Below are 57671 nucleotides of genomic sequence, written 5' to 3'. Positions count from 1 at the left end.
GCTAGAAGGTATTTGCAGGGAAAAGAAACTAGGCTGTATTATTGCGCCTAATTTTGCCCTCGGTGCTGTTCTAATGATGAAGTTTTCACAAATGGCTGCAAAATATTTTTCTGATGTCGAAATCATTGAACTTCATCATGACAAAAAACTCGATGCTCCTTCAGGTACAGCTGTGAAGACTGCTGAAATGATTACCGCTGTAAGGGAAACCAAACATCAGGGTCATCCGGATGAGAAAGAAACAATAAGCGGTGCCAGAGGTGCTGAGCTTGATGGAATGCATATTCATTCTGTGAGATTGCCAGGTCTAGTGGCGCATCAACAGGTGTTATTTGGAGCAGATGGTCAAACCTTATCGATTCGTCATGATTCCTATAATCGGGCATCGTTTATGTCTGGAGTACAAATTGCAGTAGACACAGTAATGAAACAAGATCTTTTTGTCTATGGTCTTGAAAATATTATAGAATAGGAGCACTACCATGAATATAGCTTTAATCGCACATGATAATAAAAAGAATGACCTTGTTCAATTTGCAACAGCATACCAAACAATTTTTTCACAACATAGCCTTTTTGCAACGGGAACGACAGGGCTGAGAATCCAAGAGGCAACTGGTTTACCGATTACCAGATTTCAATCCGGTCCGTTAGGCGGAGATCAAGAAATCGGTGCGATGATCGCAAAAAATAAAATGGATGCTATTTTCTTTTTTAGGGATCCGCTTACAGCGCAACCGCATGAACCAGATGTAACTGCACTCGTTCGCCTTTGTGATGTTTATTCAATTCCTCTCGCTACTAACATGGGAACAGCAGAATTGTTGATAAGAGGGTTAGCCGAAGGCTTCCTAGAGTGGAGAAATATTGTCCACGAGAACGGTGAAAGTGATGAACGATAAGCCCTTACATATTTTAGCTTTCGGCGCCCATGCTGATGATGTGGAAATCGGCATGGGAGGCAGTATCGCAAAATGGACAGCAGTTGGTAAAAGGATAGGTATTTGTGATTTGACGGAAGCCGGCCTATCTTCAAACGGGACCATCGAGATGAGGAAAGAAGAGGCTGAACATGCTGCTAATATCTTAGGAGTCACAGATAGATTGTCACTTTCATTTCCTGATAGAGGACTGTTTCTTCAAGCGGAATTTATTAGGAAGATTGCAGCAGTAATTAGAAAGTATCAGCCAAAAATCGTCTTTGCCCCCTACTTTGATGACCGTCATCCAGATCATGGAAACTGTGCCCGCCTTGTAGAAGAGGCGGTCTTTTCTGCGGGGATACGAAAATACCATACAGAGAATTCGCAGGAATACCATAAGGTTGAAAGAGTATATTTTTATATGATTAATGGCTTTCATAAGCCTGATTTTGCAATCGATGTCTCCGCTGAAATGGAGCAAAAAATTGCAGCATTGAGAGCGTATCAGAGTCAATTTGAACAAACAGAAAACAGTGTCGAAACACCACTTATAAATGGGTATATCGAAACCGTTAAGGCAAGAGAAAGACTATTTGGCCAGCAGGTTGGGGTACAATTTGCAGAAGGCTTTAAAACAAAGGTTCCTATTCTCTTGAATTGTGACTTGATAGGAGATTAACAATGAAGAAACTTAAAATTGGAATTACCTGTTATCCTACGGTTGGCGGCTCAGGTGTGGTGGCTACGGAATTAGGTAAAATGCTAGCTGAAAAAGGACATGAGATCCATTTTATCTCATCAAGCATTCCTTTTAGATTAAATAAAATTTATCATAATATTTATTATCATCAGGTTGAAGTGAATCAATATTCTCTTTTTCAGTATCCACCCTATGATATTGCTTTAGCTAGTAAAATGGCGGAGGTTGCAAATCGAGAGAACCTCGACATTCTCCATGTTCATTATGCTATTCCTCATGCAGTTTGTGCGATCTTAGCTAAACAAATGAGCAAAGTTGATGTAAAGATTGTCACCACGCTTCACGGGACGGACATCACGGTCCTTGGGTACGACCCATCCCTTACTGAGGCCATTAAGTTTGGAATTGAAAAATCTGACACCGTAACGGCTGTTTCAAAATCTTTGATTGAGCAAACTCACGAACTTATTCAGCCAGACAAACAAATTGAAACCGTATATAACTTTATTGATGCTCGAATTTATCAAAAACGAGATGCAAAACATTTAAAGAAAGAATTCGGCATCAAAGAAGACGAAAAGGTTGTTATCCATGTTTCAAATTTCCGACCAGTTAAACGTGTTCAGGATGTTGTAAAAACGTTCGCAAGAATTTCCGAAGCGATGCCAGCGAAACTTTTGCTGGTCGGAGATGGTCCAGAAATGACACCGGTTTGCAGGCTAGTAAAAAAATTGGGATTGACAGAAAAAGTTCATCTCCTCGGCAAACAGGAAAACCTGGATGAATTATACTCAATAAGTGATTTAAAGCTGTTATTATCGGAAAAAGAGAGCTTTGGGCTAGTTGCTCTTGAGGCAATGGCATGTGGTGTTCCATGCATTGGAACAAATGTCGGAGGCTTGCCTGAAGTCATCCAACATGGAAGTACAGGCTACATTTGTGAATTAGGAGATATTGATGATATTTCCACGAAAGCAATTTACTTATTGAGAAATAAACAAATTCATCAACAATTTGCTAGTAATGGAGTTTCTTTAGTAAATACAAAATTTAGAGCCGAACAAATTGTCGGGCAATATGAGCAATTATATTTTAAGCTCTTACAATAAGGGTGATAAGTATGAAAGAGCCTTTTTTATCAGCTGTTCCAGTTATCCAAAAGCTAGAGTCTGCAGGTTTTGAGGCTTATTTTGTTGGCGGTTCTGTCAGAGATTTGCTTTTAAATAAACCAATTAACGATGTTGATATTGCCACTTCAGCAACACCAGAGGAAGTAAAACAATGTTTTTCAAAAACAGTTGATGTAGGTATTGAGCATGGAACTGTTCTAGTTTTATATCAAAATAAATCGTATGAGATTACTACCTTTCGCACGGAGGCTGAATACGAGGATTACCGTAGACCGAAAGAAGTCTCTTTTATTCGAAACCTCCGCGAGGATTTACAACGGAGAGATTTTACCATGAATGCAATGGCTATGGATAAAGACGGAAATCTAATTGATCCCTTTGATGGACAAGTAGCAATAAAGAATAAAGTTATTCAAACAGTTGGAAAAGCAATAGATCGCTTTCAAGAGGATGCATTAAGAATGATGCGGGCAGTGCGTTTTGTGAGTCAGCTGTCTTTCCGAATTGAAAAAGAAACACTAAATGCGTTGTTAGATTTAGGGCACTTACTTGATAAAATTGCGGTTGAACGCAAACAAGCTGAGTTTGACAAATTGCTTTTTGGTATTAATCGAAAACAAGCTATACAACTAATTTTACAAACCAATTTATATTCTTATTTACCAGGGTTAGCGGACAAAGAGAACAACCTAAAATTAATGTTGGAGTACAGGCTAGACCGATTAAATACTCGCGAAATGTGGGCATTGCTAGGATACTGTTTGAAAATAGAAAAAAAGGAAATGGAAGAATTTCTAAAAGGCTGGCGATTCCCATCTAAGGAAATAAGGGAAATTCTGAATATTTTACATTATTTAAATAAAAGATTCAAAGCTAGCTGGTCGTCGTATGATTTGTATGCGGCAAGGAAGAAAACCTTCGTTTCTGCTGAGATGCTATATCTCGTAATTAGCGGAATTGAGTCTGTTGATTCGATACAAGACTATATTGATTTATATGAACGACTACCCATAAAAGAACGGTCAGAAATGGATCTGACAGGGAATGACTTAATTGGCTGGTTTAACAAAAGCGGCGGACCATGGGTGAAGGAACTCCTGATAAAAGTGGAAGAGGCTATTGTAGAAGGAACCGTTGGCAATAATAAAAAAATCATAAAGGAGTGGCTGATGGAGTGCAATCACAATTAAGGAAAGATTTGCTTGATGCCTTTACTAATGCTGGTGAAGATTTTCTATCGGGACAGCATATAGCAGAGGTAATCGGCTGCTCTAGAACGGCGGTGTGGAAGCATATTGAAGGGCTCCGGAAAGAAGGGTTCGAATTAGAAGCAGTACGTCGAAAAGGCTATCGGATTGTTAAGACGCCTGAAATGATAACTGCTGACGAATTAAGACTAGGTTTAACAACAGGATTCATTGGTAAAAACCTTCATTATGAAGAAACTGTGGATTCTACCCAAAAGATTGCTCATCGTTTAGCATATGAAAATGCACCTGAAGGAACGGTAATCATTGCTGAAGAACAGGTATCTGGTCGAGGCAGAATGGATCGAAAATGGCACTCTCCTAAGTATACGGGCATCTGGATGAGTATCATTCTTAGACCCAATATTCCACTGCCAAAAGCTCCACAATTAACGCTTTTGGCCGCGGTGGCAATTGTACAGGCGATAGAGGAACGGACTGGTCTGCTTCCAGAGATAAAATGGCCAAATGATATTCTTTTAAATGGAAAAAAGGTAACAGGAATCCTTACTGAACTTGAAGCAGAAGCAGATCGAATTAATTCAATCATAATTGGTATGGGAATAAATGTTAATCAAACAAACGAAGACTTTCCTAACGAGCTAAAAGGGATCGCTACATCAATCTTGATTGAAAAGGGAGAAAAAGTATCACGAGCAGACTTAATAAAGGGTATCTTTGTGAAGTTGGAAAAATTGTATTTACTTTATTTAGCTGAGGGCTTCTTTCCTATTAAGCTCCTTTGGGAAAGTTATGCAATAAGTATTGGCAGAAATATTACCGCACGTACACTCTCACATTCTATTATTGGTAAAGCACTAGGGATAACAGATGATGGAGTATTAATGATCGAAGATGAACACGGAAAAATACATCATGTTTATTCTGCGGATATAGAGTTATAAGATATAGTTTTTGTTATTTGAAAAGAATGCTTGCGGTTTTTTTGTTTTTTTCTTATAATTCAGATAATGGGCGGTATCATTGTGAGCTGCACCTGAAACTAGTTTTTTACAATTTAAAAGGGTTCTGCCTAGATCCGGATAACGGACCGGGACAGAGGGATAGAAAATGTAAAAGAGTCCAAGATCCTCTGCCTTCAGATGGATCTTTTTATTTGTGCTCTTTTTGACCCCTCTTCCTACAAAAAAGGAGGGAATGTTAATGAAGCAAAGTACTGATTTTTTTAAAATGAAAGAAAGTAATGAAAAAATTGTTATGCTTACTGCCTATGATTATCCTTCTGCAAAGCAAGCAGAGCAGGCAGGTGTAGATCTAATTTTAGTAGGAGACTCGCTTGGAATGGTGGTACTTGGTTACGATTCAACAGTACCAGTGACAATGGATGATATGATTCATCATTCAAGAGCGGTAAAACGTGGAGCTAAGGATACGTTTATTGTTGTGGATATGCCGTTCTTAACCTATCATCTATCGGTTAAGGATACATTACAAAATGCGGGTAGATTAATTCAAGAAACAGGTGCACATGCAGTGAAGCTTGAGGGTGCCGATGAGGTAATTGAAAAAATTTCAGCGCTTACAAAAGCTGGAATTCCAGTTTGTGGACATCTTGGCTTGACCCCTCAATCCGTTGGCGTATTAGGTGGGTATAAAGTTCAAGGGAAAGACGCCAAAGCTGCAATGAAATTGCTGGAGGACGCTAAAAAGTGTGAAGAAGCAGGGGCATTTGCGATTGTCTTAGAGTGTGTACCGAAGCAGCTAGCCGATGAAGTTTCCAAAGCTGTATCCATTCCTATAATTGGTATTGGAGCAGGAGTTGATGTAGATGGGCAAGTACTAGTCTATCATGACATTTTAGGATATGGTGTGGAGCGTGTACCAAAGTTTGTAAAGCAATATTACTCTTTAAACCCGTTTATTGTTGAATCGATACAGGCATATGTGAAGGAAGTTAAATCACAACAATTTCCTGAAGATAAGCATTCCTTTACGATGAAGGAACGGGAGCTTAGTGGACTTTACGGAGGAATAAAATGAGAGTCATTACCACCATTCAGGAAATGCGTAAGGAAATAAGTAAACAGAAATCTCATTCCAAATCAATCGGCTTTGTGCCAACAATGGGTTTTTTACATGAAGGTCATTTAACTCTATTAAAAAAAGCGAGAATAGAAAATGATATTGTTGTTTTAAGTATATTCGTAAATCCATTGCAGTTTGGTCCAAAAGAGGATTTTTCAACCTATCCACGAGACTTTGCAAGAGACCAATCATTGGCTGAATGTGAAGGGGTAGACCTCATTTTTTATCCTAGTGTGGAAGAAATGTATCCACATAAAACATCCGCAAGGGTAATCATTCAAGACCGTACGGATGTTTTATGTGGAAAATCGAGACCTGGTCATTTTGACGGGGTGGCTACTGTCTTAACGAAGTTATTTAATATTGTTTTGCCAACAAGAGCTTACTTTGGCACAAAGGATGCGCAACAAGTCGCGGTCGTAGAAGGCTTAATTTCGGATCTTAATTTTCCAATTGAACTAATACCTGTAGAGATTGTACGTGAAGAAGATGGTCTAGCAAAAAGTTCTCGTAATGTTAATCTTCTGCCCGAGGAGAGGGCTAAAGCAAGCGTCCTTTATAAAAGCTTAACTGCTGCCAAGGAGGCGATTGATAAAGGAGTTCGGGATCCTGAAGCCATAAAGACATTGGTATCAACAATGATACGCTCCGAGTCCAACGGGAAAATTGATTATGTTGAGATCTATTCATATCCCCAATTAAAATCTGTAGAGTATTTAGCAGATATTTTTATCATTGCTCTAGCCGTGCAGTTTTCTAGGGTTCGTTTAATTGATAATATTATCCTAGACTTAGGGCAGGAAATTGGAGGAGAAAACGAATGTTTCGACACATGATGAATGGGAAAATCCACCGTGCTACAGTAACGGAAGCGAATCTTAATTATGTTGGCAGTATTACGATTGATGAAGATTTACTTGACGCTGTTGGTATGGTTGCAAATGAGAAGGTTCAAATTGTAAATAACAATAACGGGGCAAGACTTGAAACCTATATCATTCCTGGTGAAAGAGGCAGTGGTATCGTTTGCTTGAATGGAGCTGCCGCTCGACTAGTTCAAACAGGTGATGTTGTTATTATCATCTCATATTGCTTGGTATCCGAAGAAAAAGTCCAAAGCCATCAGCCTAAAGTGGCAATTATGGATGAAGATAACAGAATAAAAGAACTTATTTATGCAGAGCCAGCCTTAACGATCATGTAGAGAATCCCCGCTTTTTCGGGGATTTTTCTTTTTTGCTGTTAATTTTATATACTGTAGAGTAAGGTATACTTTTTCTTTTACCTTTTTTATGATACCGTTTGAATGAAGGTTTGAGGTGTTATGTAGAATGTTAAATAAATTTGTTGTTGTAGACTTAGAAACGACAGGAAATAACCCCAAAAAAGGGGATAAAATAATCCAATTTGCCGCTGTGGTTATTGAAGATGGAAAAATCACGGAAAGTTTCTCATCACTCATCAACCCTAAAAGGTCCATACCTGCATTTATTGAGGAATTGACTGGCTTAGAGGATGGGATGGTAAAGGACGCACCATTATTTATGGAGATTGCCCCAAAGGTAATTGCTTTATTAGAAGGTGCTTATTTTGTTGCTCACAATGTATTATTTGATTTGTCCTTTTTACAGGAAGAATTAATTCAAGCAGGATTTGAAGGTTTTTACGGGTCAGTTCTAGATACAGTAGAAATGGCGAGAATCATATTTCCTACCGCAGATGGCTATAAGCTATCAGATCTAGCATTCCGAGAGGATCTCAACCATGATCGGCCACATCAGGCAGATAGTGACGCTCAAGTGACTGCAGAGCTTTTCCTAATCCTTGTAAACCGCTTATCACAATTGCCGAAAATGACCCTTCGTCAGCTTTCTCAGCTTTCTGGAGGATTAAAAAGCGATTTACAACAATTAATTGATGAAATCATTTTAGAAATAGATCAAAGTACTGAGACTTGGGATGAGACACTTGAAATGTACAACACGCTTGCCTTGAAAAAGTTTGCTAGCAGCCCAACGTCAACGAGTGGGCAGAATGACGAACATTTTCACTATCCAATCAGTGAAGAAGATAAAATAGATATGGTGACTAAGGGTTTTTCGTCTTATGAAAAAAGAATGGGTCAATTTCAAATGATGGATGGGGTTTACGAAGCATTTATGTCCGGAAAGCATACCCTTATAGAGGCAGGAACAGGAGTAGGTAAATCTTTGGCATACCTTTTGCCGGTTGCTTATTTTGCAAAACAAAACAAGCTCAGGGTAATAGTAAGTACACATACTATCCAATTGCAAGAGCAGCTCATTCATAATGAAATTCCCTTATTAGCAAAAATTCTTCCTCTTGAGGTGAAAACCGTATTGTTAAAAGGAAGAAATCATTATATTAGTTTAGAAAAATTCGCCTTATCTTTACTAGAAGAAAATGATAATTACGATACAACACTAACAAAAATGCAAATTTTAGTTTGGTTAACAGAAACAAAAACGGGCGATCGAGACGAGTTGAACCTCTCAAGCGGTGGCAATCTCTTTTGGAATAAAATTAAAAATGAACAGACGATCTTTGCAATGAATAAAGTTTGGCAGGAGAAGGATTTTTATTTACGGGCAAAGAATGAGGCATATCAGGCAGATATTATTATTACTAATCATTCACTGCTATTAAGTAATCTATCTGCTGAGACATCATTTTTGCCAGATTTTGATTATGCAATCATCGACGAAGGACATCATTTTGAAAAAGTTGCAAGTCAATACTTTGGTCGTTCCTTAGATTACTTATCAACCCGGTTGCTTTTAAGTCAATTTGGTCAATATGACCAACATCTTCTTTTTTATGAGCTAGATTCAATAGTGGAATCGATAAAATCCAAAAAGGAAAATGTAACTCCACCTGAAAAAATTAATAAACTAACTTCAGACCTTTCATATGAAATGGATGAGTTTTTTAAGCTGACTGCCCTATATGCAAAATCAAATTCTGCCGAAAGAAGAGGCTTAAATCGGGCAAAAGTTCGTTTTTCCCATGATAAGGGTGGAAAAGAAAAAAATGCTCTCGTACATAGTGCAGAGAGATTTGCCTTCTTATTGAAAGACTTACAAACCGTAATAACTGCTCGATTAAATGTAATTAAGGAAAATAATAATTCTTTATCAAGCAGACATAAAGGAAAACTGGAGGAAATCATATCCTTTAGAAACGATCTAGAAGACTTGAGAAATACCGTACAAGATTGCTTTATTAAAGAATCTAACGATGTAAAGTGGATTGAAGTTGACTTCCGCTCCCAACAGAATATAACTACCTTTTATGCTCAGCCGGCATTTGTAGCAGCTTCTCTTAAGGAAAAATTCTTTAATTGTAAAAAGGGTATTGTGTTAACTTCAGCTACTCTTACGGTTAATCATTCTTTTGATTACATGATCAAGGAAATTGGGCTTAGCAAAGACACCACGCTGACAATGTCAATCTCATCTCCATTTGATTACCAAAGTCAGGTGCAACTATTAATACCCGAGGATTTGCCTGAGATTAACGCAACAAGTCTAGATGATTACGTCATTGCGATTACGGAACATATTATTACAATTGCGGAAGCTACAAAGGGGAGGATGCTGATTCTCTTTACAGCTCATGACATGTTAAAGAAAACCTATGAGCTAATAAAGGAAAGTGGGTTTCTAAATGACTATGCGATCATCGCCCAGGGGATTACCAGCGGCAGTCGTTCGAGACTAACAAGAAATTTCCAGAGATATGATAAAGCCATTTTGCTGGGAACAAGCAGCTTCTGGGAAGGCATAGACATCCCTGGGGAGGATTTATCCTGTTTGATTATGGTCAGATTACCTTTTAGTCCGCCTGATGAACCTTTGACAGAAGCAAAGTGTCAAGTGATTAAGCAAAAGGGTGGAAATGCCTTTACTGAGTATTCTTTACCTGAGGCGGTTCTTAGATTTAAACAGGGCTTCGGTCGACTTATACGAACAGAAAAAGACCGCGGAATTATGATGGTTTTTGATAAAAGGATCATTACGACTAAATATGGTAAGGCATTTTTGCAATCTATTCCATCCGTACCGATGAAAAAGGGGAATATTGACGAATTAGTTGAAATTATTGACAAATGGTTATAATGAATTAATGAAAAGTTACACACCCTATTAATAAGGGAGGTATGTGTATGAGAGTGTTACTATTAATGACAGCTATCTTTTTTCAAATGATTTCTATTGGAAGTGCCTCTCCAATAGAGAAGGTTGAAAATATTCATTTAAATTTAAAAGATCACGAGATTGCTGTCACATTTTTAGGATTAGACGATGGTGAAGCAACCCTAATTCAAGGGTCCAATGGGGAAAATATCATGGTTAATATGGGTGGAAAAGAAACAAGCCCGGAATTAAGAGAGATGCTCAAAACATACGGGGTTAAAGAAATTTCAACACTAGTTATTACCAACCGTCAAAATCTCTTTCTAGATCAACTTACTCAATTTATTTCTAAATATAAGGTAAAGCAATTGATTTCTACACCTGAAATAGTGAATGAATTAATAAATATGGCGTCTCCATTTGCCGAGGTTGAAGTGATACCTTGGAAAGAAGGGACAAGACAAATACTGTTACCGGATCTTGCTGCTGAAGTTCTATTTTCAGGAAAAGGTGAGACGGAAGGGTTAGATTTTACGTTGCAGTTCTTTAAGCATCGTCTATTTCTAATGACTTCATCTAGTGATGATGCGGAAGAGCATTTAATGAAGAAAAATTTAGATGACGTCACTATTTTTAAGGTACCTAACTGGGCGATGGAAAATTCGTTATCGGAGAAATTGATTCAAAATGTTAATCCACAGATATCTATTTTATTCGAGTCAGAACAACATCAACCTGACCCTGAGATTATTTATGACCTGCAGGATACTTGGTCAGAAGTTCTTTATACTAAGAAACATGGTACGATTACAATAAAATTTACCGAAAATAACTATGAAGTCTTCACTTTTCCAGTAGAAAATGAAGACTATAGCTGATATTATTGCTTTAGAGGGATAAAGGTTTACCATTTATCGTACATAAAGAAGTGGAGTATTATGAAAAAAATAATTTTATTTTTAGTACTGTTCTTTGTCATTGGTGTTGGGGTTTTTATTAAAGTATATGTAAGTGCACAGGAACCTTTAAATGCTGCGGAAGAAAAAGCTGTTTCCTTGGCCAAAGACAAGGTCGAGTTAAGTGAAGTGGAGGATTTTCACATCTATCATGGAGCAGAAACCGTTAGTATTATTGAGGGGGAAAATAAAAAAGGTGAGAATATCATCGTCTGGATTCCAGAAAAAAGTAAGAAGGTAATGGTTGATAAACCGAAAAACGGAATATCAAAAGAGGATGCAGTACAAAGACTATTAGCTGAAAAAAGTCCGAAAGAAATTATTTCTGTGAGATTAGGAATGGAAAATAATATCCCTTTATGGGAAATTCATTACCGTTCTGAAAATAATTTAATAAATTATTACTATGTACACTTTAAAACAGGAGAATGGCTAAAGAAAATTGAAAATCTTTAGTTTGGATGAAGTAGGAGGAATTGGAATGGCAGTAAAATTAGCAAATAGGGTAATGGCACTCACACCATCAACAACATTAGCAATTACAGCAAAGGCGAAAGAATTAAAGGAAAAAGGGGTAGATGTAATTGGCTTAGGAGCAGGTGAACCTGATTATAATACTCCACAACATATTTTGGATGCCGCAGCACGGTCAATGAATGAAGGACATACGAAGTATACCCCTTCAGCAGGCTTACCAGCTTTAAAAAAGGCGATTATTGAGAAATTTGAGAGAGACCAGGGGCTTACTTATAAACCCAATGAAATTATTGTTGCAAACGGGGCAAAGCATGCATTGTATACACTTTTTCAAGTGCTCTTAAATGAGGGTGATGAGGTAATCATTCCAACGCCTTATTGGGTTAGCTACCCTGAACAAGTTAAATTAGCCGGTGGTGTACCAATTTACGTTGATGGATTAGAGTCCCAACAATTTAAGATTACTCCACAACAATTAGAAACAGCTATTACCGAAAAAACGAAAGCAGTTATTATCAATTCTCCTAGTAACCCAACTGGTGTTATCTATACAGCAGATGAACTGCAGGCATTAGGTGAAATATGCCAAGAAAGAAATATATTAATCGTGTCAGATGAAATTTACGAAAAGCTCATATATGGCACTCATAAACATGTATCAATCGCTCAGCTTTCTCCAGAACTAAAGGAACAAACCATCGTGATCAATGGTGTATCCAAATCACACTCCATGACAGGTTGGAGAATTGGTTATGCGGCTGGTAACAGGGAGATTATAGAAGCCATGACAAACCTTGCGAGTCATAGCACATCTAATCCAACCACAACTGCTCAGTATGCTTCCATTGCTGCTTATAATGGTCCGCAAGAGCCGGTTGAAGAAATGCGTCAGGCATTTGAACATCGTTTAGAAGTAATTTATGATAAATTAGTTTCGATTCCAGGATTTACCTGTGTGAAACCTCAGGGTGCATTCTATTTATATCCAAATGTTAAGGCAGCTGCTGAAATAACGGGATATCAAGATGTTGACGCCTTTGTTGAAGCATTGCTTGTTGAAGCCAAAGTAGCAGTAATCCCAGGCTCCGGGTTCGGTACCCCTGAAAATATCCGTCTATCTTATGCAACCTCTTTAGACCTATTGGAAGAAGCTGTTGTGAGAATGAAGGATTTTGTTGAATCAAAACACAAAGCATAAAATAATCGTTTTCAATTAACATGCGCAACGTTATTAAAAAGCCATTCTCTCAGACATTATTTAGGGAGAATGTCTTTTTTGAATCTAAAAAATGAATTTTCGGAAAATGGTTGACTCCTATGATTGAAAAGTGATATAAACACAGTAAGGATTTTAGGGCTTTAAAGCAAAGACTAATAAATAATATAAAAATATGATTTACAGGAGGCATTACTTTCATGGGACAAGGCAGCAAAATTTTAGACTGCACGATTCGAGATGGGGGCTTGGTTAACAATTGGGATTTCAGTGTGGAATTTGTTCAAGACTTGTATAATAGCTTAAGTGCGGCTGGTGTTGAATACATGGAGATTGGTTACAAAAACTCCCCAAAACTACTCAATGCAACTGAGCCAAATCCATGGAGATTTCTAGACGATAATTTCTTGAAAGAAATTTTCCCTGAGAAAAAATTCACGAAGTTTTCTGCTCTTGTGGATATTGGCCGTGTAGACCCAAATGACATTTTACCACGTGAACAAAGTGTTTTAGATATGATTCGGGTGGCATGCTATATCCGTGAAGTTGATAAAGGATTAGAGCTTGTACAAATGTTTCATGATTTGGGTTATGAAACTTCACTTAATATTATGGCTTTATCGAGTGTGCCTGAAAAGCAGTTAACAAAAGCATTTGATATGGTGAGGGAAAGTCCTGTCGATGTTGTATATATCGTCGATTCTTTCGGGAGCTTGGATCCTTCAGATATTGAGCACCAAGTGAAAAAGTTCCAAGAGTTGATTCCTAACAAGCAGCTTGGAATCCATACACATAACAACATGCAGTTAGCGTTTGCTAATACGTTAGCGGCACTGCAAAATGGGGTTACATATCTAGATTCATCTGTATTTGGCATGGGCCGCGCAGCAGGTAATTGTAATACAGAACTGCTGGTTAGCTACATCCAAAAGCCAAGCTACGAACTGAAGCCAGTGCTTGAAATGATAGAAAAGCATATGCTTGAAATGCGCCAAAAATGGGAGTGGGGCTATATCATTCCATATATGATTTCTGGTGTCCTTAATGAACATCCGCGTGTCGCCATGGCTTACCGTGATAGCGCCGACCGTGATAAATTCGTAGATTTTTATGATAAGGTCACTTCACCCGAAGCCAATCTTGCTCCAGTAATGAAATAGGGTAAATGTCAATTTATTTATAGTTAAGTGTACCGCACGGTGAATTTTTTCACTGATGCGGTTTTTATTTTTTAATTTTCCAGTCTATTATTATTCTAAAAAAATTTCGTTTACCAACAGTAACATAACTAGTTTATAATATAAGGATGTCCTAAATGGGAATAAGAAGTATATTCATGACTTTAAGGAATTTAAGTAGGTGAGTACAATCGACATCATTGAAACAAGGGTGAGAGGTTTTATTGAAGATATTCAACACCCAAATCAGAAAAAGAAAATAAATATAAACGATTTAGAATTTCAGCTGCGAAAGCTATTAGAAGATTATTTTGAGATGGACGGTTATTCATTATTTTATCAGGCAATCGTAACACTGGAGGCAGAAGGTCGGCTTACCCCGATTCAGAATAATCAGTACAACGGCAGAACACCAGCGCTCGCCTTGTATTACTGGGTAAATATAAAAGTTCAGGCAGCCAAATGGGATCGACTCGAGATGATGAAATTAAGTGATCAATTCGACTTTTCCTACTATGAACGGCACCCCGAATGGCAAACGATTGATGAATGGAACCGTATCCGGAAAATATATGATTTTCTAAAGACAAGTCATGAACGGGAAATTGTGTCATTAGAAGAAAGAAGCATGGAGCTTTTTGGCCATGAAAAGTTTTTGCTGGATAGTGATAGTTTTCCAGATGGTAAAGGTTTTTTTATGAGACTTGGGATATCAGAAGACCAGCTTAAAATGGTGGCCTATGGTGAGCCATTTGTATTTTGGATGAAACAAGGGAAACAAATGAAAGATATTCAGAGAATACTAATCGTCGAAAATCTATCTTTTTTTCATACTTCTATAAAGTTATTGGAAGGGAACAAATTGGATTATGAGCCTGAACTGATCATTTATGGGGAAGGCACTAAAATCGAACAGAGCTTTTCCTTTTTCTATCGGATGTTTCCGAAAAAAAACTACCTTTTCTATTATGCAGGAGATCTTGATGCCGCCGGATATGGGATTATCATTCGTCTTATAGAAAAATATCCGGATTGCTGTATTCAGCCTGCCTTGCTCATATATCGCAAAATGCTCGAATGTCTAGAACAAAGGAACGATCAAAAACAAGGCCAAACAATAAATCTCAAATACCGCGATACCTTCATGCAATGGTTTACCGAAGAAGAGCAAAACGTATTAATGAAATTATGGCTAGAAAATAAGCGAATCCCACAAGAAGTGTTAACAATTGAAACATGGAGGAGATGGACGTGAACGAATCATGGGAGGGTTTCGCTCAGCGAATGCAACGATTAAATCCCCTGTTTGAGCTAGGGAGGGGAATGGAGGTAGGAGAGCTGAAGCCTCATATTCAAACGATCCTCATGCACGTGCTGCTCACGATTTTTTATCGAGAATTAAATGATGATGATAGTCGGCGTAAATCAGATATCAAACATATGGTAGAAGATACCATAAAACAAATGAAGCTTTTAGCGGACGATAAGCAAGTTGAACGGATTACAAGCGGTCTCTTGTATCAAGGAAAAGAGGAATATAGTAAACCTTTTGAAGCGTTATATTACGATGAGATTAGACAATCATGGGAAACACAGGTGTTCCGATACGTCACAATGGATGAATTATATACGAACCTAGAAATTGGTGGATCCATTGTATATAAACTCACGGATGTCTCTCAGGAAATGATTTTTATGAGTAGGGAGATGGCTGAGGAATTCTCGATCACGATAGAACAACTCTATAGTATGCAGTTGATTAAAAACGGTAATTTTAGCAAAGCTACTCGAAACCTCGATCACCTCATTTCACGCGTAAACCGCTTAATGGCAACAGAATTCGCCTTTCAAAAGGAAATGATCAACAATCCCAAAATCTTATTGATTGAAGAAGAACGGCAAAGGGTTGACAATCGTGTTGAAATTGAAATGCAATTCGAAGAAGAAAAAAATCATTTCCGTACGATTACTAGCATGATAGAAAAAACGAAACGAAGAAATGAAGAAGATGATTATATTCAGAAGGAGTTGATTCTTCTCCACGAAAAAATTGGTCATACAAGACAATTGCATGACCGTTTTGCCAAGCTAGTTATTCAAAATATCTCTTATGAAATAAAATTAAAAGCAGAAAACCCTTCATTGTTTTGGGAAACAAGCTTAGTTTCATTTCGCGAACATATTTATGAAAATGGGTTCATGAAGGACGGGGTCAAAAGTTTTGATACGATAGAAAAAGTCCTTTCTTCTTTATTTTCACCAAAAAATGAATTTATTTTGCCGCTAGATTGGATATGGGGAGAACAAGAATTTGATGAAAAACAAGTAACAGAAGTTGTAATCGAAGAGGAGCCAGAAGAAAGTAGTACCCTTTTGCGAGTAACGAATTGGGGCTCTGTTGTTAAAGCATGGAGTTATGTTTTTCAACATTTACAAACGCACAGAGAGTTTTCATTCACTGATTTAAAGACTATGCCATTAGAAGTGCAGGATTTATGGTTTGAAGAATCTGAATCGATTGATTTATGGATGATGTTTGACAAAAAACCGCTGAAGGTTCAAGTACTGCACCGGAAGGTAGAAACCTTAAGTGATGAGAGGGAAATTCTTCTATATAAACTAATGGAGGAGTACCCGCAATTTCAAACTTTTGAAGGCTTGAAAATCTTTACCATGTTTGATCATCGAGCTGAGCCTCATCATTGGTATCAAATGAAAATGACCCCGTTTAAGATATGTATACAGGAGGATAAATGATGAATGCAGAAGCAATAAAAAAAGCATCAGCTGTCTATTTTACTCTATTAAAAGATAAAGTAATCGACGAAAGCAGCGAACACTTCCAGACATATTTTGATCCAGAAGTGAGACAGACCGTTCTTTTATTAGCAGACGAATCTGGTACATATATCATTGAATCGCCTAAACGAATCCATATAGTTGTCCATCCGACCGGTTCTGTCTTTGCAACGAATTTTACACATATGAAAGAGAAGCATAAGCAAATCGAAACAAAGAAACACTTTCATCTTATTAGTATTGTCATCATGTCTTTTTTAGCGAGCATCGACCGCAACCAGGCTGCAAAAATCCGTACGAAGCGAGAAGGGATTAGTTACTATTCATTAGAACGCCAAGTCAATGATCTAGTGATGAATTGGGATAGCATTCTTAAAGCGAAACCAACCTTCGGTGAAGAAGAACGAATCGATATGAAGGACGTTGTAACAACGTGGAAGTACATGGAAGTGGACAGTGATGATTATGGGGCTAAAAAAGCCAATAGACGAACGAGGATTGGTTTAATCGCTGGTGCAATGCGCCTATTAGAGACGGAGGGGTTGATCGTCGTCCTGGATCGGGACGATATTCCCAAGGCGATTCCAAAACAAGAACTTTTTGAGCGAATTGAATACCTGTATCATGATTATGATCGATATGAATTATTTAAAAAATTAATGACTACAGAGGAGGGTGAGCATGCCGAAAATCCATCGAATTAGAATTGTTGGCCTGAAGTATGATGGCATGCAAAAGCAATATAAAGATACCACTTTTAACTTCCATAATGAGGAAACATCAACAAATGGTCTGATTGCGATGATGAATGGCGGCGGTAAGGGTGTATTCCTGCAAACCATCTTCCAAATACTTAAACCGGGTACCTCATGGGGAAAACAAAACAATCGGTATTATCAGCAGTTCTTTTTTAATAATAAAGAGCAATTTATTCCCTATACCTTCCATGTGCTCATTCAATGGGAATTGGACGGTTCTGACCACCGGCACCTAGTAACGGGAGGAATGTTCTCTGCAGAACAGCGGATTTCGCTTAGTGAAGAGAGCGGAAATGAAAGCAAAACTTTAGAGCAGGAGGCAAAGATCCTCCCCAATATTACCTTTTATACAAGAGAATTTGAACGAAAAGAAGAGGCATCACTTGAGCATATTCCACTTTTTGAAGATGATGAGGTTGCAGATACTGAAAGCTTGAAGGATTATTTAAAATGGAATGGATACGACGTTTACCGCGATACGAAGAAGCACTATCGTATTCTAGATACATACGGAATTAACCGTAAAGACTGGGATATTATGAAAGAGATTAACAAAGATGAAGGCGGCGTTGGAAAATACTTTGAGGGAGCAGAAGATGATCATTCCTTGTTCCAAAAACGAATTATTCCTACTGTTAGTCAAGTCTTGCATCGGACAGAACTTCAAAAGAACGATCTTGTCGAGATTTTCAAAAGTCAGGCAAGTATTGCCAAGGACCTGCCTGTTCTTTTAAAAAGAGAGCAAGCGCATAAGGAATTTTTAGAAGACATTGTCCCTTTTGAAGAAAATCTAGCAAAAGGTATTGAGCATAAAGAAATTGTACTTAGTAGTATAAAGGAAGGAAGACAACTACTTGGTGCGATAGAGCATTTAAAGAAATCTGAAGAGGAAAGTTTGCTTACGTTAGAGAAAGACATCGAAAAATTAATGATTAGGCAAGCAGAGCTACGCTTTCAAAAAGACAATTTAGAGTATGCAAAAGCTCATAGCGAGGTACGAGATTGGGAGAAGAAATTAGTAGAAGAAAGGAAAGAGCATTCTTCCTTACAAGAGATTGTTAAGGAAAAACAGGAACGAAAAGAACAGCTAGCCTTCCAGGTTTTATTGAAAGAGTGGAGTGAAAACGAACAAACGATTCGCTCTCTTTCACAGCAAATCGCGACATTAGAACAAAATAGCGGTTTAGAGCAAGTGAATCAACGCATGGATGAAATCAAAATAGAGGCTAGAAAGCAATGGGAAGATTCTTCTTTATCGATTCAAGAAGCAGGTAAGCAGTATTTCGGTTATCAAAGGTTTTTAAAGAAAAAAGGAAATGATTTATCACAGCAGGATAAACAAAAGACAAGAGAGATTGTGCAGCTTGGTTCTGAAATTGACTTGCTTTATAAGCATATTCATACATTTGAGTCGAAGGAAGAGGGTCTCATCAAAGAGTTTGGCGACCGCTTAACCTATGACTTAAAGGGCTATGTTGAGTTTCTTTCTAAACAAGTTGCAGATAAAAAGGCTATGGTAGAAGAGCTGCATGCAAGTGTTATCAAATCAAGTGAAGTGCAAAATAAATTAGCCACTTCACAAGGGACACTCGTCCAATCGATTCAGTTTTCAGAAGAGAAATCGGAACAGTTAAGGGCAGCCAATGAAGAGCAAATGCAAATAGAAGCAAAACTAATTGATCGGCTTCACGGGTTATTAGATAATGTCACTGCCCCATTATCCCACGCGCAACTTTCGAAATATGCGATACAAATAGATGAAATTCTAGGTAATAATCGCGAACAAGGTGAACAAATAAAAAAGGACCTATGGGAAATACAATTGGATCATTCCTTAAATGACGAACACTTCTGGATTCCGAATAAAGATGTGAAAGAATTAAAGGAATGGATTGATGAAAAGACGGGCATTGATGTGTTTTATGGATCGCAGTTTCTCCAATCTTTAAGTAAAGAGGAACTCGCAAACTATTCTTTAACATATCCACTCCTGCCATATGGATTAGTCGTAAACGGGCAGCAATGGCAAAAAATTAATCAGCAGGTTCTTTCTGGAAGAATGTTTAAAAGTCCGGTCCCAATTTTCTTGCGGGAAGAAATGAACAGTGATAATCACCAGCCAAGCTTTGTGATTATTAACGGCACAGAAAAAGAACTAGTAACGAATAAAAATCAATTTACCGACTGGAAAATAAAGATTGCTAAACAAATAGAAGAAAAGAAAGAAACTTTAATTGAGATTGAAAAAACAGAAACTTCCTTACGTCGAATCTTAAAAGAAATTGATCGATTTGGATCACGTGAGCTTGCGGTTGATATTGAGAGAGCTTTCAATCAGGAACAGAACTCCCTTTTTTCCAAGAAGGCTCAATTTCAGGAAATCACAACCCAACAGCAAAAGGAAAAAGAAATACAGCAAGAGTTAAAAGAAAAGTTGGATACTACAAATGTAAAGATTGAAAAGCTTACTAGAGACATAGAAGCAATAGAGGAATATGAACGTGAAAAGCTTATTTATCAAGAAAATAAACGTGTGAAAGTAGAGAAAGAGAAACAAAAGGAAGCCTTAGGTATAGTTCAGCAAGAAATAGTGATAGAGCACCAAAATATAGCTGAGCTGCAAAATAAGTGGTATCAAACGTATTTAGAATGGAAGGTTATAACTGAACAAACGATTAAGGAGATCGCCCTCTTTATTGAAACTGCGGCTTATCCTGCGGATGAAAAAACAGAAGCTTGTGAAGAAGTCCCTCGTTTATCACCACATTTGCTAGAGGAGATAAATGGCAGCATAGAAGAGCTGAAACAGCTCCAAAAAACGAAAGAAGAACAGGCTAGAGAATTACTCGTTATTCAAGCCAAAAAAGAAACAGAACAAAAGCAGCAAAAGAAATTAGAGAAAAAACTTGATACTCATAACAAGGAGTGGAGGGAAGTTCCGGAACCCAATGAACCTCTCAGTATTTTAGAAAATATGCTGCAAACTGCCCAGAAGGAAGCGAAGGCTGCAGATAAAGAAGAACGGGAACAAGGAACAGCTGTCACCGTCGCGGAAACTTCCCTAAAGCATGCAAACGAACAGCGTGATAAGTCTGCTAAGAAAATAACAAAGCATGAAAAACAGCCTGAAGAATGGGAAGACTTTGACTTAGAAGTAAAGGCAGTAGAAATAAAAGATCAAACGAAACAATCGAAAGAGGAAGAAAAGCAGGCGGAACATCGTAAAAAAGAAACAGAAACCAACATTGCCGGTTATGAAGGGGATTTGTTAACATTATCCGTTATCCTTAAGGAGGAAGCATCAGCATTTACAGATCATGATATAGAAAAAATTAAAAGACAAGGAAAAGCATGTATCTTATCCTGGTGTGAAAAACATCAAAACATTCAAGAAGATGGCAAAGAGAAGCATGCAAAAATCGAACAATCGTTGCGTAATTTAAAACTGACGATTGAAGGCAAAGATTGGGAGATACGTTTTAAAAATGAAGTCTTAACGACATTAGATCATATGGATACGAGACATTATTCGCATGTCCAAAGTGTAGTTAAAAATATGAAACGATTCTCGCAAAGTGGATTGGAGCAGTTGGAACGTGACAAAGAAAGAGCAGAGAATGCTCAAAACTTCTGGGCAAGCCGTGCCAGCATGAAGGTCATGAGTATTTCAGAGGCCATTCGTTCCATGATTGCAAAAATGAAGCTGAAAAATGAACGAGGTTCCTTCCCACTCGTGCAGCTTAAGGAGGACATCTTACCTAAAAAGCCTGAGGATGTCGAGCCGCTTCTGAAACAGCATTTTGTAGCTGCTATAAACAAAATTACCAAACAATTTGATACAATTGATCATACGAATTTAGCAGTAGACCAAGAAATAAAACAACTCATTAGTGATGAGCAGATTTTATTTGTATCGCTGCGAAATCGATATCCTGAACTTTTGGTTTACAACATGCGAACGGATAATGCCTTTATGTACGGGAAACCGCAAAAAGACCATTATTCAACCTGGCAAACGATTAATCAAGGTTCAAGGACGAAATCTGATGGCAGCGGCGGACAAAAGCTATCAGCCCGAATGGTGATGATGATGATGTTACTATCGGTTAAAAGCGAAACCGATCAAAGCTGGGTTCCGTTAGTCTGTGATAATCCGTTCGGACAAGCTGCTTCAGCACATGTTCTGGATCCGATTTTCGCAGTCGCCGAAAAACTGAAGTTCCAATTCATCGTAGTGACTCCGCCTGAGTTGGTGAAGACGGAAATCAGCCAGAGATTTGAAGCCTATTATAAATTAGATTTTATTCGAGAAAAAGGAAGAGAAATTGTTTCCGACACGATTGTTCCGGCATTTCGGATATACCAGGGTGCTGAAGTGAGTCAATGATGTAAAAATGAAATCGAAGATTAATGTAAAAATCCCACTTTCTGTATGGAAGGTGGGATTTATTATTAAAATAAGAAGAACAAAGTCCTAATGTACGATTAGGCATTTGGACTAACATTTATTCATATACATAGGAGGGAGTGGATATTAAAGGAGGGACAACATGGCAACTGATTCAATAGTTTCAAGGTCATTAGATGAAATTAAATTTTGGTCTAGGATCATGAAAGAACATGCTTTATTTTTAAGCTTAGGTTTCACCTATGAGCAAAAGCAATTGATTGAAGAAGCACAGCAATTTATGGCTTTATTCGAGAGGATTGAGGAGAAGCTTTCTAGATTTTCGGTGAATTCGGATCCACGACAAGTTCAAGCTTTTAATACCGAGGTTTATCAAGCAGCAGCATCCATCTATGGATATAAAAGGAAGATATTGGATTTAACACTTCGTTGTCAAATCAGGCACAATAATTTCCCCTTACTAGTTGACCATATTAGCAGGGAAGCAGCCTATTTTGCAAATCGTTTAAAAGAACTAAATGAAGGAAAGCTCGCCCCAACCCCAGATACGGTTATAGAAGAAAACGTGTTCTTCTTAAAAATTATGGCTGATCATGCAAAGTTTATAGGACACCTTTTAGATCCATCGGAAAGAAAATTGGTTGACCAGGCCAGAGAGTTTAGTCATGATTTTGACCAGCTCCTTTTTCAAGCAGTTGATTTGGATTATATGCGACCACAATCGGAAACGAAACCGCTCCTAAGTCAATTTTTAAACCAGAATAAAGTATCAGTGGCTTCTTTAAGAGACTTCAAGAAAACAGCAAGAGATTTAATTGAGGCTTGTCGAATAAAAAGCAATATTCACCCACTTCTGGCAGACCATACATTCAGAGAAGCAGAACGATTCTTGGAAATTATTGATATGTTTGAAGCCAATTTGAGTAGAACATAGTGAACTAGGTAGTGGAATGGGGTTAATGGCTGCATCTCCTTGAGTTAGGAGACTACTAATGGAAATGAAAAAAAGACTTAACTCTTGGGTTAAGTCTTTTAAAGAACTTATTTTTGTGTATTTCTTTTAATAGTGGCGCTCCTTTCCTTTTAAAAACATATTTATTCAATCGAGTAGGATTATCCATTTAATCCTCTTTTCGATAAGGCTCTATATGAAATTGTCTATAACTTAATAAATATTGTCCATCACCATCCCCTCGTATTAAAATAGTTGGTTAGAATCACCTGGACCGATAAAGTCTAACGCGGCAGGAGAAAATACCGTAAATTTTCTTTTAACATCCTCCGCAAGTATTCGGATTGGCTCTAAAACTCTATCATCCTGAAAGGCACTGCCTCCCATGTTTCGCTTCTGCTTGGACCTCTTTCCAAAGTTTTCTTTAACTTTCATACTTATCCTGTTAATTACTACAACCTCTTTTTCTTTTTCTTCAAACGGCAATGATACCTTCTCTGTAGGTAGCACTTCTTCTTCAATTGAAGCGATCATTCCAAATTCACATTTATTTACCTCCAAGACGAAGTGATATCCTGCTTTGGATTTCTTTTGTACAATAGCTACTTCTTCCGAAATAAACGTGACAACATCTTCGATTTCTTTAATAAGTGAGTCAGGTGATGAGTCCTTTTTCTTGATGACTCGGAAAAATGCTTTTGCCCCAATTGCTTCATCTGTAAAATCAAAAGGTTTTATACTCTGTGTGGGTACAAAAAATAAATCTTTAACCTTTTCTTTGCTGTTTAATTGGATACATAGGGCAACTTCTTCATCCACATGCTTAGGAACATTCATTTTCATTCCTGGAAATTGAATGAAGATGTAGCTGAAGTTTTTCTTAGGTTGTACATCTAGAAGCCTCATAAACTCACAACCTTTCCGATATAATACAAGATTATTTTCCTTGTAGGACTAGTAATTCAATATTTTCCCTTCCTTTCCTTTATAAGTATGAAGACTTTTCATCGTCACTTTCTTATGAAATGCGAGAGTTCATGCCTTTTATTGAGCAATTATGAGTAAATCTACTATCGAAAAACAAAGATTGGAAGGTTTTTGTCGGAGTCTTCTCAAGTTAAGATCTACTACATAGTCAAACTGGTAACTTCTGTGAGAATCATTTTTTGCATAAGTTCTATATAAATGTTTAACTTTTATTATAAAGACGAGTGAAAATTGTAAGGACTTGGAGGAGGAAATGAAATGGAAAAATATATAATGTCTTTAGATCAGGGAACGACTAGTTCTAGAGCCATTTTATTTAATAAGAAAGGAGAAATTGTCCATTCTGCTCATAAAGAATTTACGCAATATTTTCCTAAACCAGGCTGGGTAGAACATAATGCCAATGAGATATGGGGTTCTGTATTGGCTGTTATTGCAGGTGTTTTAACAGAATCAGGTATTAAACCCCAACAGATTTCTGGAATTGGAATTACGAATCAGCGAGAAACGACAGTGGTATGGGACCGAGAAACAGGGGAGCCAGTCTATCATGCAGTTGTGTGGCAGTCCAGACAAACTAGCGGAATTTGTGAGGAGTTAATGGAAAAAGGGTATAGTAATCTTTTTAAAGAAAAAACGGGATTATTAATCGATGCCTACTTCTCAGGGACCAAAGTAAAATGGATACTAGACAATGTTGAGGGGGCAAGGGAGAAAGCCGAACAAGGAAATTTATTATTTGGAACCATTGACACATGGCTAATTTGGAAGCTGTCTGGTGGTAAAGCCCACGTCACTGACTATAGTAATGCATCCCGTACATTAATGTTCAATATATATGACTTAAAATGGGATGAGGAATTGTTAACTATTTTGGAAGTCCCAAAATCGATGCTTCCAGAAGTGAAATCTTCATCTGAAATTTATGCAAAAACAGTAGGTTATCACTTTTTTGGACAGGAAATTCCGATTGCAGGTGCTGCTGGTGACCAGCAAGCTGCTTTATTCGGCCAGGCTTGTTTCGAAAAAGGAATGGCCAAAAACACTTATGGAACTGGCTGTTTTATGCTAATGAATACGGGCGAAAATGCTGTCCGTTCTGAGCATGGGCTCCTCACTACTATTGCCTGGGGGGTAAATGGTAAGGTTGAGTATGCTCTTGAAGGCAGTATTTTCGTGGCAGGTTCAGCGGTACAGTGGCTTCGTGATGGACTGAGGATGTTAAAAAGTACAAAAGACAGTGAAAATTACGCTAGTAAAGTAGAATCCACAGAAGGAGTTTATGTTGTTCCTGCATTTGTTGGTCTGGGAACTCCTTACTGGGATAGTGATGTACGGGGAGCTGTTTTTGGACTTACCAGAGGAACAAATAAGGAACATTTTGTAAGGGCAACATTAGAATCACTTGCCTATCAGACGAAGGATGTTTTATCTGCCATGGAGGCAGAATCCAAAATTCATTTAAAGACCCTGCGTGTGGATGGCGGTGCTGTCATAAATAATTTTTTAATGCAGTTCCAGAGTGACCTCTTAAACGTTCCTGTTGAAAGATCGATTGTAAACGAAACGACAGCACTTGGAGCAGCATATCTTGCCGGTCTCTCGACTGGATTTTGGAACAGCAAAGAGGAGATTTCAAATCAGTGGGCCATTGACAGATGCTTCAAGCCACAGATGGCAGTTGAAAACCGAGAACTACTCTACAATGGGTGGATAAAGGCAGTAAAAGCAGCAATGGCATTTAAATAAACCGTGTCCATAATGAATTTATGAGAGGTAAAAAAATGAACAGATCATTTTCATCTCTAAATAGAGAAGACTTCCTTAAAACCATGTCGAAAGTACACTATGACCTACTTATTATTGGTGGCGGGATTACTGGTGCGGGGATCGCTTTGGACGCAGTCCTTCGTGGGATGAAAGTTGCTTTAGTAGAAATGCAAGACTTCGCGGCAGGTACATCTAGTCGTTCAACAAAGCTCGTACATGGCGGACTGCGTTACTTAAAGCAATTTCAAGTTGGAATGGTTGCAGAAGTAGGAAAAGAGCGGGCAGTTGTCTATGAAAATGGTCCCCACGTCACCACTCCTGAATGGATGCTTCTTCCGATGTATAAAGGAGGAACATTCGGTCCCTTAAGTACATCTATCGGGTTACGAGTATATGATTTTTTAGCAGGAGTGAAAAAGGCTGAGCGCCGGAGTATGCTCTCTCGTACCGAAACCATTTCAAAAGAACCGCTTGTAAAAAAGGATGGTCTAAAGGGTGGAGGGTACTATGTTGAATACCGCACCGATGATGCTCGATTGACAATTGAAGTCATTAAGGCAGCCTTTGAAAATGGCGCAGATTTGTTGAACTATGTAAAGGCAGAGGAATTTATCTACCAAAATAAACAGATAACCGGTGTTAGGGTCAACGATATGCTTTCAAACCAGAGGTTAAACATATACGCAAAAAAAGTGGTGAATGCGGGTGGTCCTTGGGTTGATGACATACGTAAGAGAGATTACTCCAGGAATAACAAACAGTTACGGTTAACAAAAGGTGTTCACCTAGTCATCGACCAGTCTGTTTTTCCCCTGAGCCAAGCTGTATATTTCGACACTCCAGATGGACGGATGGTATTTGCGATACCCCGTGACGGGAAAACCTATGTGGGAACAACCGACACATTTTATGATGGTGAAATTATCCATCCGAAAATGCTTGCAAAAGATCGTGAATATATAGTAAATGCAATCCAATTTATGTTTCCAGATGCAAAAGTTACACAAGATGACATAGAATCCAGCTGGGCCGGTGTGCGTCCATTAATTTATGAAGAAGGTAAGGACGCTTCAGAAATATCCCGAAAAGATGAAATTTGGGAAGCTGAAAGCGGCTTGATAACGATTGCGGGTGGAAAACTAACCGGATATCGCAAGATGGCAGAGTCGGTCGTGGATTTGATTGTTAAAAGGCTTGGGGAGACAGGGGGAGATTTTAAAGGTTCGCAAACAAAGTCATATCCAATATCAGGCGGGAACGTTGGAGGTTCTAACGGGTTTAAAGAGTATACTTCAATTAAAGAACTGGAAGCTGTAGAATATGGGTTCACAATCGAGCAAGGACGCCGGTTTGTTCAGATGTATGGTTCCAATGTGAATGAAATTTTCCATTACGCTAGAAGATTTGATGAAATAGAAGAGCTCCAGTTAACAAAACCTGTGTATGCGCAACTAATGTACTCCCTTGAGCATGAAATGGTTACAGCTCCTGCAGACTTCTTTATTCGCCGTACAGGTGCTTTATTTTTCAACATCAACTGGGTCCGGACCTGGAAGGATGACGTAATTGCTTTAATGGCGGACCATTTAGGCTGGAGTATGGAACAAACAGCACATTATAAAGAGGAATTGGAAAAAGAGCTAAGAGATGCAGTTACGCCTGTAGATTTATAGTAAGGACATTTCATAAGAAATGTCCTTTAATACACCGATGAAATTCAAAACTATACGTTACTGAAGATTTTCTTAGTAAAGCACTCGCCATAAATAAAACGTGGCATATGCTTGCCAGTTCTCCCACCTTACAGATAGGTTTATGAGCTCTTCCTTCGCAGGCTTTTTCGCTGCTCCGGTTAGATGTTTGATGGCGTTATGCAGTCCGACATCATCAATAGGATAGGCTGAAATGTACCGTAAGCAGCGCATTAGTACATAATTCGCAGTCCATGGACCAATTCCGCGAATCTTTACTAAACTTTTTTCAGCTTCTTTATGGCTGTCCAGTCTCACTAATTTTTCCTTTGTTAATTCCCCACTAGCCATCAATTTGGCTACGCCGATTATATACTCACTTTTCTTTAAGGTCATTTTAATATCTGCTAGGTCTTCAGGTGTTAGTTGGGCAATTTGGTCAAAGGTAGGGAAGATCCAAAATTCCTTGCCATTCCACTCGATTGATTCACCAAACTTTTCAACAAATTGCCTTTTTAATGTGTAGGCAAATGCTAAATTGATCTGCTGCCCTAAAATCCCCCAGCAGAGGGCCTCAAATAAATCAGGAACGCCAATTACACGTAATCCGTAAAATTCCTGAACGGGCCCATTTAGAAGTGGGTCTGCGCTTGCCATTTCATAAAACGGTGTTAAATCACGATCCAGATCGAACCATTCACGAATGTAAAGGACAACAGCTGCACGTTCCAACTGATTTTGAGGTCTAGAGCCATTTAAAAACTGCACAATCATTTGATTAAATTCATTGACCCGTATTTGTACTAAGGTTCGGATAGCGCCAACCACAATCACTATGGTAATGATTTCATTTTCAACTTCAAACATACATTCATTTTTATTTCGCGCTAAATAGCCGAGATTTGACTTTATATTAAAATCTTCTGGCAAGTTAATGACGATTTCCCCATTTACATCTTGCCAACTTTCCATTTTGTTTTGTCTAGGAACCACAATCAATCCTCCACAACTTTTACTTTTATTTCACAAATATTAATTTCATTATCTTACTTTTTTATCAAAGAAAACATAAGATTTGAAGTTATAATAATAGTAAAGGGTATTACACCCGCTCATTTCCGTCAATCACATAAAATGGAGGATACAAAATGAAATCTCAAAATAATAAAACAACTATTTATTGGTCGCTGTTGAGTTATAAAGATTGGAATCTATATATTGCTGCAACTGATAAGGGTCTTTGCTATGTAGGGTCGCAAAATAAATCATTTAAAGAATTGTCTGATTGGGCAGAAAAAAAATTCCCTGGCAGCCCACTTGAAGAAGACGCCGAGAAACTAGTACATTATGCAGCCGAAATAATGGAATACTTTGAGGGAAAACGAAAGAATTTCACTGTTCCATTTGATTATCATGGGACAGAGTTCCAGGTTGAGGTATGGAATGCGCTTTGTGAGATTCCGTTTGGTGAGACAAAATCCTACTCTGACATTGCAAATTATATCAACAAACCTGCTGCAGTTCGAGCGGTAGGGGCAGCAATTGGTGCTAATCCAGTGTTAATTACTGTACCGTGCCACCGTGTTGTTGGGAAAAATGGATCATTGACCGGCTACCGTGGCGGATTAGAGATGAAGATACAACTCCTTGATTTAGAGTCCAAAATTTAGTAATCGTTACCTGCGAGAAATAACGGACAATTATACATTTACAAAAAGCCTTGGAAATTAATATATATTATCTGAGTAACTAGTTTCCATTTATTTAAATGGAAACTTTTTTATTTCATGTTAAAATGTGAAAATTTAGTGAAATTGTCACCTTTTGTTGGATTTGAAATGTAAATGTAATAATTTTAATACAAAAATGACAAAATACGGTGTTATACTTCAAAATGTACATATCTGATGAAAATGCTTTCAAACATTAATTCAATTGATAAAATAGTAGACCGAGAACGATAAAGAAAGCGGGAACAAATAGATGAAAAAGAAGCTTGTAGTAATCAACATTACAATGATGCTTGGACTGGGAAGTGTTTTTGCGCTTCCAACTGCTAAGGCTGAATCAATTTCTAACATTCAATCTCAGCGTTCTAGTATTCAAGCCAATCTTAAGCAGGCAAATCAAGAACTTCTTTTGGTTCAGGATGAACTTTCAACGTTAAATGAACAATTAAAACGTGCTGAACAAGCAATGATTGATAATCAAAATATGATAGTTAAAACGGAGAACGATATCGCTGAAGCAAATCTTGAAACTCAAAAACTGGAAAAAGAGGTTGCTAGTTTACAAGAATCAATTGCAAAGCGTAACGAGATTTTAAAAGAACGAGTTCGTTCTTACCAAGTAACGGGCGGAGAAGTTCGTTATCTGGATGTCGTACTCGGATCAAAAAGTTTTAGTGATTTTGTCGACCGAGTTGGGGCTGTCGTTACCTTTATGAATGCGGATAAGGATCTTCTAGAAAAGTTTGATGCTGATAAGAAAGATGTGGAAGAGAAGCAGGTTTCTATACAAACAAAACTAGTAGAATTAACAAATATGAAATTGGAACTAGATGGAATGCGTGCTCATATTATCGAGCAACAGCAACAAAACGAGTTACTAAAAGAAGAGCTAAAGCAGAAAGAAGAAGTTAGCCTTGCTTCCAAAACAGATCTGCAACAACAAGACCAAAAACTTGCAACACAAGAAGCACAATTGGCTGCAAAACCTGCCCCACGAGTAACGACAAATACTGGTATGAATTTATCAAGTCACATTCCTGTTTCATTAGCCCAAGGAACAAGCGGTTTAATTAACATAGTCACTACGGTTGGGGATAGATATATCGGAAATTCTGTCTATGTATTTAGTGGTGGAAGAACGGATTATGATGTAGCGAATGGAAGGTTTGATTGCTCTGGATTTGTTCATTGGGCTTTTGCCCAAGCAGGAATTAGTGTTGGAGCAAGTACTGATTCATTGAAAAATGCTGGTCGAAAGGTTTCAACAAGTGAAATGCGCCCTGGTGACTTAGTATTCTTTAATACTTATAAAACAGATGGTCATGTTGGAGTTTATTTAGGCGGTGGAAGGTTCATCGGATCTCAAAATTCAACAGGTGTTGCTGTAGCAAATATGTCTAGCGGTTATTGGGCAGACCATTTTTCTGGCAAGGTGGTCCGAATTATTGAATAACATTGAACACTTAATTTAATTTAATTATCAACCAATACTCCTATATGCATAACGCGTATAGGAGTATTTTTTTTCATAGAAATCATAGAATTGGGGGCTAGCGCACCTTATTCTATTTAACTAGACATTTGATGTGGTGAAGATAACAACTTCGCTGAAACAAGTCTTTTATAAACGGTTATCCCAATCCATGATGCTAAAAATGCTTTGATTAAACCAACAATAATAAATGGTAAAAATCCTGATCCAAATGCAGTCGTCCAATTCAGACCAGCGGCAAATTTGAGCCAAACGGTCCCAATGGATAAGGTTACAAGCATACCGATTGTATTGGCAATCATACCGTTTATGACAGTAAAGCTTGTTTTTTCTAAATAAAGACCTGTTAAAAAGGCAGCAGGAATAAATCCAATGATAAAGCCGCCAGTAGGACCAAAAATGACCCCGATTCCACCAGACATGGCACTAAAAACGGGAATGCCAATAGCGCCAATTAAGGCATATAAAATAACAGAAAGAGTGCCATATCTAGAGCCTAAAATAGTCGCTGCTAAACCAACTGCAAGTGTTTGTCCTGTGATTGGAACAAGTGGTAATGGGATTGTAACCTGAGCTAAAATGCCGATGATTGCAGCAAATAAGGCACTCAGGATCCACATTTTTAATTGATTGTGTGATTGAAGCAAAATGATTCCCCCTTAATACGTTTGGTTAACTAAGTTTATATAATGGTTAACAATTAAAGTATAAAAGGTTCATTAAAGTTTTGTCAATCAGAATTTTCAGATAAGAATTATATTATATCTTTCTTGTTCCTTCCACTTGACAAAATAGGTTAATAAGGAATAAATTGTCTAATAGTATTAGATAATTTCAGAAAGAGGTTAGTGATGGATTATAAAGTGTTGGCGCATGAACTTGTTAGTAATATGACGAAATCACCTAAAATGCCGTTTCAGAAAAAAGTTAATGACCTATCTCAGGGTGAGCGAAGAATATTAGGATACTTAACTTTTTTTAAAAATGGAGGTGCGTCATCTGGTGAACTTAGTGAAAAATTGTTCCTCACCACGCCTCGAGTTGCATCTGCCCTAAAAAGTTTATCCAAAAAAGGATTTATTGAACGAAATCGGGATGAGAATGACAAACGCATTGTCATCGTGACGATAACGGATGCTGGTAAAAACTTTGTGATGGAAGAACATGAAGAAGCGATATCCATGCTTGAAAAAACACTGCAAAAACTAGGCGAAAAAGATGCAAAGGAATTTGTTCGAATTATAAATAGGATTATTGAAAATACAACGGAAGATGAATGAGATATTTTTGCAGGCTTAAATGAGAGGCTGCTTTATTTTGAAAAAGTATCTAACACTATTAGATTGTTATTAGTGGAACATAGGAGGTATATACATGCTGAGAATTTTTAAATATCTGCAGAAAAAAGATTACCTGTTAATTATGTTCAGTTTGGTATTCATTGTGACACAGGTGTATCTTGACTTAAAGCTCCCTGATTACATGCGTGAAATTACCATTCTTGTTCAGACAGAAGGAAGTAAGATGAGCGATGTGCTCATTCAAGGCGGTTATATGATTTTGTGCGCGGTTGGCAGTATGATCGCTTCAATCATTGTTGGCTTTTTTGCAGCCAAAGTTGCAGCGGGCTATTCTGTTCGTCTGCGGGGAATGGTGTTTGAGAAAACAATGTCTTTTTCCATTGAAGAAATCAATGGTTTTTCAACAGCTAGCCTGATAACACGATCCACAAATGATATTACTCAAATACAAATGCTTATCGCAATGGTACTTCAAGCTATGGTGAAGGCGCCGATTTTAGCCGTTTGGGCAATTTTAAAAATTATGGGAAAGAGCTGGCAATGGACGGCAGCTACCGGATTTGCGGTTTTATTCCTGCTAATCATGCTGTCTATTCTTATTTTAGTTGCTCTTCCAAAATTCAGAATCATCCAGAGTTTAACAGATAACTTGAATCGGGTAACAAGAGAAAACCTGACAGGTATTCGTGTTGTTCATGCCTACAACGCAGGAAGATACCAGGAAGAGAAATTTGAAGAAGCGAACAGCGCCCTTACAAAAACAAATCTTTTTACCAGCCGAATGATGGCGATTATGATGCCGACGATGGGAATCATAATGTCAGGTATGGGTCTAGCAATCTATTGGATTGGTGCTTTTATAATTAATGGTGCTGCACTGCAGGATAAATTATCCTTGTTCTCTGACATGGTGGTATTCTCGTCTTATGCCATGCAAGTGATTATGGCCTTTATGATGCTTTCATTCGTGTTTATCATGCTACCTCGTGCCTCCGTTTCTGCTAAACGAATTACAGAGGTACTTGATACTGAAGCAAAAATCATTGATGGCAACGAGACAAAAGGGGAAAATGGCCTTTCTGGAGAAGTTGAATTCCGAAATGTAAGTTTTAAATATCCTGATGCTGCCGAGTATATCCTTCATAATGTTAGTTTTTCTGCAAGTAAAGGTGAAACAGTGGCGTTTATTGGCTCAACTGGCAGTGGTAAAAGTACACTTCTCAATCTTATTCCTCGCTATTATGATGCAACAAAAGGGGAAGTTTTGGTTGATGGTGTCAATGTGAAAAATTATACCCAGCAGTCGTTACGCAATAAACTTGGTTATGTATCCCAAAAAGCAGTTTTGTTTAGTGGTACCGTTACTTCGAATGTCGCTTATGGGGACAATGGAAAGATGTCATCAGGTGAATCGGCGGTCAAGAAGGCAGTTGAGATTTCACAAGGCAAAGAATTTGTTGAAAAAATGGAAGATCAATATCATGCAGTGATTGCACAAGGAGGTACCAATATCTCTGGAGGACAGAAACAAAGACTATCCATCGCACGTGCAGTATATAAACAACCGGAAATCTATATTTTCGATGACTCTTTTTCAGCACTAGATTACAAGACGGATCGAGTATTGCGCACGGAACTTAAAAAAGAAACAAAAGATGCAACTACACTAATTGTGGCACAGCGGATCGGTACCATTAAGGATGCAGATCGAATCGTTGTGTTGGAAGCTGGCGAAGTTGTGGGTATTGGTACACATCATGAGCTAATGAGAAATTGTGAGGTTTACCAGGAAATTGCCTATTCTCAGTTATCAAAGGAGGAGCTTGAAATTGGCTAAAAAAATTAGTCTCCATAATAGAAATACACCTCCGGAAGGAATGGGAGGCCGCGGCGCGAAAGCCAAAGATTTTAAGAAAACGTTCAAACAGCTTATCTCCTATTGTAAATTATATTTACCGATTATTATTATTGCTTTGGTCCTTGCGATGGCAGGTGCAATTTTCAATATTATTGGTCCAGAAATGCTTAAAGACATAACAGATTTGATAACCGAGGGATTGATGACAGGCATCGATCTTGATGCGGTGGTCAGCGTGGCAAGTATTCTTGCTTTCCTATATGGCTTAGGATTTTTGTTTAACTATATTCAAGGCTTCATTATGGCCACAGTCACACAGCGAGTTTCAAAAAAATTACGAACGGATATTTCAACGAAAATTAATCGTCTCCCTTTAAAGTACTTTGACTCTACTAGTACAGGGGATATACTAAGTCGTGTTACGAATGATGTTGATATGATCGGTCAAACGATGAACCAGAGCATAAGTACACTTGTTTCAGCGATCACCATGTTCGTTGGCTCACTCATCATGATGTTTTACACAAACTGGATTATGGCCATTTCAGCAATCGTTTCTACCATATTAGGGTTTGCTTTAATGACCTTTATCATTTCAAAATCTCAAAAATATTTCGCCGAACAGCAAAAAGAGCTCGGCTTACTGAACGGGCACATTGAAGAAACATATTCAGGTCATAATGTTGTCAAGGTGTATAACGCAGAAACAGAAGCAAGAGACACCTTTCATGAGATTAACACCAGACTATATAATAGTGCATGGAAATCACAATTCATGTCAGGGCTGATGATGCCCTTAATGATGTTTATTGGGAATTTTGGCTATGTGGTGGTGAGTATTGTTGGAGCTGCGCTTGCCGTGAATGGTATGATTTCATTTGGTGTTATTGTTGCCTTTATGATTTATATTCGATTATTTACTCAGCCACTCACTCAGATGGCCCAGGCAGCTACAAATCTCCAGGCAACCGCTGCTGCAAGTGAACGAGTTTTTGAATTTCTTGCTGAAGAAGAGCTCGCCAATGAAAGTGAAAAAAGAAAAAAGCTTGAAACAGCAACAGGTGATGTTGAATTCAAGAATGTCCGCTTCGGATATAGCGAAGAAAAGATGGTTATTAAAAACTTTTCGGCTGTTGCAAAATCAGGACAGAAAGTCGCGATTGTCGGTCCTACTGGTGCCGGTAAGACAACTTTAGTTAATCTGCTGATGCGTTTTTATGAAATTAATGGCGGAGAGATTTTGATTGACGGAGTTCCGATCCATGAACTCACTCGGGGAAATATTCACGATTTATTTAGCATGGTTCTTCAAGACACTTGGCTGTTTGAAGGAACGATTCTAGAAAATATCGTCTATTCTAGAAAGGGAGTTACCGATGAAGAAGTAAAGGCTGCCTGTAGAGCTGTTGGTCTCCATCACTTTATTAAAACTCTTCCGAAAGGTTATGACACGATCTTGGATGATAAAGCCAATCTATCTTCTGGTCAAAAACAGCTTATAACGATTGCTCGGGCGATGGTTGATAATAAACCATTACTGATTTTGGATGAGGCAACAAGTTCGGTTGATACCCGTACGGAAGTTTTGATTCAACAGGCAATGGACAATTTGACAGTTGGCAAAACTTCATTTGTCATTGCGCACAGACTTTCAACGATCAAAAATGCCGACTTAATCCTTGTTATGAAGGATGGAGACATTATTGAAAGTGGAAATCACGAGGAATTACTATCGAAAAATGGATTCTATGCTGAGCTTTATAATAGTCAGTTTGAACATGTTTCGTAATATAAAATGAATAGTAATAGAATATAATCCTGAGAAAAATTTATCCTCAGGATTATTTATTTTTGTTCATTTTTATTTTCCAACCAGACGTAAATAACTTGAAACTTAATTCTTCTTTAATCTGATCTCTTTTAACTTCTGATACTGTTCATCGGGCCACCATGCTCCGCAATCATCCGATACCACACATGCAGCACATTTCTCTAGGTCATAAACGATCATCCCGGTAATGGGTGGAGAATAAAGATGGAGAGTAACCATATCTGTATTGTTGGAAGCTTGCATTTTATGGATCGCCTTTTTGGGGGCGAAAAAATAATTTCCTTGATGATGATACTGATGAAACAATTCTGTGGGTAACCCATTCCCTCTTACCTCAAAGACCGAGTTAAGGGAAGTACCGTAGACAACTTGTATCCAGCCATGCGAATGGCCATGATCGTGCGGAGCACATTCTAACTGCGACCAATTCATCACAAGCAGTTCAACTTCTTCATTTTTATAAAGAAGCTTTCGATTGTACGGTTTTCCTTCTGATGGTTCTGGCAAGTCATAAAGATCATCTAGGTTTATATTCAGCTGTAATAGGGCGTTTTTTAGCTCTGCTTTAGAAGGGCTTTTTAATGGGTCCAAGACCTTCTTAATCCTTCCTAATAATGTCATAAAGCTGTCCTCCTATGGTCGTTTTTTCTTGAGGGAACTGAACAACATAGGCACAAGCTGACCGTTAACAATAATCACTCCAATAATAATTATGATTCCTCCCACAACACTTATGAGAAAAACTTTTTCATTTAAAAGCAAAACTGCGGCAATTAAGGTTGCGATTGGCTCCAAATATAGAAACATCGACACTTTTGAGGCTTCTAAAATTTCAAGTGCTTTCGCCCAATACCAATAGGCGATACCTGATACAAAGACACCAAGGAATAACAAATGAGCCCACTCTAAATGGTTCAACAGAGAAAGGGTCTCCCAGCCTCTGTTTCGGATAATTAAAGGTGTAGTAAGTATCAAGCCTAGTAAACACATATAAAATGTCACGACAATCGGGGGATAGGGAATTTTTAAGCTTTTTAATAGGACCGAATAAACAGCCCAATTTAATGTGCTCAAAATCATAAGAAGGAAACCTATGTTCATAGAGAGTTGGAAGGATTGTCCACTTCTTGTCGTTGTGACTAGTATCACCCCTGTAATAGCCAGCACCATTCCAATAGACTTCATAATACTCATTTTTTCATGCAAAAAAAGAATTGAAAGAATAACTGTAAAGATAGGGGAAAATGAAATGAGCCATCCCGCTGAAGAAGCATCGATCGTCAATAATGCAGTTGCCTGGAGCAACTGATGAACGAATACCCCTAGAATGCCAAGAATCATTAAATGTGGGATATATTTTATGGAGACAAGTAGACTATAACGCTGCATAAGTAATAACAAGAACAAAAATAAGGCTCCAATTCCAAAGCGAATAACGAGTAACGAATAGGGATCAAGTATTCCTAGTACGGCCTTTGTTGAAACAAAAGAAACTCCCCAAAAACTTATCGACATCATCGCATACATCGATGCAGTAAACTTCAACCTATTAGAAGTCATCAATAGCAACCCCTTCAGAACAAAAAGATCGTTAATCAATCTTATGCTTGTCCAGTAAGAAGATGATTGTATTAGACAAAAAAGCTATGTTTTCCACATATACGGCATGTATAATATAAGAAACATTACTATTTTTACATAAATACAAATAGCTATGTATTAGGGAGGAAACACCTTTGAATTTTGAAAATGTCCGGTGGGGAATAATTGGCTGCGGTGATGTAACAGAAGTTAAAAGTGGACCAGCATTCCAAAAGGTTGAAAACTCTAAATTGGTTGCTGTTATGCGAAGAACAGGAGAACTTGCTAAGGATTATGCACAACGGCACAAAGTTCCTAAATGGTACGATGATGCCGAGGCGCTTATAAATGATCCTGATGTCAATATTATCTATATTGCAACACCACCAGGAGCACATAAGGAATACACCATTTTGGCAGCACAGGCGGGGAAACCGGTTTACGTAGAAAAGCCGATGGCAAGGAATTTTGCAGAATGCCAAGATATGATTTCTGCATGCAAGAATGCTGGAGTGCCTCTATATGTAGCCTACTATCGGAGAGGGCAAGCCCGTTTTCTAAAAATAAAAGAGCTCTTAGAACATAATGTTATTGGAGACATACGGTATGTCTCTACAACCCAGTATCAACCGGCTTCTGAAGAGATAGTAAATTCAAAACAAATTCCTTGGAGAGTTCAGCCTGAATTGGCTGGAGGAGGGCTGTTTTTTGATTTAGGAAGCCATACATTAGACATATTAGACTACTTATTGGGTCCAATAAAATCTGTTCAAGGGTTTGCATCCAATCAAGCCGGACATTATCATGCGGAGGATATCGTATCAGCTACCTATCGTTTTGAATCAGGGGTCCACGGAATCGGTAATTGGTGTTTTACTGCTTTTGAACATGTGGATGTAAATGAAATTATCGGTAGTAAGGGGAAAATAACCTTTTCAACCTTTGGCAATGATCCGGTTGTTTTGATAACAGATAAAGGAAGAGAAGAGTTTAGCTTCGAACCGCCGCAGCATGTCCATCAACCTCTAGTGGAAACCATTGTGAAAGAGTTAACCGGAGATGGTTGTCATTGTCCTAGCACAGGAGTGTCAGGTGCGAGAACGAGCTGGGTCATGGATGAAATAGTAAAGAACTTTTATCGGAAAGAGGTAAAGTAGATGAGCATAGTTAAAGTTGGTTTAATTGGGATAGGAATTATGGGTAAGGTTTATGCACATCAGTTGGATAAAGCACAAGTTAATGGAGCCATGTTAACTGCGGTTTGTGGACGGGAGAAACAGTCAGAATGGGTTAAAGACAATTTGTCTGCAAACGTAAAATTTTATACGGATGAAGATACTTTTTTTAACGATTCAGAATTGGATGCTGTTATTATTGCTACACCCCATTTCAGTCACCCGGATTTAGCAATTAAAGCCTTTGCTAAAGGAATCCATGTTCTTTTGGAAAAACCGGCGGGAGTATTTACGAAAAATGTATTAGAAATGAACGAGGCAGCGGTAGCATCTGGCAAAACATTTGCAATGATGTACAACCAAAGAACAAACCCAATGTTTCAAAAATTACGCAGTCTTATACAATCTGGAGAACTGGGTGAAATTAAGCGGACAAATTGGATTAGTACAGATAACTACCGCTCACAAAGTTATTACGATTCCAGCAGCTGGAGAGCAACATGGAGCGGTGAAGGCGGCGGGGTTTTATTAAATCAAGCACCTCACCAATTAGACTTAATGCAATGGACCACAGGGATGGAATTAAAGAATGTACATGCTTTTTGTCATTCCGGCAAGTACCACAATATAGAGGTAGAAGACGATGTTACCGCTTATTTTCAATATGAAAATGGTGCAACAGGAGTATTTATTTCTTCAACCGGTGAAGCCCCTGGAACAAATCGCTTTGAAGTGGTTGGGGATCGCGGGAAACTGGTAATTGAAAATAATAAACTTACTTTCTTCCGTTTAACACAGTCAGAAAGAGAGTTTAATGCCACCTATAAAGGTGGCTTTGGGGAACCTGAGGCCTGGAAAATTGATATACCTGTGAAAGGTGAATATTTAAATCATATAGGTATTATTCAAAACTGGATCGATGCAATCTTGAAAGACACACCATTGCTTTCACCTGGCGATGAAGGATTAAAGGTTGTTGAGATGGTCAATGCCATTTATTTATCTTCTTGGTTGAAACAGACAGTGGAAATTCCTGTTGATCCAGATGAATATCTTAAATTATTACACGAAAAAATGGATTCCTAATATCCGTGAAGCTGTTCAAATTTTTGAACAGCTTCTTTTTTTTAATGGGCGGTGTCATAAAATCCTCAATACACATACACTTTTCATAAAAGAGATATTGAGGGGATGGGAAAATGAAATTTGAAATGCAAAAGGCAATTTTCTTAGCACAAAACATTAAAGGTTTTATAAAATTTATTCAAGATCAAAAAAATAAAAACAATTTCAGAATTGATCACAATAAACTTCACCAAATCAAACTTATTATTGAAGAGTATAAGTTTCAAATACTCGCAGATGAACTATTACGAATAAATCAGTTTGATGGGGATGAAAAGTATACTTATTATCTAGTGAATCAATTTAACCAAGGGATTAATATTATTGATGAATACGTAAAGAAGAATCATAATGAACTATTTATTATATCTGCAAGAGTATATACCCTTAAGAACCTTAGCAGTTCTTTTAGTAAAATAGCATAAAGTGCCGTTATTCATTTAGTAAAAACAGGTAAGTGAGCGTATGTTTTGAAAAAGTATTGCTATTAGGTGAAAATAATAATTGGGTAAATGAAAATGACAACATTGATTAAGAAAAAAGGTGGTCTTTTATATGTTTAAAAACTTTTTCAAAAGTAAAAAGGTTGAAAATGATCCTTCCATTTTACAGCCATTAGAAGGCGAAATTGTACCACTAGAAGATGTTCCAGATCCCGTATTTTCACAAAGAATGATTGGCGATGGTTTTGCAATTAAGCCAACAAATCGGACGGTCGTTTCTCCAGTTGATGGAGAAGTAATCAGTGTATTTCCTACCAAACATGCAGTTAGCCTAAAGTCCACAAATGGCAGAGAAATTCTAATCCACGTTGGACTTGAAACAGTAGGCCTTAATGGTGAAGGATTTACCTCATTTGTCAGTGATGGTCAGTCGGTCAAAAAGGGACAAAAGCTCCTTGAAGTAGACTTTGAATTGATTAAAGACAAAGTACCTTCAATTATTACCCCAGTGATTTTTACCAACTTGGCTGAAAATGAAAAAGTAGTAATTGAAGATTCAGAAGTAAAGATAAAATAAAGACAGAAAGAGCAAACTTTATAAGAGTTTGCTCTTTTTTTAGGCTCGTTTCTTAACCTTTTTTGCTGTGTTTTCGCAGAAATGAAAGATATTTATTTCAACATTTGATAAGGCATACTAATTTGTTATAATGAAATAATATTTTTACATCTAAGGAGAATACAATGAATTTTTCTGCAAAGCAAGTTGTCTTTATTAGTTTTATGTTATTTTCTATGTTTTTCGGTGCAGGTAATCTCATTTTCCCCCCTTTCCTCGGCCATTCAGCTGGGGATCAACTTTGGATTGCTCTCGCTGGTTTTATCGTTTCTGCAGTTGGACTTCCTATTTTAGGTGTTATTGCAGTAGCTAAGGCAGGGAGTTTTAACGAATTAAATTTAAGAGTTCACCCTATTTTTGCATTACTATTTCCATTTTTTATTTATATCGCAATCGGTCCGGGACTAGCGATTCCTCGTGCAGGAAGCCTTGCTTTTGAAATGGGCGCTGCTCCCTTTTTGCCAGAAAATTTAGTTGATAACCCCGTCTCTTTATTCGTTTATTCAATTGTGTTTTTTGGATTAGCCGCGTGGTTAAGTATGTATCCCTCAAAACTAATTAATTTATTTGGGAAATTTTTGACTCCAATTCTTTTAGCGCTTATTACTATTATTTTTGTTAAGAGCTTAATCGACCCTATCGGTTCATTTGAATCACCAACAGGGAATTATCGTGATAATCCTTTATTCCAAGGAATAGTAGAAGGATATCTGACCATGGATGCCTTAGCTGCTCTTGCATTTGGGATTGTAATCGCCAATACACTGACAGCACAAGGGGTTGTTGATTCAAAAAATAAGTCACGCTACATGATGTACGCAGGTTTGGGCGCAGGATTTTTATTAGCAGTAATTTATCTAATTTTAGGATATTTAGGAGCGGCTAACTCTTCCTTAGGGCAGGCAGAAAATGGAGCCATTATCCTGTCCAACATCATGACGTACCTGTTTGGACAAAGCGGAACATTTCTTTTAGGGATCGTTTTTACATTAGCATGTTTCTGTGTGTCAATTGGTTTAATAACTTCATGCAGCCAATTTTTCTCTAACGTGATTACAAAGGTGAGTTATAAAACTTGGGTCATCATTTTAGCAGTTATCAGTACTGCAATAGCAAATTTAGGATTAACACAGATCCTGCAGATTTCTGTACCAATTCTAGGAATGGTTTATCCAATTGCAATCGTCCTCATCATTTTAGGTCTATTGGATGATTTGATTAATCAAAATCGATATATTTATATCTCTGTTATTGGATTTGTTGCAGTATTTAGTATTATAGATACGATTAATAATGTATTCCTCGAAAATACCTTAAGTGGTGTTTTGGATATTTTACCATTTTATATCGAAGGAATTGGGTGGATTAGCCCTGCACTCATTGGTTTAATTGTTGGGTACAGTTTAAGTTGGGTAAGACGACTTAGATAAATTGGCTACTTGTGGAACTATGGACTAGGCCTCTTACATAAACTATAGTACCAAAAAGTGAGGGTGTAACAATGTGAGAAGGATTAGACAAGTACAACCAATGATAGGTCAAGCTTGGACTGGCAGGCATGTGATTTTGCTTCATTGCACGACAAATAATCAGCTTATAAACATATTTAAAAGCTACCATGCACCAATCGAGCCACCTCGAGATAATTGTGCTGAAACGTTATCACAACTACTAAGTATCGGTTATAAGATACAAACCATTACTCCGATTTCGCCTAATCAAATTCAATATTTTTTGGTCCTTGAGTAAGGAAATATATTCAATGCAGAAAACAGCCGCTTCCCTTCCAGGAGGAGGCTGTTTTCTATATTTGGAAAAATCAGTTTTGCTGTTCACCAAAATATTTTTTATTTAATAAGAAAATACTGACTGCTAACGTAACCACAGAAATAAACTTACTTGATAGAAGGAGATAGCTAATGGTTACATTATCAATCGGAACATGGGGAAGTTTTATCAAAGTAATCACGATAAGTATTCCAAATAGCAGAATAGAGTAAGCATGTTTATAGGATTTGTTAATAATAAAATAACCACGTTTTTCATCCTTTGCATTGATGAAAATAAGAGTCTGATAGGACATCACTAATAGTAACATGTACGTTAACAAAATTATTGCTAACCCAATACCCACAGTTAAAGCCTCCCTTAACCTTATTTTTTGTATCTTAAGGCCAGAGCTATGATGTTACATAATATTATCTTAACACGGTATTATGTAACATTCAAATTTTCTGTCTGAATGCTTTATTTTTTATGGTAGGAAGGTGAATATCCTCAAGTATTTGTATGTTTTTGGTTTTTATTACTATATAATTAAATTTGTTGAAATTAGGAAATGGGGTTATAACATTGAAGTCAAAAGTTATCATATATAAAAAGGTAGATAAAAAAGTATTAGAATTTATTGAAGATACTTGCGATGTTATTTATTTTGAGAAACTTGATTCAGATACATATCCTATATTTCTTGAAGAACTAAAGGACGCAGAAGGGTTAATCGGTTCTGGTTTGAAAGTAGATGCTGAGTTATTAGACCAAGCACCACTTTTGAAAATTGTCTGTAATATTGCTGTTGGTTATGACAATTTTGATTTGTCAGCTTTAGCCGAGCGGGGAATCATGGCGACCAATACACCAGAAGTTTTAAATGACACTGTTGCGGATACGATTATGGGATTAATTCTTTCTACAGCAAGGAGAATGCCTGAATTAGATCATAGGGTTAAAACGGGCCAGTGGAAATCAGGTCTTGAAGAAAAATGGTACGGGGTCGATGTCCATCATAAAGTGTTAGGAATTATCGGTATGGGAGGAATTGGTTCTGATGTCGCTAAAAGAGCCCATTTTGGATTTGATATGGAGATTTTATATCATAACCGATCACGGAACGAAGCGGCAGAAGAAAAGTATGGGGCTACCTATTGTTCACTCGAGGAATTATTAAGGAAGTCTGATTTTGTATGTTTAATGACACCATTAACTCCGAAAACGGTTCATTTAATCGGGAAACGAGAGTTCGAGCTTATGAAGGAGTCGGCGATATTTATTAACGCTTCGAGAGGGAAAACAGTCGATGAAGAAGCTATGATTCACGCACTTCAAACCGGCCAAATATATGGTGCGGGACTCGATGTCTTTGTGCAAGAACCAGTAAAAGAGGACAACCCACTGTTGTCCATGAATAATGTTGTAACGTTGCCCCATATAGGATCGGCAACCTATGAAACTCGATTTAAAATGGCCATGACAGCAGCAACAAACTTAATAACTGGGTTACAAGGAAATATACCGCCCAATTTAATAAAATAAGTATTGAGTAAAAAAAAACTTCGCTTAGTTTACAGGCGAAGTTCTTTTTTTCTCGTTAGTAATAAGGTTATTAATGAACTGGGTGCAATGTTGAGCAATGAACTCCTTATCATTATCCATTGAGGCAACATGAAAAGAATTATATAAAGGAACTACTTCTTTTATTCCAGATTGTATTCCAGATAAAATAAAATTTGTGTTCTCAGGTGGAACGACGTGGTCTTCCTCTGATCGCAATGCCAATACTGGGCAAGAAATACTTGAAAGTTTATTCGTTGTTTCAGCCATTAAATCAAATAATTGATGTATGGACTTTATTGGTGCTTTTGGATAAGTAATTTCATGAATATCTTTTGCTTTAATATCTGGGTCTCCTTCTGGTACAAAACGGGGGGACTGTTTATTTTTAAACTTTTCCATTGGAGGAATGGAGTTAATCGCTGCATTAATTAGCATAATCCCTCTAATATTTTTGTGTTTTTGAGATAGATTTAGTGTTAATGTACCACCCATTGATTGTCCGATAATGAAGATGTCACGGCAATGTTGTTGAAGAAGTGTATAACCATCTTCTAAACTTTGGATCCAATCATGGTAGCTGCACTTTTCCATATCTTCGTAATGTGTCCCATGACCTCTTAATCTAACTCCATGTACTGTAAATCCTTCAGATGCAAGGTATTCGCCTAAATACCTGACACTCTGTGGTGTTCCAACAAAACCGTGTGAAATTAAAATTCCAATGTCATTCCCTTTAAAGAAAAATGATTCTGCACCAGGTAATACAGGGTATTTTTCAACCATGATCAATAACTCCTCTCATTTAGTTATTAAAAAAGCACCTTCTCGCTAGAGAGAGGTGCCTTTTGTTGTCAAACGGGCTTAATATTATTTTGTACCCTTAGAATATGCCAATAATTCCGATGTGTCAAGTCGGCTTAAAAGTGAAAACAAAATATTTAAAAAAGTCATTGACAACAATTGCATTACAAAGTATATTTTAGACTATAGTTTCAATACCAAGTAAACAAGTGGGTAATGTCAGGAAAAATCACAAGTTAATTTTTGCCTATTGGTCAACCAAAGGCTCCTCTAAATTTTGCAAATGCAAAATGGAGGAGCCTTTTTTATTAACTATAAGAAATGGAGAGTTGAAAATGGGGGGATCTCAGGCAAGCTATAAAAAATCGTTTATCATACAATATCAAACTAAGTTGACCAGACCACTGGAGACTTCCATTTTTAATTGGATGTCTCCTTTTTTTATCTTAGATAAAACCAATCAACTGATAAACAGATTACATCAAAAACAAAGGAGCTGATCTATATGGCAATTGAGTTTACTCAGTCTTATAAGCTGGTAAATCAAAAGTATGATTTAAGTTTTAAGGCAGATGTCCTGGTAATTGGAGGGGGTCCGGCAGGAGCGTGGGCTGCTCTAACAGCCAAAGAAAATGGGGCAAATGTAATTTTAGTAGATAAAGGCTATTGCGGTACAAGTGGAGCGACTGCTCCATCAGGAAGTGGTGTTTGGTACATCCCACCTGAAATAGAAAAAAGAGAAGAAGCGATGAAAAGTCGTGAAGCATTAGGAGGCTATCTTTCAGAACGTAAATGGATGAAACGAGTGCTGGACCGCACCTATGAAAATATGAATCAATTAGAAAAGTGGGGTTATCCATTTCCAGTAGATGAAAATGGGGTTGCACATAAGAGAAGTCTGCAAGGACCTGAATATATGAGATTAATTAGAAGGAAATTGAACAAAGCAAAAGTGACAATCCTTGATCACAGCCCTGCACTTGAGCTTTTGTATGATAGTCATGGTGTTGCAGGTGCAGCAGGCATCAATAATCAAACATTACAGACATGGTCTATCCAGGCGAGTTCGATTGTCATTGCTTCTGGGGGATGTGCCTTTCTAAGCAAGGCTCTAGGCTGCAATGTTTTAACGGGTGATGGGTACCTGTTAGCTTCTGAAGCTGGAGCAGATTTTTCTGGAATGGAGTTTTCGAACGCATATGCAATTACACCTAAATTCTCATCGATCACAAAAACAGCATTCTATAATTGGGCTTCTTTTACCTATGAGGATGGATCGATTATAGAAGGGGCTGGCTCCCAAAGGGGTCGATCGGTTATTGCGAGAAAATTGCATGAGGGTCAAAAGGTATTTGCGCAGTTAGATAAGGCTAAGAATGATCTTGATTTACAAAAATGGATGCGAATTGCTCAACCAAATTTCTTCGTGCAATTTGATCGAATGGGCATAAACCCTTTCGAGGATCGGTTCGAAGTAACGTTACGACTTGAAGGGACCGTACGAGGGACTGGGGGGATTCGAATTGTGGATGAGACATGTGCCACATCGGTTCCTGGTTTATATGCTGCCGGTGATGCAGCTACTAGGGAATTGATTTGCGGCGGCTTTACTGGAGGAGGAAGCTACAATGCAGCTTGGGCAATTTCTTCTGGTTACTGGTCAGGTGAAGCGGCTGCGAAGTATGCATTTTCCTTCAACAGAAATAGTCAGGATCGAACGTTAATAAGAAAACAGGTTATTGGGATCAATGAACATTCTAGCACTAAAAATTTTCTCGCTGCTTCGGAAGTAACGAAAATGGTTCAATCAGAAGTTACTCCTTTTGACAAAAATCTGTTTCGAACAGAAGAGAAACTAACTCCTGCTTTACTCCGCCTTAACCAATTATGGGACGAAGCGAAAACAAGTTTACAAGAAAACCATGGGAATATAGTACGAGTGAGAGAATCTGCTGCTATGTTAGCGACATCAAGGTGGATGTACACAACAGCGTTGCAGAGAAAAGAGACTCGTGGGATGCATAAAAGACTAGACTTTCCTAAACTAGATGAAAACCAACATTATCGACTAATTACCAGTGGTTTAGATGAGATAAAAGTAAATCGGTCTACCCTTTTTCAAAACACATAAGGAGGAAAAATTTTGATAGAGATTTTATTAGAAGACCAATGTGTCGAATGCGATTTGTGCGTAAAAGTTTGTCCCACTAATGTTTTTGAAAGAAGGGAGGGGAGAGCACCCGTAATAGCCCGGCAGTTTGATTGTCAGACCTGCTATATGTGTGAACTTTATTGTCCGGCTAAAGCGCTTTATGTATCTCCAAACGCTGATGAGATTGTTGGGATTTCTGAGCAAGAAATTAGAGCAACAGGTTTAATAGGTAGTTACCGTAACAGCATTGGTTGGGAGAAGGGACAAAAATCTACAGCTAATCAAGATCTAGCATATAAATTTTATCTTAAATAATTGGAGTGTGGAAAGAATTGAAGAAGATGGTTGATAACAAATATTTAGTTTTGGTTGTACTACTATTTGCCCTCCTTTTAACAGCATGTACTTCTAATGGTGGTGCCTCAAGCGCTGGGGCTAAAAAAGAAGACAGCCAGGGTCCAAAAACCGAGGAGGATGGAAAAACGCTTAGACTTGGTTATATTAACTCGACCGGAACGACGAGTAAAGGAAAACCAGCTGTTTCAGGAGCTGAAGGCTGGTCCATCGAAAAGGGTTTTTTACAAGAGGATTTAAAAAAGATCGGGATAACGGATATTGAATATTTTGCTTTTCCCAATGGTCCAAACTTAAATGAAGCAATGGCCGCTGGAGAAATAGATTTAGGAATATTTGGTGATACTCCAGGATTATTGGCTAGGGGTGCAGGTCAAAAAACGAAATTAATTGGCTTAGCAAACATTTATCAAGATATTTGGCTAGTAACGAATAAGAAAAATGGAATTTCCAAACTAGAAGATTTAAAAGGAAAAACAGTAGCGACTGCAAATGGCTCCTATATGTTTCGCTTTTTACAAGGTTTACTAAAAGAAAAGGGTTTATTAGATGATGTGAAATTTGTCTCATTATTCCCACCAGATGCACTTGCATCTCTGGAACGGGGTGATATTCAAGCCTATGCCTTTCCTACTTATATGGGTCCAAAACATGTGAAACTCGGTTTTCCTCTTGTATTACAAGCAAGTAAAACTACACCAGAATTAACGGGGACCTCTGTCATCGTCGCCACGGAAAAATTCCTAGACGATAATCCCAAATTCCTATCGGTTTGGAATTCTACCCGGACGAAAGCGGTAAAAGATTTAAAGGATCATGAGGAAGAATATTATCAGTATGCTGCTAAAGTTTCGTCCCAGGAGTTAGATGTTGTAAAGGAAAGTATTCCGCTTGAAAATATCAGGGAAGAGAGTTTCCCTAAAGAAGGGATCGAACTATTAGAAGGAACCAAACAATTTTTAGTAGACCAAAAATTAATAAAACAAGACTTTGAAATAGAAGATTGGATTTTAAGTGAATAATAGCGGCGAGAAATGGTTTTGTTAAAACCTTTCTCACTCAAGATTAGAGGTGCTTATGTGAAAAAATCGCTGGTGCGGCTTATTTTGCCCATTGTTCTTCCATTATTAATTGTTCTGGTATGGGTTTATGTTACTGAAAAAGAATTTATCGGTGCTTACCTAATTCCTTCCCCACTGGCAGTTTTTAATACGATTGTTTTATTTATAGGCGATGGAACCCTTTTAGGGGATACCTGGAATAGTTTAAGTAGAATGCTTCAAGGATTTTTTTTAGCTGTATTCTTTGGTTTGATTTTTGGTGTAGTGATGGGTTTATTTACTCGCTTTGATAGATTTTTTGCAGGTGTTTTTAATGCGATTAGGGTGATTCCGCCGTTGGCCTGGATCCCCATTATTATTCTTTGGTTCGGAATTGGCGAGACCTCCAAGGTTATTATTATTTTTAAAAGTGCTTTTTTTCCGATACTATTAAACACCATACAAGGAATAGAAGGAGTGCCTAAAGGTTATTTTGAAGTATCTAAACTAATGGGTGTCAGTAAAAGGAAAGTGTTATTTAGTGTGATTTTCCCTGCCGCGCTGCCTTCCATATTTGTTGGTCTCAGATTAGGACTTGGAGCAGCTTGGATGGCGGTTGTAGCTGCAGAATTAATTGCCTCTGATTCAGGTTTAGGGTATCGGATTACGCAAGGTCGGGAACTATCTCAGCCTGATGTCATGGTGATTGGTATGGCGATGATAGGTTTGATTGGTGTTTCAATGGATACCTTCATAACATTCATCAAAAAACGTGTCCTTTCATGGCAGCCAGGGATAAAATCATAGGGGGAAGGAAAATGCTCACGCAAGCGAGAGTTCAATACGAAGCATATAAACCGAAGATTAAAATATCCAATTTGTCGAAGTCATTTCAACAAAGGGGTAACAAACTAGAGGTCTTAAATAATGTTGATTTAGAAGTTCAGGAAGGAGAGTTTTTGACGATTGTCGGCTCTAGTGGATGTGGGAAGAGTACTCTTTTACGCTTGATAGCTGGGCTCGATAGCTCATTTAATGGTTCTATAACCATTGATGATCAAATCATTAATGGAATCGGTACTGATAGAGGGATGGTATTTCAGGATCATCGACTTTTTCCTTGGATGAATGTGGAGCAAAATATTGGTTTTGGTTTGGAACATTTCCCTGTAAAGCAACGAAATAGTTTAGTAGCAGAGCACATTGAATTAGTTGGGTTAAAAGGTTTTGAAAAAGCAAAACCAGGGGAGCTTTCGGGAGGTATGTCACAACGAGTTGCTATTGCACGGACATTAGTAAAAAAACCAGATATTATTTTACTTGATGAACCTTTTGGTGCACTAGATGCACTAACAAGGATTCAAATGCAGCATGAAATTTTGCGAATTCGTGAACAATCAACTATCACGATGATATTGGTTACGCATGATATTGATGAAGCTGTTTTATTAGGTGACCGGGTTATTGTAATGTCTAAGAAACCAGGTCGTATACAAAAGACAATTCCTATCTTTTTGCCAAGGCCTCGGGACCGAAATAGTCATGATTTTATAAAAATTCGCGAACAAATATTTTATCTATTCTTCGAAAACGAAAAAGGAAAAATTCCAGAAGACTACTCAATTTAATGGTAAAGTTGCTCATATTAATGGGCAGCTTCTTTTTTATGGGAATTCTTATTTCTTTTAAAGCAAACAATAATAGTTAGATGTATTAAGTGACTTTGTGGAGGTATTCAGCATGGGTCGACTAGACAGGCTCAAGATGGGGAATGTGGAGACGAAGCATTTTCAACAGTTCAACCAATTATTACGTTATGTGTTTCAAGTTACAAAAAAGGATTTACAAATGGTTGGGTGGGAAGAGCGTGAAATAGCGCTAGCCAAAAAACCAGTTTTGGACAAAGCAGATGTGCTTGGCTGGTTTGATGGGGATAAGTTGGTTTCACAGTTAGCTGTTTACCCATTTAAAGTGAATATTTATGGAAGAACCTTTGAGATGGGAGGATTGACAGGAGTCGGAACCTATCCCGAATACGCAAACATGGGGCTGATGTACAAGTTGATGCGGCAAGCCCTTTCTGATATGCAGCAAAGAAAGCAATCCATTTCCTACTTGTTTCCTTATTCAATTCCTTATTACCGCCGAAGAGGGTGGGAGATTATTTCAGATAAGATGACCTTCGAGGTTAGAGACGTTCAATTACCAAAGATCAAGAAGGTGCCGGGATATGTGGAAAGGCTGAATATAGAGCATCCAGACGTCAGGACCGTTTACACACTTTTCTCTAGCAAAATGCATGCCGCGATGATGCGAAATGATTTGGCCTGGGATGAGTATTGGAGATGGGACGTAGATGAATTAACGGCGGCTGTTTATTTTGATGCTTCTCACCAGCCACAAGGGTATCTACTGTACTGGATTTCTGAGGATGTGCTTCATATAAAAGAAATGATTCATATAAATCAGGAGGCAAGGATTGGACTTTGGAATTTCATTAGTGCCCATTTTTCTATGGTATCAAAGGTTGTCGGGAACATATTTATGAATGAACCTTTAGCATTTTGGCTAGAGGAGGGTGACATAAAAGAAACTATTTCTCCATATTTTATGGCACGAATTGTAGACGTCAAGCAGTTTATTTCACAATATCCATTTAGGGCATTAGGTACCGATATACAATTAACATTTAGGCTAGATGATCCAATGCTCGAATGGAATCAGGGAATATTTACATTACATGTTTCCGCCGAAGGTAGAGGGGAGTTAAAACAGAGCAGCATTGATCCAACAGCTTCTATAGATATACAGACATTGACGACCATGTTACTTAGTTACAAAAGACCTGCCTATTTAGCTGCCATTTCAAGACTGAATAGCGATGAAAAGACAGTTGAGCTATTAGAAAAAATAATAGAGAGGCAGACGCCCTACTTTTCGGATTACTTTTGAAGCAGTGTGAAAATTGATCAACTTTTGGAAAGAGGTGAGATGATGAAAGAAGAAAACAAAGAAAGAAAAATTAATAGTGAACAGAAAGCAAATAAGCTTTTTGAAGGCTTATATGGAATGGATCCTGAGATGAGTTTATTATCTGCTAATTTTGCTCCACCCGAAAATACTTACTTAAAGGAACATTATCAAGATGACCATAACGAAAATGAATAAATAAAAAAGGATGAGACACATTGTGTCCATCCTTTTTTAGTCAAATTAACAATCTCCATGCTTATTAAGATGTAATGGAGGAGGGATCAGCCACCCTTTTTCTTTATTTAAACGGAGTACCTTTGCCCCTAGTGCTGCCTTTTGTAAATGGACTTGTCCATATAACATCGCAACATCTTCCCTGATGGATTTACCAATGATTTGACTGCATAAAACAAGTCCAGCAGCAATATCAGCTGAAAGCCCAGCTGCTATTGCAGGGTCTGGAATTCGTGCCCCAACGGGGATATCCTCCAAACATGCTTCAGGCGGTTCAGGCTGACCTGGAGGTAAGCCAATACCGTTTTCTTTTAATATTTCCTCAACTTGTTTCTTTTCCTGCTGGCAAATTTCAATTGCTTCTCCTAGTAATTTTTTTAAGTCACTATCACCAGCATGATTAATCATGGTTTGATACCCTGCAATCATCCCATTGCCCGCTAATACTGAAGACCATAAATCAAACACTTCGCCATAGTGTAGAGGCTCTTCTTTAGGATTGCCGCTTAAAATTCCCATCATTGCCCTCCTTAGTGTGTATGAAAATTTATTCATTTAAAGTGCCACCTTTCTTGAAGCACAATAATAGGGTTTCCATTAAGCTAAAACATCATTAAAAAAATTTTGGACATGTCTCATAATTTTTTTCATAAAATGTACAAGTTGAGACTATGGTAGGAGTGGAGTGTTTTTTTTTGAGTATTAGCATTTTAGTGAGCTACATCATTTTGGGCTTTACACTGGCAGCACAAATAGGTCCAGTAAATTCTGCACGATTAGATAAAGGAATAAAGAATGGCTTTTGGCATGCGTGGCTTGTAGGGGCTGGCTCGATGGTTGCAGATGGATTCTTTATGTTGCTTGTATATTTAGGTATGGTCCAATTTTTGGGGATACCCATTATTCAAATATTTCTATGGCTATTTGGCGGATTTATCCTCATTTATTCAGGATTGGAAAGTATTAAAAATGCAAATACTATAACCCTTACATATAGCAGAAATAAGGAGTCGTTAGTAAAATGTTTTTTTACAGGGTTTATTATGTCAATCACTAGTCCCTTATCCGTTTTATTTTGGTTAGGGATATATGGCTCGGTTTTAGCAAAGACAGCTCAAACGTATGGAACAGAATCATTGTTAATTTATAGCAGTATGATATTTCTTGGTTTAACCATATGGGATGTATTTGTTGCAGCCCTTACCACTGGCTTTCGTAAACTGTTGACGATTAAAAGCCTAATCGCTATAGCAATGATCTCAGGGGCTTCGCTGATTTTGTTTGGACTTTATTTTGGATATCAGGGGATTTATACTCTCTTTGGTTAAACCAGTAAAGGGAGAAGCTGATATTAAAAAAAAAACTGACATGTTCATCCACATGTCAGTTTTTGTATTGATTAAATAAACATCGTTCCAGCTACAAGAAAGCTATAGAGTGAACCGAGTATTATCCCGACTGCCGCAAAAAACATTAAGATAATGCCTTGGAATTCACTACGCTTAAGAAAAGTCAGATAGCCCATTATTAATGCCCCTGCGCCAAATAGAATCGGGATAAACAAAAGGGAAATGGCAAAAAATACCCATCCTGCAATTACATAAACTATTCCATCCTTCTTAGTTGGTACTGCGTTTTCATTGGCCATGTTTCCTAGATGTAAGGTTCCGCTTTGTGTAGAATTCATTTAACTCACTCCTTTTATCATTATAAAAACGTTCTCCTGTGTTAATTTAGAATATACCGAATATTATAAAAATTAAGTCAATGATAACATATAATAAAAAAAATTCAACAAAAATGCATTGTTTACTAGCAAGAAAAACTAAGTTGACATTTTGAAAAAACTCCGTATAATATTGTTCTTGTGTTGCTTTTATATTTTTACTCTTCGTTTTCATATATTGTTCATAGATTTTTAATATTTAACTGATAAAATATAAGATGGATTTACTAACTACTAAACTAAACTCAACTAACATACTAATTATTTACTAAAAGGCAGGTGTAAGAAATGAATAACTTTACTCAAAAGGGTCGGGGTATTTTAAATAAATATATTGGCTTTTTCTTTTTGGCTGTATTCTTCCTTTGGATGAAAACATATATAGCTCAATTAACGCAATTCGATTTAGGTATTGAAAATACGTTACAAAAATTCCTTTTATTCATTAATCCATTAGGATCGTCTTTATTATTTTTAGGACTAGCTTTTCTATTTAAAGGTCGTAAAAAATATATTGCACTACTTGTAATAGATTTCTTTTTATCCTTTCTATTATTTGCGAATGTCGTATATTACAGGTTCTTTAATGACTTTATTACGTTACCGACTTTAACTCAGACCCAAAACTTTGGCGATGTAAGCGGCAGTGTGATTAGTCTTTTAAGACCATATGATTTCCTTTTCTTTATCGACATCGTTTTATTGATTGCTTTACTTGCTTTTCGCTTTGTGAAAATTGAATTCAAAGATATGAACCGTAGGAAGGTAGCGGCTTTATTCTCATTATCACTGGCTATTTCGTTTGGAAATCTTGGGATAGCTGAAACAGATCGTCCACAATTGTTAACAAGAGGATTTGACCGTAACTATATTGTCAAATACCTAGGAATGTACAACTACACTATTTATGATGCGGTTAAAAGTACAAAGGCATCTGCACAAAGAGTTATGGCCAATAGTGACGATATGACAGAAGTAATTAACTATACCAAAGCTAACTACGCAGAGCCCAATCCAGCTTACTTTGGTGCTGGAAAAGGGATGAATGTAATTTATTTACATCTTGAATCGATGCAAAACTTTCTTATTGATTACAAGCTGCATGGAGAAGAAGTAACTCCGTTTCTAAATTCATTAACAAAGGATCAAAATACACTTTATTTTGATAACTTCTTCCATCAGACTGCCCAAGGTAAAACAGCTGACGCCGAATTTATTCTTGAAAATTCATTATATGGATTACCACAGGGTTCTGCTTTTACAACGAAAGGTTTAAATACGTATCAATCGGCACCAGCGATTTTAGGTCAGCAGGGTTATTCTTCTGCTGTGTTCCACGGGAACTCAGGAAGCTTCTGGAACCGTGATGAAATTTATAAATCATTTGGGTATAATCACTTTTTTGATGAAAAATCTTATAGTATGAATCCAGAGGACCTAGCCGAGTATGGGCTTATGGATAAGCCATTCTTTGAGGAATCTATTCCGATGTTGGAATCATTACCTCAGCCTTTTTATACAAAATTTATTACTGTTTCAAATCATTATCCTTACCCGCTTGCTGAAGAAGAAGCGACCATTGCACCACATACGACTGGTGATAAGTCTGTAGACACGTACTTTCAAACAGCTCGATATGCAGATGAAGCATTAAAGCAATTCTTTGATTACCTAAAAGAATCAGGTCTATATGATAATTCAGTCATCGTCATGTACGGTGATCACTATGGAATTTCAGAAAATCATAATAAAGCAATGGAAAAAGTTCTAGGGAAAGAAATTACTGATTTTGATAGTGCTGGTTTACAGCGTGTGCCATTCTTTATTCGTGTACCTGGGATGGAAGGCGGCGTTAACCACGAATATGGCGGACAAATTGATATTCTCCCTACCCTGCTTCACTTGTTAGGAACAGATACCAAGGATTTTGTACAATTTGGTACTGACCTATTATCTGAACAGCATGATGATCTTGTTCCTTTCCGTGATGGCAGCTTTATGAGTCCAACCATTTCAGCTGTAAATGGTAAATATTACGACTCAGCTACTGGAGTGGTAATTGATGAAACTAGGATGGAAGAGGCAATCAATCTCCAAAATATCGTCGAAAATAAATTAGCACTTTCTGATAAAGTAGTTAATGGTGACTTATTACGTTTCTACACACCTGAAAACTTTACACCAATTGACCGTACACAATATAACTATAATCCATCTCAAGATGGTGAAGAAACAAACGAATAACCAAAAAGTAATCAGGCTGTTTAGGGAATTTCCTAAGCAGCCTTTTTATATTTTTTTGTTGTAAACTTGTGATATAGTTAAGGTCTAGAACCTAAAAATGAAGAATGAAACTAACTGCGATTATCTATTTAGGAGGGGTAACGATGTCTACCTATACTTCCAGAAATGAAGTGCCAGAAAATGAAAAATGGAACCTAGAAGATATATATTCTGATTTAAGCAAATGGGAGCGCGATCTTCAAAACGTTGAACAAATGGCTGCTAAACTAAAGCAATTTGACGGAGCCATTCATGATGGTAAGAGTCTTTATCAATACTTAAAACAAAGAGAAGAATTGTCATATATATTCAGCCATGTATATGCCTATAGTATGCTGAAAGTAGACGAAGATACAAGAAATGCAAATTCACAATCATTATTAGACCGTGCAAAAGGACTAAGTGTGAAGGTGAGTGCCTCAACTTCTTTTTTCATGCCATACTTATTAGGTCTAGATACGGAAATCTTAAGCTGCTATATAGCTAAAGAGGAGGGACTAAAGTACTTTGAGGAGGATTTATTCGAAGCGTTCCGCTACAAAGAACATGTGCTTAGTAAAGACCAGGAAGAAGTGTTATCACAATTAGGTGAAGCGTTGGCTGCACCAAGTACAACCTTTGGCATGATCAATAATGCAGATATTAAGTTTGGTGAAGTTACAAATGACAATGGAGAAAAGCTTCCGTTAACTAGAGGGATGTACTCAAAATTAATCGAGGATGAAGACAGGGATAAGCGTAGGGAAGCGTATAAAGCGTATTATAAGCCTTATGTAGAATTAAAGAATTCAATTGCGAGTACACTGTCTGCAGCCATCAAAAATAACGTGACCCTAGCAAAAATAAGGAAATATCCATCGGCATTAGAAAAAGCGCTCTTCGGCGATATGGTGCCAAAGGAAGTATACGAAAACCTGATTAGTGCCACAAAAGAAAATATTGCACCGCTTCACAGGTACTCTGAAATCCGTAAGAAGAAACTTAAACTAGATGAACTTAGGCAATATGATATGTCTGTTCCGTTGGTACACGGAGTGAAACAGGAAATTTCATACGAGAAAGCTTATGAAATAATGATTAAGGCTTTGTCACCTCTTGGAGAAGAGTATGTATCTATTCTAAAAGAATTTAAAGACTTAAGGTATATCGATGTCCGCGAGACCCCAGGCAAGCGTTCAGGTGCCTATAACTTAGGAATATATGGAGTACACCCATTTATTTTATTAAATCATCAAGATGATTTGGACAGTTTATTTACGCTTGCACATGAATGTGGTCATGGAGTCCATAGTAAATTAAGCTCGCAGCATCAGCCGCAGATAACAGCCCGTTATAGTATTTTTGTTGCAGAGGTAGCTTCAACTGTTAATGAAATTTTATTGATCAACTATTTGTTGAATAGCGAAAAAGAACTTGAGGTTCGAAAGCATTTATTGAACCATTTTATTGACCAATTTAAGGGTACTTTCTTTACTCAAGTCATGTTCGCTGAATTTGAGAAAATTACTCATGAGTTGGCAGAAAACGGTACACCATTAAATGTGGAGATATTCAATCAAACCTATGAAGCTTTGTTTAGAGAATATAATGGAGATGTAGTCGTATTTGATGATGAAGTAAAATTTGGCTGGTCAAGAATTCCTCACTTTTATCGACCATTTTATGTCTATAAGTACGCAACAGGCTTCGCATCAGCCATCCATTTAGCAACTAAAATACTCGAAGGTGATCAAGAAACGTTACAGTCCTATCTACAATTTTTAAAAAGCGGCAGCAGCGATTACCCGCTTGAATTGTTAAAAAAGACCGGTGTAGATTTAACTTCCCCAGTACCGATAGAAAATGCAATGAAAAAGTTTGGTGAACTAGTAGAAGAGTTTGCAGTTATATAAATGTAATAAGGTGTCACGAAATATTTGTGGCATCTTATTATATTATCACTAAATAAATTGCATGGTATGATGGAAATAGGAATATATTTACTCTTATCAGATTACCTTAATTTGAAATAGGTGATAAATATTTGGAAAAAATTCATATCTTTTATTGGTATAATAATTTTTATCTTTTTAGTTATTCACAATACTGAGATATTTCAATTACTTAGAGATGGTGAATTTGATTCCATTACAGAATCATTAAAAGAAGACACCTTTTCAAAATTTTTCTTCACATTTATGATCATGGTTATTCAAAATTCCTTTACGATTATTCCTCTTATTATTATC

52 protein-coding genes and 1 pseudogene (1 of these 53 running past the window's edge) are annotated in these 57671 nt (G+C 37.5%); 44 read left to right on the top strand and 9 right to left on the bottom strand.

Going from position 1 to position 57671, the window contains the following annotated elements; all coding sequences use genetic code 11:
- The 19 genes from dapB to V7124_RS20990 form a co-directional block, all read left to right on the top strand.
- Window positions 1–472: the 3' portion of a 4-hydroxy-tetrahydrodipicolinate reductase gene (gene dapB / locus V7124_RS21080; protein WP_335493127.1), read on the top strand. The gene continues 332 nt to the left of window position 1, outside the view; 472 of the gene's 804 nt are visible here — the last part of the coding sequence; the start codon falls outside the window, past its left edge; it ends in the stop codon at window positions 470–472.
- 10 nt (window positions 473–482) lie between these two features.
- Window positions 483–902, top strand: coding sequence for a methylglyoxal synthase (gene mgsA / locus V7124_RS21075; protein ID WP_335409241.1), 420 nt, complete (start codon window positions 483–485; stop codon window positions 900–902).
- Window positions 892–1602 (top strand): bacillithiol biosynthesis deacetylase BshB1, encoded by a 711-nt coding sequence (gene bshB1 / locus V7124_RS21070; RefSeq protein ID WP_335409722.1) that lies wholly within the window; start codon window positions 892–894, stop codon window positions 1600–1602. Before mgsA ends, bshB1 begins: the two co-directional genes overlap by 11 nt.
- Before the next feature lie 2 nt (window positions 1603–1604).
- A complete protein-coding gene (gene bshA / locus V7124_RS21065) occupies window positions 1605–2732 on the top strand; it encodes an N-acetyl-alpha-D-glucosaminyl L-malate synthase BshA (RefSeq protein ID WP_335493125.1) in 1128 nt (375 codons plus the stop codon).
- Between the two features lie 11 nt (window positions 2733–2743).
- Window positions 2744–3943 (top strand): CCA tRNA nucleotidyltransferase, encoded by a 1200-nt coding sequence (locus tag V7124_RS21060; protein ID WP_335493123.1) that lies wholly within the window; start codon window positions 2744–2746, stop codon window positions 3941–3943.
- Window positions 3916–4905 carry a biotin--[acetyl-CoA-carboxylase] ligase gene (locus tag V7124_RS21055; RefSeq protein ID WP_420490577.1) on the top strand — a complete coding sequence of 330 codons (990 nt, stop codon included), beginning with the start codon at window positions 3916–3918 and terminating at the stop codon, window positions 4903–4905. Before V7124_RS21060 ends, V7124_RS21055 begins: the two co-directional genes overlap by 28 nt.
- A gap of 259 nt (window positions 4906–5164) precedes the next feature.
- Window positions 5165–6001 carry a 3-methyl-2-oxobutanoate hydroxymethyltransferase gene (panB, locus tag V7124_RS21050; RefSeq protein WP_335493121.1) on the top strand — a complete coding sequence of 279 codons (837 nt, stop codon included), beginning with the start codon at window positions 5165–5167 and terminating at the stop codon, window positions 5999–6001.
- On the top strand, window positions 5998–6882 hold the full coding sequence (gene panC, locus V7124_RS21045) for a pantoate--beta-alanine ligase (RefSeq protein WP_335493118.1): 885 nt from the start codon (window positions 5998–6000) through the stop codon (window positions 6880–6882). The genes panB and panC overlap by 4 nt, the downstream gene beginning before the upstream one ends.
- A complete protein-coding gene (panD, locus tag V7124_RS21040; protein ID WP_335493114.1) occupies window positions 6867–7250 on the top strand; it encodes an aspartate 1-decarboxylase in 384 nt (127 codons plus the stop codon). The genes panC and panD overlap by 16 nt, the downstream gene beginning before the upstream one ends.
- 127 nt (window positions 7251–7377) lie before the next feature.
- Window positions 7378–10185 carry an ATP-dependent DNA helicase DinG gene (gene dinG / locus V7124_RS21035; protein ID WP_335493112.1) on the top strand — a complete coding sequence of 936 codons (2808 nt, stop codon included), beginning with the start codon at window positions 7378–7380 and terminating at the stop codon, window positions 10183–10185.
- Window positions 10186–10232: 47 nt separating this feature from the next.
- Window positions 10233–11081, top strand: a complete 849-nt coding sequence (locus V7124_RS21030) for an ATP-dependent DNA helicase (protein ID WP_335493110.1) — start codon at window positions 10233–10235, stop codon at window positions 11079–11081.
- A gap of 60 nt (window positions 11082–11141) precedes the next feature.
- A complete protein-coding gene (locus tag V7124_RS21025; RefSeq protein ID WP_335493108.1) occupies window positions 11142–11615 on the top strand; it encodes a cell wall elongation regulator TseB-like domain-containing protein in 474 nt (157 codons plus the stop codon).
- Between the two features lie 25 nt (window positions 11616–11640).
- Complete coding sequence (locus tag V7124_RS21020; RefSeq protein ID WP_335493106.1) at window positions 11641–12834, top strand: pyridoxal phosphate-dependent aminotransferase; 1194 nt, start codon at window positions 11641–11643, stop codon at window positions 12832–12834.
- Between the two features lie 218 nt (window positions 12835–13052).
- Window positions 13053–14012: an aldolase catalytic domain-containing protein gene (locus tag V7124_RS21015; RefSeq protein WP_335409261.1), complete on the top strand. Its 960-nt coding sequence runs from the start codon at window positions 13053–13055 to the stop codon at window positions 14010–14012.
- A gap of 199 nt (window positions 14013–14211) precedes the next feature.
- The gene (locus V7124_RS21010) at window positions 14212–15285 is read left to right on the top strand and encodes a Wadjet anti-phage system protein JetD domain-containing protein (protein WP_335493103.1); all 1074 of its coding nucleotides are present in this window, start codon (window positions 14212–14214) and stop codon (window positions 15283–15285) included.
- Entirely contained in the window at window positions 15276–16787 is a 1512-nt protein-coding gene (locus tag V7124_RS21005; RefSeq protein WP_335493142.1) for a hypothetical protein, read from the top strand. Before V7124_RS21010 ends, V7124_RS21005 begins: the two co-directional genes overlap by 10 nt.
- Window positions 16787–17533 (top strand): DUF6063 family protein, encoded by a 747-nt coding sequence (locus V7124_RS21000; protein WP_335493101.1) that lies wholly within the window; start codon window positions 16787–16789, stop codon window positions 17531–17533. The genes V7124_RS21005 and V7124_RS21000 overlap by 1 nt, the downstream gene beginning before the upstream one ends.
- Window positions 17511–21974: a hypothetical protein gene (locus V7124_RS20995; RefSeq protein ID WP_335493099.1), complete on the top strand. Its 4464-nt coding sequence runs from the start codon at window positions 17511–17513 to the stop codon at window positions 21972–21974. The genes V7124_RS21000 and V7124_RS20995 overlap by 23 nt, the downstream gene beginning before the upstream one ends.
- A gap of 163 nt (window positions 21975–22137) precedes the next feature.
- Complete coding sequence (locus V7124_RS20990; protein WP_335409271.1) at window positions 22138–22929, top strand: DUF2935 domain-containing protein; 792 nt, start codon at window positions 22138–22140, stop codon at window positions 22927–22929.
- A 264-nt stretch (window positions 22930–23193) separates the two neighbouring features.
- Here V7124_RS20990 and V7124_RS20985 read toward each other — a convergent pair whose 3' ends face one another.
- Entirely contained in the window at window positions 23194–23853 is a 660-nt protein-coding gene (locus V7124_RS20985; RefSeq protein ID WP_335493097.1) for a hypothetical protein, read from the bottom strand.
- A 339-nt stretch (window positions 23854–24192) separates the two neighbouring features.
- Between V7124_RS20985 and glpK the strand changes: the two genes are divergently transcribed.
- Entirely contained in the window at window positions 24193–25683 is a 1491-nt protein-coding gene (gene glpK / locus V7124_RS20980) for a glycerol kinase GlpK (RefSeq protein WP_335493094.1), read from the top strand.
- A 35-nt stretch (window positions 25684–25718) separates the two neighbouring features.
- The gene (locus V7124_RS20975; RefSeq protein WP_335409275.1) at window positions 25719–27377 is read left to right on the top strand and encodes a glycerol-3-phosphate dehydrogenase/oxidase; all 1659 of its coding nucleotides are present in this window, start codon (window positions 25719–25721) and stop codon (window positions 27375–27377) included.
- 72 nt (window positions 27378–27449) lie between these two features.
- Here V7124_RS20975 and V7124_RS20970 read toward each other — a convergent pair whose 3' ends face one another.
- The gene (locus tag V7124_RS20970) at window positions 27450–28367 is read right to left on the bottom strand and encodes a DNA-3-methyladenine glycosylase family protein (protein WP_335493140.1); all 918 of its coding nucleotides are present in this window, start codon (window positions 28365–28367) and stop codon (window positions 27450–27452) included.
- A gap of 176 nt (window positions 28368–28543) precedes the next feature.
- Here V7124_RS20970 and V7124_RS20965 point away from each other — a divergent pair, with 176 nt between their 5' ends.
- Both V7124_RS20965 and V7124_RS20960 read left to right on the top strand, forming a co-directional pair.
- On the top strand, window positions 28544–29065 hold the full coding sequence (locus V7124_RS20965) for a methylated-DNA--[protein]-cysteine S-methyltransferase (RefSeq protein WP_335493090.1): 522 nt from the start codon (window positions 28544–28546) through the stop codon (window positions 29063–29065).
- A 313-nt stretch (window positions 29066–29378) separates the two neighbouring features.
- Complete coding sequence (locus V7124_RS20960; RefSeq protein ID WP_335493088.1) at window positions 29379–30578, top strand: coiled-coil domain-containing protein; 1200 nt, start codon at window positions 29379–29381, stop codon at window positions 30576–30578.
- Window positions 30579–30694: 116 nt separating this feature from the next.
- On the opposite strand, the gene V7124_RS20955 is transcribed toward V7124_RS20960, so the two are convergent.
- On the bottom strand, window positions 30695–31237 hold the full coding sequence (locus V7124_RS20955) for a biotin transporter BioY (protein WP_420490578.1): 543 nt from the start codon (window positions 31235–31237) through the stop codon (window positions 30695–30697).
- Between the two features lie 231 nt (window positions 31238–31468).
- Here V7124_RS20955 and V7124_RS20950 point away from each other — a divergent pair, with 231 nt between their 5' ends.
- The 3 genes from V7124_RS20950 to V7124_RS20940 all read left to right on the top strand — a co-directional run bounded on the left by V7124_RS20950 (window position 31469) and on the right by V7124_RS20940 (window position 35565).
- Window positions 31469–31897: a MarR family winged helix-turn-helix transcriptional regulator gene (locus V7124_RS20950; protein WP_335493083.1), complete on the top strand. Its 429-nt coding sequence runs from the start codon at window positions 31469–31471 to the stop codon at window positions 31895–31897.
- 94 nt (window positions 31898–31991) lie between these two features.
- Window positions 31992–33755, top strand: a complete 1764-nt coding sequence (locus V7124_RS20945) for an ABC transporter ATP-binding protein (protein ID WP_335493081.1) — start codon at window positions 31992–31994, stop codon at window positions 33753–33755.
- A gap of 40 nt (window positions 33756–33795) precedes the next feature.
- A complete protein-coding gene (locus V7124_RS20940; protein ID WP_335493137.1) occupies window positions 33796–35565 on the top strand; it encodes an ABC transporter ATP-binding protein in 1770 nt (589 codons plus the stop codon).
- 105 nt (window positions 35566–35670) lie between these two features.
- Here V7124_RS20940 and V7124_RS20935 read toward each other — a convergent pair whose 3' ends face one another.
- Together V7124_RS20935 and V7124_RS20930 are read right to left on the bottom strand one after the other, a co-directional pair.
- Window positions 35671–36228, bottom strand: coding sequence for a cysteine dioxygenase (locus V7124_RS20935; protein ID WP_335493078.1), 558 nt, complete (start codon window positions 36226–36228; stop codon window positions 35671–35673).
- A gap of 12 nt (window positions 36229–36240) precedes the next feature.
- A complete protein-coding gene (locus tag V7124_RS20930; protein WP_335493076.1) occupies window positions 36241–37167 on the bottom strand; it encodes a DMT family transporter in 927 nt (308 codons plus the stop codon).
- Between the two features lie 176 nt (window positions 37168–37343).
- Between V7124_RS20930 and V7124_RS20925 the strand changes: the two genes are divergently transcribed.
- From V7124_RS20925 to V7124_RS20900, 6 genes are all read left to right on the top strand, one after another.
- Window positions 37344–38345: a Gfo/Idh/MocA family protein gene (locus tag V7124_RS20925; RefSeq protein WP_335493074.1), complete on the top strand. Its 1002-nt coding sequence runs from the start codon at window positions 37344–37346 to the stop codon at window positions 38343–38345.
- Window positions 38346–39449 carry a Gfo/Idh/MocA family protein gene (locus V7124_RS20920; RefSeq protein WP_335493072.1) on the top strand — a complete coding sequence of 368 codons (1104 nt, stop codon included), beginning with the start codon at window positions 38346–38348 and terminating at the stop codon, window positions 39447–39449.
- 113 nt (window positions 39450–39562) lie between these two features.
- Entirely contained in the window at window positions 39563–39913 is a 351-nt protein-coding gene (locus V7124_RS20915; protein ID WP_335493070.1) for a hypothetical protein, read from the top strand.
- Between the two features lie 130 nt (window positions 39914–40043).
- Window positions 40044–40508 carry a PTS sugar transporter subunit IIA gene (locus V7124_RS20910; protein WP_335409294.1) on the top strand — a complete coding sequence of 155 codons (465 nt, stop codon included), beginning with the start codon at window positions 40044–40046 and terminating at the stop codon, window positions 40506–40508.
- Between the two features lie 164 nt (window positions 40509–40672).
- On the top strand, window positions 40673–41977 hold the full coding sequence (brnQ, locus tag V7124_RS20905; protein ID WP_335493068.1) for a branched-chain amino acid transport system II carrier protein: 1305 nt from the start codon (window positions 40673–40675) through the stop codon (window positions 41975–41977).
- Between the two features lie 73 nt (window positions 41978–42050).
- Window positions 42051–42296: a hypothetical protein gene (locus V7124_RS20900; RefSeq protein ID WP_335409295.1), complete on the top strand. Its 246-nt coding sequence runs from the start codon at window positions 42051–42053 to the stop codon at window positions 42294–42296.
- Between the two features lie 70 nt (window positions 42297–42366).
- Here V7124_RS20900 and V7124_RS20895 read toward each other — a convergent pair whose 3' ends face one another.
- Entirely contained in the window at window positions 42367–42681 is a 315-nt protein-coding gene (locus tag V7124_RS20895) for a hypothetical protein (RefSeq protein WP_335409297.1), read from the bottom strand.
- A gap of 218 nt (window positions 42682–42899) precedes the next feature.
- On the opposite strand from V7124_RS20895, the gene V7124_RS20890 reads away from it, so the two are divergent.
- The gene (locus V7124_RS20890; protein ID WP_335493065.1) at window positions 42900–43859 is read left to right on the top strand and encodes a 2-hydroxyacid dehydrogenase; all 960 of its coding nucleotides are present in this window, start codon (window positions 42900–42902) and stop codon (window positions 43857–43859) included.
- A gap of 24 nt (window positions 43860–43883) precedes the next feature.
- Here V7124_RS20890 and V7124_RS20885 read toward each other — a convergent pair whose 3' ends face one another.
- Window positions 43884–44663: an alpha/beta hydrolase gene (locus tag V7124_RS20885; RefSeq protein ID WP_335409299.1), complete on the bottom strand. Its 780-nt coding sequence runs from the start codon at window positions 44661–44663 to the stop codon at window positions 43884–43886.
- A gap of 523 nt (window positions 44664–45186) precedes the next feature.
- Here V7124_RS20885 and V7124_RS20880 point away from each other — a divergent pair.
- The 7 genes from V7124_RS20880 to V7124_RS20850 all read left to right on the top strand — a co-directional run bounded on the left by V7124_RS20880 (window position 45187) and on the right by V7124_RS20850 (window position 51395).
- Entirely contained in the window at window positions 45187–46812 is a 1626-nt protein-coding gene (locus V7124_RS20880; protein WP_335493062.1) for an FAD-binding protein, read from the top strand.
- Between the two features lie 12 nt (window positions 46813–46824).
- On the top strand, window positions 46825–47148 hold the full coding sequence (locus V7124_RS20875; RefSeq protein ID WP_335493060.1) for a 4Fe-4S binding protein: 324 nt from the start codon (window positions 46825–46827) through the stop codon (window positions 47146–47148).
- Between the two features lie 26 nt (window positions 47149–47174).
- Window positions 47175–48209, top strand: a complete 1035-nt coding sequence (locus V7124_RS20870; protein ID WP_335493134.1) for an ABC transporter substrate-binding protein — start codon at window positions 47175–47177, stop codon at window positions 48207–48209.
- A gap of 57 nt (window positions 48210–48266) precedes the next feature.
- Window positions 48267–49034, top strand: a complete 768-nt coding sequence (locus tag V7124_RS20865) for an ABC transporter permease (protein ID WP_335493058.1) — start codon at window positions 48267–48269, stop codon at window positions 49032–49034.
- Between the two features lie 11 nt (window positions 49035–49045).
- The gene (locus tag V7124_RS20860) at window positions 49046–49855 is read left to right on the top strand and encodes an ABC transporter ATP-binding protein (RefSeq protein ID WP_335493056.1); all 810 of its coding nucleotides are present in this window, start codon (window positions 49046–49048) and stop codon (window positions 49853–49855) included.
- 112 nt (window positions 49856–49967) lie between these two features.
- Window positions 49968–51179 carry a GNAT family N-acetyltransferase gene (locus tag V7124_RS20855; protein WP_335493054.1) on the top strand — a complete coding sequence of 404 codons (1212 nt, stop codon included), beginning with the start codon at window positions 49968–49970 and terminating at the stop codon, window positions 51177–51179.
- Between the two features lie 6 nt (window positions 51180–51185).
- Window positions 51186–51395, top strand: a complete 210-nt coding sequence (locus tag V7124_RS20850) for a hypothetical protein (protein ID WP_335493052.1) — start codon at window positions 51186–51188, stop codon at window positions 51393–51395.
- 45 nt (window positions 51396–51440) lie between these two features.
- Here V7124_RS20850 and V7124_RS20845 read toward each other — a convergent pair whose 3' ends face one another.
- A complete protein-coding gene (locus V7124_RS20845) occupies window positions 51441–51953 on the bottom strand; it encodes a DUF3231 family protein (protein ID WP_335493132.1) in 513 nt (170 codons plus the stop codon).
- Between the two features lie 176 nt (window positions 51954–52129).
- On the opposite strand from V7124_RS20845, the gene V7124_RS20840 reads away from it, so the two are divergent.
- Window positions 52130–52762, top strand: a complete 633-nt coding sequence (locus V7124_RS20840) for a LysE family transporter (RefSeq protein WP_335493050.1) — start codon at window positions 52130–52132, stop codon at window positions 52760–52762.
- A 71-nt stretch (window positions 52763–52833) separates the two neighbouring features.
- On the opposite strand, the gene V7124_RS20835 is transcribed toward V7124_RS20840, so the two are convergent.
- Window positions 52834–53121, bottom strand: coding sequence for a hypothetical protein (locus V7124_RS20835; protein WP_335409310.1), 288 nt, complete (start codon window positions 53119–53121; stop codon window positions 52834–52836).
- Between the two features lie 327 nt (window positions 53122–53448).
- On the opposite strand from V7124_RS20835, the gene V7124_RS20830 reads away from it, so the two are divergent.
- From V7124_RS20830 to V7124_RS20820, 3 genes and pseudogenes are all read left to right on the top strand, one after another.
- Window positions 53449–55404, top strand: a complete 1956-nt coding sequence (locus V7124_RS20830; protein ID WP_335493047.1) for an LTA synthase family protein — start codon at window positions 53449–53451, stop codon at window positions 55402–55404.
- Window positions 55405–55547: 143 nt separating this feature from the next.
- Window positions 55548–57335, top strand: a complete 1788-nt coding sequence (gene pepF, locus V7124_RS20825) for an oligoendopeptidase F (protein ID WP_335409313.1) — start codon at window positions 55548–55550, stop codon at window positions 57333–57335.
- Between the two features lie 120 nt (window positions 57336–57455).
- Window positions 57456–57671, top strand: a pseudogene (locus V7124_RS20820) (hypothetical protein); the annotation flags it as partial.

It is taken from the genome of Neobacillus niacini, from assembly GCF_036961885.1.
Classification (GTDB): domain Bacteria; phylum Bacillota; class Bacilli; order Bacillales; family Cytobacillaceae; genus Neobacillus; species Neobacillus niacini_H.
The sequence above is the reverse complement of the archived record's forward strand: the minus strand, read 5'-3'. Positions and strand labels throughout refer to the sequence as shown.

What these genes read in the sequence shown, in the direction of transcription:
- V7124_RS21015 (WP_335409261.1), top strand. Translation starts at nt 13,053, where the DNA reads ATGGGACAAGGCAGCAAAATTTTAGACTGCACGATTCGAGATGGGGGC.
- V7124_RS20955 (WP_420490578.1), bottom strand. Translation starts at nt 31,237, where the DNA reads ATGTGGATCCTGAGTGCCTTATTTGCTGCAATCATCGGCATTTTAGCT.
- V7124_RS20940 (WP_335493137.1), top strand. Translation starts at nt 33,796, where the DNA reads ATGGGAGGCCGCGGCGCGAAAGCCAAAGATTTTAAGAAAACGTTCAAA.
- V7124_RS21030 (WP_335493110.1), top strand. Translation starts at nt 10,233, where the DNA reads ATGAGAGTGTTACTATTAATGACAGCTATCTTTTTTCAAATGATTTCT.
- V7124_RS20930 (WP_335493076.1), bottom strand. Translation starts at nt 37,167, where the DNA reads ATGACTTCTAATAGGTTGAAGTTTACTGCATCGATGTATGCGATGATG.
- panC (WP_335493118.1), top strand. Translation starts at nt 5,998, where the DNA reads ATGAGAGTCATTACCACCATTCAGGAAATGCGTAAGGAAATAAGTAAA.
- brnQ (WP_335493068.1), top strand. Translation starts at nt 40,673, where the DNA reads ATGAATTTTTCTGCAAAGCAAGTTGTCTTTATTAGTTTTATGTTATTT.
- V7124_RS20935 (WP_335493078.1), bottom strand. Translation starts at nt 36,228, where the DNA reads ATGACATTATTAGGAAGGATTAAGAAGGTCTTGGACCCATTAAAAAGC.
- pepF (WP_335409313.1), top strand. Translation starts at nt 55,548, where the DNA reads ATGTCTACCTATACTTCCAGAAATGAAGTGCCAGAAAATGAAAAATGG.
- V7124_RS21005 (WP_335493142.1), top strand. Translation starts at nt 15,276, where the DNA reads ATGGACGTGAACGAATCATGGGAGGGTTTCGCTCAGCGAATGCAACGA.
- mgsA (WP_335409241.1), top strand. Translation starts at nt 483, where the DNA reads ATGAATATAGCTTTAATCGCACATGATAATAAAAAGAATGACCTTGTT.
- panB (WP_335493121.1), top strand. Translation starts at nt 5,165, where the DNA reads ATGAAGCAAAGTACTGATTTTTTTAAAATGAAAGAAAGTAATGAAAAA.
- V7124_RS20970 (WP_335493140.1), bottom strand. Translation starts at nt 28,367, where the DNA reads ATGGAAAGTTGGCAAGATGTAAATGGGGAAATCGTCATTAACTTGCCA.
- V7124_RS20885 (WP_335409299.1), bottom strand. Translation starts at nt 44,663, where the DNA reads ATGGTTGAAAAATACCCTGTATTACCTGGTGCAGAATCATTTTTCTTT.
- glpK (WP_335493094.1), top strand. Translation starts at nt 24,193, where the DNA reads ATGGAAAAATATATAATGTCTTTAGATCAGGGAACGACTAGTTCTAGA.
- V7124_RS20960 (WP_335493088.1), top strand. Translation starts at nt 29,379, where the DNA reads ATGAAAAAGAAGCTTGTAGTAATCAACATTACAATGATGCTTGGACTG.
- V7124_RS20855 (WP_335493054.1), top strand. Translation starts at nt 49,968, where the DNA reads ATGGGTCGACTAGACAGGCTCAAGATGGGGAATGTGGAGACGAAGCAT.
- V7124_RS20860 (WP_335493056.1), top strand. Translation starts at nt 49,046, where the DNA reads ATGCTCACGCAAGCGAGAGTTCAATACGAAGCATATAAACCGAAGATT.
- V7124_RS21060 (WP_335493123.1), top strand. Translation starts at nt 2,744, where the DNA reads ATGAAAGAGCCTTTTTTATCAGCTGTTCCAGTTATCCAAAAGCTAGAG.
- V7124_RS21020 (WP_335493106.1), top strand. Translation starts at nt 11,641, where the DNA reads ATGGCAGTAAAATTAGCAAATAGGGTAATGGCACTCACACCATCAACA.
- V7124_RS20845 (WP_335493132.1), bottom strand. Translation starts at nt 51,953, where the DNA reads ATGGGAATTTTAAGCGGCAATCCTAAAGAAGAGCCTCTACACTATGGC.
- bshB1 (WP_335409722.1), top strand. Translation starts at nt 892, where the DNA reads ATGAACGATAAGCCCTTACATATTTTAGCTTTCGGCGCCCATGCTGAT.
- V7124_RS20920 (WP_335493072.1), top strand. Translation starts at nt 38,346, where the DNA reads ATGAGCATAGTTAAAGTTGGTTTAATTGGGATAGGAATTATGGGTAAG.
- V7124_RS20975 (WP_335409275.1), top strand. Translation starts at nt 25,719, where the DNA reads ATGAACAGATCATTTTCATCTCTAAATAGAGAAGACTTCCTTAAAACC.
- V7124_RS20835 (WP_335409310.1), bottom strand. Translation starts at nt 53,121, where the DNA reads ATGAATTCTACACAAAGCGGAACCTTACATCTAGGAAACATGGCCAAT.
- V7124_RS20945 (WP_335493081.1), top strand. Translation starts at nt 31,992, where the DNA reads ATGCTGAGAATTTTTAAATATCTGCAGAAAAAAGATTACCTGTTAATT.
- V7124_RS20870 (WP_335493134.1), top strand. Translation starts at nt 47,175, where the DNA reads ATGGTTGATAACAAATATTTAGTTTTGGTTGTACTACTATTTGCCCTC.
- V7124_RS20915 (WP_335493070.1), top strand. Translation starts at nt 39,563, where the DNA reads ATGAAATTTGAAATGCAAAAGGCAATTTTCTTAGCACAAAACATTAAA.
- V7124_RS20990 (WP_335409271.1), top strand. Translation starts at nt 22,138, where the DNA reads ATGGCAACTGATTCAATAGTTTCAAGGTCATTAGATGAAATTAAATTT.
- bshA (WP_335493125.1), top strand. Translation starts at nt 1,605, where the DNA reads ATGAAGAAACTTAAAATTGGAATTACCTGTTATCCTACGGTTGGCGGC.
- V7124_RS20910 (WP_335409294.1), top strand. Translation starts at nt 40,044, where the DNA reads ATGTTTAAAAACTTTTTCAAAAGTAAAAAGGTTGAAAATGATCCTTCC.
- V7124_RS21000 (WP_335493101.1), top strand. Translation starts at nt 16,787, where the DNA reads ATGAATGCAGAAGCAATAAAAAAAGCATCAGCTGTCTATTTTACTCTA.
- V7124_RS20965 (WP_335493090.1), top strand. Translation starts at nt 28,544, where the DNA reads ATGAAATCTCAAAATAATAAAACAACTATTTATTGGTCGCTGTTGAGT.
- V7124_RS20950 (WP_335493083.1), top strand. Translation starts at nt 31,469, where the DNA reads ATGGATTATAAAGTGTTGGCGCATGAACTTGTTAGTAATATGACGAAA.
- V7124_RS20830 (WP_335493047.1), top strand. Translation starts at nt 53,449, where the DNA reads ATGAATAACTTTACTCAAAAGGGTCGGGGTATTTTAAATAAATATATT.
- V7124_RS20985 (WP_335493097.1), bottom strand. Translation starts at nt 23,853, where the DNA reads ATGAGGCTTCTAGATGTACAACCTAAGAAAAACTTCAGCTACATCTTC.
- V7124_RS21025 (WP_335493108.1), top strand. Translation starts at nt 11,142, where the DNA reads ATGAAAAAAATAATTTTATTTTTAGTACTGTTCTTTGTCATTGGTGTT.
- V7124_RS20995 (WP_335493099.1), top strand. Translation starts at nt 17,511, where the DNA reads ATGCCGAAAATCCATCGAATTAGAATTGTTGGCCTGAAGTATGATGGC.
- panD (WP_335493114.1), top strand. Translation starts at nt 6,867, where the DNA reads ATGTTTCGACACATGATGAATGGGAAAATCCACCGTGCTACAGTAACG.
- dinG (WP_335493112.1), top strand. Translation starts at nt 7,378, where the DNA reads ATGTTAAATAAATTTGTTGTTGTAGACTTAGAAACGACAGGAAATAAC.
- V7124_RS20880 (WP_335493062.1), top strand. Translation starts at nt 45,187, where the DNA reads ATGGCAATTGAGTTTACTCAGTCTTATAAGCTGGTAAATCAAAAGTAT.